The 56301-nt window shown below is 63.3% G+C and carries 56 protein-coding genes and 1 pseudogene (1 of these 57 only partly in view); 44 read left to right on the top strand and 13 right to left on the bottom strand.

Annotated features, from left to right (window positions below; genetic code table 11):
- The 27 genes and pseudogenes from AYJ54_RS44500 to AYJ54_RS44375 form a co-directional block, all read left to right on the top strand.
- Positions 1-69, top strand: partial view of an FkbM family methyltransferase gene (locus AYJ54_RS44500; protein WP_063708817.1) — the final stretch only. 894 nt of this gene lie to the left of the window's left edge; the window shows 69 of its 963 coding nt (coding positions 895-963); its start codon lies off the left edge, out of view; its stop codon occupies positions 67-69.
- 12 nt (positions 70-81) lie between these two features.
- Positions 82-693 carry an NADH-quinone oxidoreductase subunit NuoE gene (gene nuoE, locus AYJ54_RS44495; protein WP_063708816.1) on the top strand — a complete coding sequence of 204 codons (612 nt, stop codon included), beginning with the start codon at positions 82-84 and terminating at the stop codon, positions 691-693.
- On the top strand, positions 693-899 hold the full coding sequence (locus AYJ54_RS44490) for a hypothetical protein (protein ID WP_063708815.1): 207 nt from the start codon (positions 693-695) through the stop codon (positions 897-899). Before nuoE ends, AYJ54_RS44490 begins: the two co-directional genes overlap by 1 nt.
- 15 nt (positions 900-914) lie before the next feature.
- Positions 915-2240 carry an NADH-quinone oxidoreductase subunit NuoF gene (gene nuoF, locus AYJ54_RS44485; protein WP_063708814.1) on the top strand — a complete coding sequence of 442 codons (1326 nt, stop codon included), beginning with the start codon at positions 915-917 and terminating at the stop codon, positions 2238-2240.
- Positions 2241-2245: 5 nt separating this feature from the next.
- Positions 2246-4321: an NADH-quinone oxidoreductase subunit NuoG gene (gene nuoG / locus AYJ54_RS44480; RefSeq protein ID WP_063708813.1), complete on the top strand. Its 2076-nt coding sequence runs from the start codon at positions 2246-2248 to the stop codon at positions 4319-4321.
- 10 nt (positions 4322-4331) lie between these two features.
- Positions 4332-5399 (top strand): NADH-quinone oxidoreductase subunit NuoH, encoded by a 1068-nt coding sequence (gene nuoH / locus AYJ54_RS44475; protein ID WP_136624358.1) that lies wholly within the window; start codon positions 4332-4334, stop codon positions 5397-5399.
- A gap of 14 nt (positions 5400-5413) precedes the next feature.
- Complete coding sequence (gene nuoI, locus AYJ54_RS44470) at positions 5414-5902, top strand: NADH-quinone oxidoreductase subunit NuoI (RefSeq protein WP_063708963.1); 489 nt, start codon at positions 5414-5416, stop codon at positions 5900-5902.
- A gap of 9 nt (positions 5903-5911) precedes the next feature.
- Entirely contained in the window at positions 5912-6550 is a 639-nt protein-coding gene (locus tag AYJ54_RS44465) for an NADH-quinone oxidoreductase subunit J (protein ID WP_063708811.1), read from the top strand.
- Positions 6547-6855 carry an NADH-quinone oxidoreductase subunit NuoK gene (gene nuoK, locus AYJ54_RS44460; protein ID WP_063708810.1) on the top strand — a complete coding sequence of 103 codons (309 nt, stop codon included), beginning with the start codon at positions 6547-6549 and terminating at the stop codon, positions 6853-6855. Before AYJ54_RS44465 ends, nuoK begins: the two co-directional genes overlap by 4 nt.
- Positions 6856-6863: 8 nt before the next feature.
- A complete protein-coding gene (gene nuoL / locus AYJ54_RS44455; RefSeq protein ID WP_063708809.1) occupies positions 6864-8939 on the top strand; it encodes an NADH-quinone oxidoreductase subunit L in 2076 nt (691 codons plus the stop codon).
- The gene (locus AYJ54_RS44450) at positions 8940-10448 is read left to right on the top strand and encodes an NADH-quinone oxidoreductase subunit M (RefSeq protein ID WP_063708808.1); all 1509 of its coding nucleotides are present in this window, start codon (positions 8940-8942) and stop codon (positions 10446-10448) included.
- A gap of 22 nt (positions 10449-10470) precedes the next feature.
- Positions 10471-11907 carry an NADH-quinone oxidoreductase subunit NuoN gene (gene nuoN / locus AYJ54_RS44445; RefSeq protein WP_063708807.1) on the top strand — a complete coding sequence of 479 codons (1437 nt, stop codon included), beginning with the start codon at positions 10471-10473 and terminating at the stop codon, positions 11905-11907.
- 1 nt (position 11908) lies between these two features.
- Positions 11909-12715, top strand: a complete 807-nt coding sequence (locus AYJ54_RS44440; protein WP_063708806.1) for a biotin--[acetyl-CoA-carboxylase] ligase — start codon at positions 11909-11911, stop codon at positions 12713-12715.
- Positions 12715-14385, top strand: coding sequence for a ribonuclease J (locus AYJ54_RS44435; RefSeq protein WP_063708805.1), 1671 nt, complete (start codon positions 12715-12717; stop codon positions 14383-14385). The genes AYJ54_RS44440 and AYJ54_RS44435 overlap by 1 nt, the downstream gene beginning before the upstream one ends.
- A 67-nt stretch (positions 14386-14452) precedes the next feature.
- Complete coding sequence (gene mce / locus AYJ54_RS44430) at positions 14453-14857, top strand: methylmalonyl-CoA epimerase (RefSeq protein WP_063708804.1); 405 nt, start codon at positions 14453-14455, stop codon at positions 14855-14857.
- 9 nt (positions 14858-14866) lie between these two features.
- Positions 14867-15142, top strand: coding sequence for a DUF1467 family protein (locus AYJ54_RS44425; protein WP_063708803.1), 276 nt, complete (start codon positions 14867-14869; stop codon positions 15140-15142).
- A gap of 194 nt (positions 15143-15336) precedes the next feature.
- Positions 15337-15684, top strand: coding sequence for a hypothetical protein (locus AYJ54_RS44420; protein WP_063708802.1), 348 nt, complete (start codon positions 15337-15339; stop codon positions 15682-15684).
- A 35-nt stretch (positions 15685-15719) separates the two neighbouring features.
- Positions 15720-17012: an S-methyl-5-thioribose kinase gene (gene mtnK, locus AYJ54_RS44415; protein ID WP_063708801.1), complete on the top strand. Its 1293-nt coding sequence runs from the start codon at positions 15720-15722 to the stop codon at positions 17010-17012.
- Between the two features lie 130 nt (positions 17013-17142).
- Positions 17143-18732, top strand: coding sequence for an ABC transporter substrate-binding protein (locus AYJ54_RS44410; RefSeq protein ID WP_136624357.1), 1590 nt, complete (start codon positions 17143-17145; stop codon positions 18730-18732).
- 60 nt (positions 18733-18792) lie between these two features.
- Positions 18793-19716: an ABC transporter permease gene (locus AYJ54_RS44405; protein ID WP_063708800.1), complete on the top strand. Its 924-nt coding sequence runs from the start codon at positions 18793-18795 to the stop codon at positions 19714-19716.
- Positions 19713-20534, top strand: coding sequence for an ABC transporter permease (locus AYJ54_RS44400; RefSeq protein WP_063708799.1), 822 nt, complete (start codon positions 19713-19715; stop codon positions 20532-20534). The genes AYJ54_RS44405 and AYJ54_RS44400 overlap by 4 nt, the downstream gene beginning before the upstream one ends.
- Positions 20531-20773 (top strand): annotated as a pseudogene (locus tag AYJ54_RS53330) (ATP-binding cassette domain-containing protein); the annotation flags it as partial. The gene AYJ54_RS44400 and the pseudogene AYJ54_RS53330, both read left to right, overlap by 4 nt.
- A 3-nt stretch (positions 20774-20776) precedes the next feature.
- The coding region (locus AYJ54_RS44395; RefSeq protein WP_245329330.1) for an ABC transporter ATP-binding protein at positions 20777-21514 on the top strand (738 nt) is incomplete at its 5' end.
- Positions 21507-22544 carry an ABC transporter ATP-binding protein gene (locus AYJ54_RS44390; RefSeq protein ID WP_063708797.1) on the top strand — a complete coding sequence of 346 codons (1038 nt, stop codon included), beginning with the start codon at positions 21507-21509 and terminating at the stop codon, positions 22542-22544. The genes AYJ54_RS44395 and AYJ54_RS44390, both read left to right, overlap by 8 nt.
- 517 nt (positions 22545-23061) lie before the next feature.
- On the top strand, positions 23062-24495 hold the full coding sequence (locus AYJ54_RS44385) for an HlyD family secretion protein (protein WP_245329329.1): 1434 nt from the start codon (positions 23062-23064) through the stop codon (positions 24493-24495).
- Between the two features lie 68 nt (positions 24496-24563).
- Entirely contained in the window at positions 24564-25757 is a 1194-nt protein-coding gene (locus AYJ54_RS44380; protein WP_082906140.1) for a hypothetical protein, read from the top strand.
- Positions 25757-27733 carry a glycosyltransferase family 2 protein gene (locus AYJ54_RS44375; protein ID WP_063708796.1) on the top strand — a complete coding sequence of 659 codons (1977 nt, stop codon included), beginning with the start codon at positions 25757-25759 and terminating at the stop codon, positions 27731-27733. Before AYJ54_RS44380 ends, AYJ54_RS44375 begins: the two co-directional genes overlap by 1 nt.
- A gap of 924 nt (positions 27734-28657) precedes the next feature.
- Here AYJ54_RS44375 and AYJ54_RS44370 read toward each other — a convergent pair.
- The 4 genes from AYJ54_RS44370 to AYJ54_RS44355 all read right to left on the bottom strand — a co-directional run bounded on the left by AYJ54_RS44370 (position 28658) and on the right by AYJ54_RS44355 (position 32777).
- Positions 28658-29686, bottom strand: coding sequence for an ABC transporter permease (locus AYJ54_RS44370; RefSeq protein ID WP_063708795.1), 1029 nt, complete (start codon positions 29684-29686; stop codon positions 28658-28660).
- Between the two features lie 12 nt (positions 29687-29698).
- Positions 29699-31201 carry a sugar ABC transporter ATP-binding protein gene (locus AYJ54_RS44365; RefSeq protein WP_063708794.1) on the bottom strand — a complete coding sequence of 501 codons (1503 nt, stop codon included), beginning with the start codon at positions 31199-31201 and terminating at the stop codon, positions 29699-29701.
- A 6-nt stretch (positions 31202-31207) separates the two neighbouring features.
- Entirely contained in the window at positions 31208-32230 is a 1023-nt protein-coding gene (locus tag AYJ54_RS44360) for a sugar ABC transporter substrate-binding protein (RefSeq protein ID WP_063708793.1), read from the bottom strand.
- A 142-nt stretch (positions 32231-32372) separates the two neighbouring features.
- A complete protein-coding gene (locus tag AYJ54_RS44355; protein WP_063708792.1) occupies positions 32373-32777 on the bottom strand; it encodes a globin in 405 nt (134 codons plus the stop codon).
- 468 nt (positions 32778-33245) lie between these two features.
- Between AYJ54_RS44355 and AYJ54_RS44350 the strand changes: the two genes are divergently transcribed.
- From AYJ54_RS44350 to AYJ54_RS44290, 13 genes are all read left to right on the top strand, one after another.
- A complete protein-coding gene (locus AYJ54_RS44350) occupies positions 33246-33635 on the top strand; it encodes a DUF2946 family protein (protein ID WP_063708791.1) in 390 nt (129 codons plus the stop codon).
- A gap of 2 nt (positions 33636-33637) precedes the next feature.
- Positions 33638-34690: a hypothetical protein gene (locus AYJ54_RS44345; protein WP_245329327.1), complete on the top strand. Its 1053-nt coding sequence runs from the start codon at positions 33638-33640 to the stop codon at positions 34688-34690.
- Positions 34691-34729: 39 nt separating this feature from the next.
- Positions 34730-35062: a copper resistance CopC family protein gene (locus AYJ54_RS44340; RefSeq protein WP_082906141.1), complete on the top strand. Its 333-nt coding sequence runs from the start codon at positions 34730-34732 to the stop codon at positions 35060-35062.
- A gap of 13 nt (positions 35063-35075) precedes the next feature.
- Positions 35076-36008 carry a copper homeostasis membrane protein CopD gene (gene copD / locus AYJ54_RS44335; RefSeq protein ID WP_063708789.1) on the top strand — a complete coding sequence of 311 codons (933 nt, stop codon included), beginning with the start codon at positions 35076-35078 and terminating at the stop codon, positions 36006-36008.
- 78 nt (positions 36009-36086) lie between these two features.
- Positions 36087-36476: a DUF2946 family protein gene (locus AYJ54_RS44330; RefSeq protein WP_063708788.1), complete on the top strand. Its 390-nt coding sequence runs from the start codon at positions 36087-36089 to the stop codon at positions 36474-36476.
- A gap of 85 nt (positions 36477-36561) precedes the next feature.
- Positions 36562-39030, top strand: a complete 2469-nt coding sequence (locus AYJ54_RS44325; RefSeq protein ID WP_063708787.1) for a TonB-dependent receptor — start codon at positions 36562-36564, stop codon at positions 39028-39030.
- Between the two features lie 41 nt (positions 39031-39071).
- Positions 39072-39605, top strand: coding sequence for a copper chaperone PCu(A)C (locus AYJ54_RS44320; protein WP_063708786.1), 534 nt, complete (start codon positions 39072-39074; stop codon positions 39603-39605).
- A gap of 20 nt (positions 39606-39625) precedes the next feature.
- Complete coding sequence (locus AYJ54_RS44315; protein ID WP_245329326.1) at positions 39626-40039, top strand: hypothetical protein; 414 nt, start codon at positions 39626-39628, stop codon at positions 40037-40039.
- A 20-nt stretch (positions 40040-40059) separates the two neighbouring features.
- Entirely contained in the window at positions 40060-40578 is a 519-nt protein-coding gene (locus tag AYJ54_RS44310; RefSeq protein ID WP_063708958.1) for a YcnI family copper-binding membrane protein, read from the top strand.
- The gene (locus AYJ54_RS44305; RefSeq protein WP_063708784.1) at positions 40578-42140 is read left to right on the top strand and encodes a copper resistance CopC/CopD family protein; all 1563 of its coding nucleotides are present in this window, start codon (positions 40578-40580) and stop codon (positions 42138-42140) included. The genes AYJ54_RS44310 and AYJ54_RS44305 overlap by 1 nt, the downstream gene beginning before the upstream one ends.
- Positions 42141-42293: 153 nt before the next feature.
- Entirely contained in the window at positions 42294-43613 is a 1320-nt protein-coding gene (gene proS / locus AYJ54_RS44300; protein ID WP_063708783.1) for a proline--tRNA ligase, read from the top strand.
- A 73-nt stretch (positions 43614-43686) separates the two neighbouring features.
- A complete protein-coding gene (locus tag AYJ54_RS44295) occupies positions 43687-44967 on the top strand; it encodes a lipoprotein-releasing ABC transporter permease subunit (RefSeq protein WP_063708957.1) in 1281 nt (426 codons plus the stop codon).
- A gap of 7 nt (positions 44968-44974) precedes the next feature.
- Complete coding sequence (locus AYJ54_RS44290; protein ID WP_063708782.1) at positions 44975-45679, top strand: ABC transporter ATP-binding protein; 705 nt, start codon at positions 44975-44977, stop codon at positions 45677-45679.
- 321 nt (positions 45680-46000) lie between these two features.
- Here AYJ54_RS44290 and AYJ54_RS44285 read toward each other — a convergent pair whose 3' ends face one another.
- The gene (locus AYJ54_RS44285) at positions 46001-47080 is read right to left on the bottom strand and encodes a zinc-binding dehydrogenase (protein WP_063708781.1); all 1080 of its coding nucleotides are present in this window, start codon (positions 47078-47080) and stop codon (positions 46001-46003) included.
- A 108-nt stretch (positions 47081-47188) separates the two neighbouring features.
- Here AYJ54_RS44285 and AYJ54_RS44280 point away from each other — a divergent pair, with 108 nt between their 5' ends.
- Positions 47189-47962, top strand: a complete 774-nt coding sequence (locus AYJ54_RS44280; protein ID WP_063708780.1) for a helix-turn-helix transcriptional regulator — start codon at positions 47189-47191, stop codon at positions 47960-47962.
- Positions 47963-48022: 60 nt separating this feature from the next.
- Here the strand turns inward: AYJ54_RS44280 and AYJ54_RS44275 are convergent, their stop codons facing one another.
- From AYJ54_RS44275 to AYJ54_RS44260, 4 genes are all read right to left on the bottom strand, one after another.
- Positions 48023-49006, bottom strand: coding sequence for an NAD-dependent epimerase/dehydratase family protein (locus tag AYJ54_RS44275; RefSeq protein WP_063708779.1), 984 nt, complete (start codon positions 49004-49006; stop codon positions 48023-48025).
- Between the two features lie 83 nt (positions 49007-49089).
- On the bottom strand, positions 49090-50073 hold the full coding sequence (locus tag AYJ54_RS44270) for an aldo/keto reductase (RefSeq protein WP_063708778.1): 984 nt from the start codon (positions 50071-50073) through the stop codon (positions 49090-49092).
- A gap of 13 nt (positions 50074-50086) precedes the next feature.
- Entirely contained in the window at positions 50087-51103 is a 1017-nt protein-coding gene (locus tag AYJ54_RS44265; protein ID WP_063708777.1) for a zinc-dependent alcohol dehydrogenase family protein, read from the bottom strand.
- Between the two features lie 54 nt (positions 51104-51157).
- Positions 51158-51559, bottom strand: coding sequence for a (R)-mandelonitrile lyase (locus tag AYJ54_RS44260; RefSeq protein WP_063708776.1), 402 nt, complete (start codon positions 51557-51559; stop codon positions 51158-51160).
- 95 nt (positions 51560-51654) lie between these two features.
- Between AYJ54_RS44260 and AYJ54_RS44255 the strand changes: the two genes are divergently transcribed.
- Complete coding sequence (locus AYJ54_RS44255) at positions 51655-52551, top strand: LysR family transcriptional regulator (protein ID WP_063708775.1); 897 nt, start codon at positions 51655-51657, stop codon at positions 52549-52551.
- A 20-nt stretch (positions 52552-52571) separates the two neighbouring features.
- Here the strand turns inward: AYJ54_RS44255 and arsC are convergent, their stop codons facing one another.
- From arsC to AYJ54_RS44240, 3 genes are read right to left on the bottom strand one after another with little or no spacing between them, the layout of a single operon-like run.
- On the bottom strand, positions 52572-52997 hold the full coding sequence (gene arsC / locus AYJ54_RS44250) for an arsenate reductase (glutaredoxin) (RefSeq protein ID WP_063708774.1): 426 nt from the start codon (positions 52995-52997) through the stop codon (positions 52572-52574).
- Positions 52994-53680, bottom strand: coding sequence for an aquaporin (locus AYJ54_RS44245; protein ID WP_063708773.1), 687 nt, complete (start codon positions 53678-53680; stop codon positions 52994-52996). The genes arsC and AYJ54_RS44245 overlap by 4 nt, the downstream gene beginning before the upstream one ends.
- A complete protein-coding gene (locus AYJ54_RS44240) occupies positions 53680-54039 on the bottom strand; it encodes an ArsR/SmtB family transcription factor (protein ID WP_063708772.1) in 360 nt (119 codons plus the stop codon). The genes AYJ54_RS44245 and AYJ54_RS44240 overlap by 1 nt, the downstream gene beginning before the upstream one ends.
- A 49-nt stretch (positions 54040-54088) precedes the next feature.
- Here AYJ54_RS44240 and AYJ54_RS44235 point away from each other — a divergent pair, with 49 nt between their 5' ends.
- Entirely contained in the window at positions 54089-54616 is a 528-nt protein-coding gene (locus AYJ54_RS44235) for a DUF6428 family protein (RefSeq protein WP_063708771.1), read from the top strand.
- 293 nt (positions 54617-54909) lie between these two features.
- On the opposite strand, the gene AYJ54_RS44230 is transcribed toward AYJ54_RS44235, so the two are convergent.
- Positions 54910-55818: a class I SAM-dependent methyltransferase gene (locus tag AYJ54_RS44230; RefSeq protein ID WP_082906138.1), complete on the bottom strand. Its 909-nt coding sequence runs from the start codon at positions 55816-55818 to the stop codon at positions 54910-54912.
- 233 nt (positions 55819-56051) lie between these two features.
- On the opposite strand from AYJ54_RS44230, the gene AYJ54_RS44225 reads away from it, so the two are divergent.
- A partial coding sequence (locus AYJ54_RS44225) for a hypothetical protein (protein ID WP_136624354.1) occupies positions 56052-56301 on the top strand: 250 nt, incomplete at its 3' end.

Genomic DNA, 56301 nt, shown 5'->3' with positions numbered 1-56301 from the left:
ACCGCAAGCGCATTCTGGCAGGACAGGATCGATGCCCTGAATGCGAAGACCGCGCGCCGCATGCAGTGAGAGATTGAAGAGATGTCCGTCCGCCGATTAGCGCCCAAGGAAGTCCAGCCCGCGAGCTTCGCGTTCACGGAGGAGAATCTCGCGTTCGCAAAGCAGCAGATCGCGAAGTATCCGGCCGGACGCCAGGCCTCCGCTGTCATCGCGATCCTCTGGCGCGCGCAGGAGCAGAACGAGGGCTGGGTGTCGGAAGCCGCGATCCGCGTCATCGCCGACATGCTCGACATGCCCTATATCCGCGTGCTCGAGGTCGCGACTTTCTACACGATGTTCCAGCTTGCCCCCGTCGGCAAGAAGGCCCATGTCCAGGTCTGCGGCACCACGCCGTGCCGGCTGCGCGGCGCCGAGGATCTGATCCACGTCTGCGAGAAGCGGATCCATCACGAGCCCTTCCATCTCTCCAAGGACGGCAATTTCAGCTGGGAGGAGGTTGAGTGCCTCGGCGCCTGCGTGAACGCGCCGATGGTGCTGATCGGCAAGGACACCTATGAGGACCTGACCAAGGACAGCTTCGGCAAGGTGCTCGACGGCTTTGCCTCCGGCAATCCGCCCAAGCCCGGCCCGCAGAACGGCCGCCAGTTCTCCGCGCCCATCACCGGGCCGACCACGCTGAAGGAGACCACCTGATGCGTGTTCTCTCGAAGCCGGCAAGGGGAGGGAGCGAGGCCGTGAAGAAATGGGGCTTCATTGCCATGCACGGCGGCGTTGCGGCCGCTTTCATGTTCCTGCTCCAGCGCTTTGCGCTAAGCGCGTCGCTGGAATCCAGTCTGCTCTGGGCGCTGACCTTCGCCGTCTGCGCCGCCGGGCTTGCCTACAAGCAAGCCAACCGTTGATCGGAAAGCACTGAAATGCTCGAGGACAAGGATCGCATCTTCAAGAACCTCTACGGCCTCCACGATTGGGGGCTCGAGGGCGCGCGGCGCCGCGGCGCCTGGGATGGCACCAAGGCCATCATCGACAAGGGCCGCGACTGGATCATCAACGAGATGAAGGCTTCCGGCCTGCGCGGCCGCGGCGGGGCGGGCTTCCCGACCGGCCTGAAATGGTCGTTCATGCCGAAGGAATCGACCGACGGCCGGCCGAGCTATCTCGTCGTCAACGCCGACGAGTCCGAGCCCGGCACCTGCAAGGACCGCGAGATCATGCGGCATGATCCGCATCTCCTGGTCGAGGGCTGTCTGCTCGCGAGCTTCGCGATGAACGCCCACACCTGCTACATCTACGTCCGCGGCGAATTCATCCGCGAGCGCGAACGCCTCCAGGCGGCGATCGACCAGGCCTATGAGGCCAAGCTGATCGGCAAGGACAACGTCAACGGCTGGCCGTTCGACCTCTATGTCGCGCACGGCGCCGGCGCCTATATCTGCGGCGAAGAGACCGCGCTGCTCGAAAGCCTCGAAGGCAAGAAAGGCCAACCGCGGCTGAAGCCGCCGTTCCCGGCCAACGTCGGCCTGTTCGGCTGCCCGACCACCGTCAACAACGTCGAGTCGATCGCGGTTGCGCCCGACATCCTGCGGCGTGGTGCGGCCTGGTTCGCCGGCATCGGCCGGCCCAACAACGTCGGCACCAAGCTCTTCTGCATCTCCGGGCATGTCGAGCGGCCCTGCAACGTCGAAGAGGCCATGGGCATTCCGTTCCGTGAGCTGATCGAGAAGCATTGCGGCGGCATCCGCGGCGGCTGGGACAACCTGAAAGCCGTGATTCCCGGCGGCTCGTCGGTACGCATGGTGCCGGCGGAGCAGATCATCGACACGCCGATGGATTTCGACAGCTTGAGCAAGCTGCGCTCGGGCCTCGGCACCGCGGCCGTGATCGTGATGGACAAGTCGACTGACCTGATCCGTGCGATTGCCCGCATCTCCTATTTCTACAAGCACGAGAGCTGCGGCCAGTGCACGCCGTGCCGCGAGGGCACGGGCTGGATGTGGCGTGTCTTGACCCGCATGGCCGAGGGCCGCGCCCACAAGCGCGAGATCGACATGCTGCTGGAAGTCACCAAGCAGGTCGAAGGCCACACCATCTGCGCGCTGGGCGACGCAGCCGCCTGGCCGATCCAGGGCCTGATCGCGCATTTCCGTCATGAGATCGAAGCGCGCATCGACCAGTATTCGCACAAGGCCGACATCGACGATGCCGGCGTCCGCGATCCCGTGAACATGGTCGCGGCGGAGTAAGAAGAATGACAAAGCTCATCATCGACGGCAAAGAGATCGATGTCCCGCCGGAGTACACGCTGCTCCAGGCGTGCGAGGCGGCGGGCGCCGAGATTCCGCGCTTCTGCTATCACGAGCGGCTGTCGATCGCCGGCAACTGCCGGATGTGCCTCGTCGAAGTGAAGGGTGGCCCGAAGCCGGTCGCAAGCTGCGCCTGGGGCGTGCGCGACTGCCGTCCCGGCCCCAAGGGCGAGCCGCCGGAGATATCCACGCGTTCGCCGATGGTGAAAAAGGCGCGCGAAGGCGTGATGGAGTTCCTGCTGATCAACCATCCGCTGGACTGCCCGATCTGCGACCAGGGCGGCGAGTGCGACCTCCAGGACCAGGCGATGGGCTACGGTGTCGACACCAGCCGCTTCGCCGAGAACAAGCGGGCGGTCGAGGACAAGTATCTCGGCGCGCTGGTCAAGACCTCGATGAACCGCTGCATCCAGTGCACGCGCTGCGTCCGCTTCTCGGCGGAAGTCGCCGGTGCCCCCGAGATGGGCGCGACCGGCCGCGGCGAGGACATGGAGATCACGACCTATCTCGAGCACGCGCTGACGTCTGAATTGCAGGGCAATCTCGTCGACATCTGCCCGGTCGGCGCGCTGACCTCGAAGCCTTATGCCTTCGCGGCGAGGCCGTGGGAGCTCGGCAAGACCCAGTCGATCGACGTGATGGATGGCGTCGGCTCGGCAATCCGCGTCGACACCCGCGGCCGCGAGGTGATGCGCGTGCTGCCGCGCATCAACGAGGCCGTGAACGAGGAGTGGATCTCGGACAAGACCCGCCACGTCGTCGACGGCCTGCGCACCCAGCGTCTCGACCGGCCCTACATCCGCGAAGCCGGCAAGCTGCGCGCGGCGAGCTGGTCGGAGGCCTTTGCGGCGATCGCGGCCAAGGCGGCCCGCACCGACGGCAAACGCATCGGCGCGATCGCGGGCGACCTCGCCGGCGTCGAAGAGATGTTCGCGCTGAAGGAGCTGCTTGCCAAATACGGCTCGAGCAATCTGGCGGTGCAGGGCGGCGACGCCTTCGATCCCACGCTCGGCCGCGGCTCCTACATCTTCAACCCGACGCTCGCGGGCGTCGAGCAGGCCGATGCGCTGCTGATCATCGGCGCCAATCCGCGCAAGGAAGCGGCCGTGTTCAACGCCCGCATCCGCAAGCGCTGGCGCGCGGGCGGCTTCAAGGTCGGCGTGATCGGCGCCAAGCCCGATCTCACCTACGACTATGATCATCTCGGCGCGGGCACCGAGACGCTCGGCGAGCTCGCGGCCGGCAAGCACTCCTTCATGGACGTGCTGAAGAACGCCAAGCACCCGATCATCCTGGTTGGCGCCGGCGCGGCCGCGCGTCACGACGGCGCGGCCATTCTCGCCGCTGCCGCTAAGCTGGCGCTCGATGTCGGCGCGGTGAAGGACGGCTGGAACGGCTTTGGCGTGCTGCATGAGGCGGCCTCGCGCGTCGGCGCGCTCGACATCGGCTTTGCGGCCGGCAGCGGCGGGCTGAACGCGGCGCAGATGACCACGTTCGGCACGCTGGATCTGTTGTTCCTGCTCGGCGCCGACGAGATCAAGGCGCCGGACGGCACCTTCGTCGTCTATATCGGCACCCATGGTGACCGCGGCGCGCATCGCGCCGACGTGATCCTGCCGGCGGCCGCCTACACCGAGAAGTCCGCGATCTACGTCAACACGGAAGGGCGCGTGCAGATGACGGGCCGCGCCGCGTTCCCGCCGGGCGAGGCCCGCGAGGACTGGGCGATCGTGCGCGCGCTGTCGGAAGCGCTGGGCAAGAAGCTCGCCTACGACTCGCTCGCAGGCCTGCGCCAGGCGATCTTCAAGGCGGTGCCGCATCTGATCCGTCTCGACCAGATCGAGGCGGGCTCGGCCGACCAGATCAAGAAGCTCGCGGGCAAGGGCGGCACGCCGGAGAAGGCGCCGTTCAAGCCCCTGATCGAGGACTTCTACCTGACCAACCCAATCGCGCGTGCATCCGCCGTGATGGCGGAGTGCTCGCGGCTTGCCTCCGGGCAGATGCTGACCGCAGCGGAGTGAGCGTGATCTGATGGAATTCTTCGAAAGCGCATTCTGGACCGGGTTCCTCTGGCCGCTGATCATCATGGTCGCGCAGAGCGTCTTGCTGCTCGTCGTGCTCCTGGTCGCGATCGCCTACATCCTGCTCGCCGACCGCAAGATCTGGGCGGCGGTGCAGATCCGGCGCGGTCCCAACGTGGTCGGGCCCTGGGGCCTGTTCCAGTCCTTCGCCGACCTCCTGAAGTTCGTGCTGAAGGAGCCGATCATTCCGGCCGGCGCCAACAAGGGCGTCTTCCTGCTCGCGCCGCTGGTCTCCTGCGTGCTGGCGCTCGCCGCCTGGGCGGTGATCCCGACCAATCTCGGCTGGGTGATCTCCGACATCAATGTCGGCGTCCTCTTCATCTTCGCGATCTCGTCGCTGTCGATCTACGGCATCATCATGGCCGGCTGGTCGTCGAACTCGAAGTACCCGTTCCTGGCCGCGCTGCGCTCGGCGGCGCAGATGGTGTCCTACGAGGTCTCGATCGGCTTCGTCATCATCACGGTGCTGCTCTGCGCGGGCACGCTGAACCTTTCGGCCGTCGTCGAGGCGCAGCATGCGCGCGGCCTTGCGAGCCTGATCGGGCTGCCGCAGCTGACCATCCTGAACTGGTACGTGTGGCCGCTGTTCCCGATGTTCGTGGTGTTTTACGTCTCGGCGCTGGCGGAAACCAACCGTCCGCCGTTCGACCTCGTCGAGGCCGAGTCCGAGCTCGTGGCCGGCTTCATGGTCGAATACGGCTCGACGCCGTATCTGTTGTTCATGCTCGGTGAGTATGTCGCCATCGTCACCATGTGTGCGTTGGCAACGATCCTGTTCCTGGGAGGCTGGCTGCCGCCGGTGGACCTGCCGCCCTTCAACTGGGTGCCGGGGATCATCTGGTTCTCGCTGAAGCTGTTCTTCATGTTCTTCCTGTTCGCGATGGCAAAGGCAATCGTGCCGCGCTACCGCTACGATCAACTGATGCGTCTCGGCTGGAAGGTGTTCCTGCCGCTGTCGCTCGTGATGGTGGTCGTGGTGGCCGGCGTGCTGCATTTCGCCGGCATCGCGCCGAAGTGAGGGCCGTCATGGGTATCAACATCAACGCCACTGCACGCTCGCTTCTGCTGTCGGAATTCGTCTCGGCGTTCTTCCTCGCCATGCGCTACTTCTTCCAGCCGAAGCCGACCATCAACTATCCCTTCGAGAAGAACCCGATCTCGCCGCGCTTCCGCGGCGAGCATGCGCTGCGCCGCTACCCCAATGGCGAAGAGCGCTGCATCGCCTGCAAGCTGTGCGAGGCCGTGTGCCCCGCGCAGGCCATCACCATCGAGGCCGGCCCGCGCCGCAACGACGGCACCCGCCGCACCGTGCGCTACGACATCGACATGGTGAAGTGCATCTATTGCGGCCTCTGCCAGGAGGCCTGCCCGGTCGACGCCATCGTCGAGGGCCCGAACTTCGAGTTCGCGACCGAGACCCGCGAGGAGCTCTATTATGACAAGGCCAAGCTGCTCGCCAATGGCGACCGCTGGGAGCGCGAGATCGCCAAGGCGATCGAGCTCGACGCGCCGTACCGGTGAGGTGAGGGCATGATCCTTCCCGCGCTGTTCTTTTATCTGTTCGCCGGCATCTGCGTTGCCTCGGCGGTGATGGTGGTTGTCTCGCGCAATCCCGTGCACTCCGTGCTGTACCTGATCCTGGCCTTCGTCAACGCCTCCGGCCTCTTCGTGCTGATGGGCGCCGAGTTCCTGGCCATGATGCTGATCGTCGTCTATGTCGGCGCGGTCGCGGTGCTGTTCCTGTTCGTGATCATGATGCTCGACGTCGACTTCATCGAGCTGCGCGAGGGCTTCATCGAGTACCTGCCGGTCGGCCTCGTGATCGGCGGCATCTTCCTGTTCGAACTGCTGCTCACCGTTGGCTTCTGGGTCATCAACCCCGGCGTCGCCAAGACGATCACGGCAGCGATCCCGACCAATGTCAGCAACACCGAGGCGCTCGGCCTCGTGCTCTATACGAGGTACATCCATTACTTCCAGCTCGCCGGCATGGTGCTGCTGGTCGCGATGATCGGCGCCATCGTGCTGACGCTGCGCCACAAGGCGAACGTCAAGCGGCAGGACATCAACGTTCAGAACGCGCGTACGCCCGACATGGCGATGGCGCTGCGCAAGGTGGCGTCGGGGCAGGGGCTCCAGGATGCCGATGCGGCGGAGTGGGTGAAATGACGATCGGGCTCGGACATTATCTTGCCGTCGGCGCGATGCTGTTCACGCTCGGCATCCTCGGCATCTTCCTGAACCGCAAGAACATCATCATCATCCTGATGTCGATCGAGCTGATCCTGCTCTCGGTCAACATCAACCTCGTGGCGTTCTCGACCTTCCTCGGCGACATCGTCGGCCAGGTCTTCGCGCTCCTGGTGCTGACCGTCGCGGCTGCGGAAGCCGCGATCGGTCTCGCCATCCTGGTGGTCTATTTCCGCAACCGCGGCTCGATCGCGGTTGAGGACGTCAATCTGATGAAGGGCTGAGCTCAGTCATGGTTCAGGCAATCGTTTTTCTGCCGTTGCTGGGCGCCATTCTCGCCGGCCTGATCTCGCTCGTCGGCGCGCATGCCCGCAACCCCAGCGGCGAGACGGTCGAGCATCACGGCGATGATCATGGTCATGGCGACGTCCATGCGGCGACCGCCCATGACGACCATGGTCACGACGATCACGGTCACGACGACCACCACGTCTCCGAGCCGCCGGCGGCAGGCTCGCGCGCGGCCGAGCTGATCACCACGGGGCTCTTGTTCGTGTCGGCCGTGCTGTCCTGGTTCACGCTGGTCGACGTCGGCTTCATGCACCATGACGCGCGGATCCAGATCCTGCCGTGGATCTTCTCCGGCGACCTCCAGGTCTATTGGGCGCTGCGGGTCGACACGCTCACGGCCGTGATGCTCGTCGTGGTCACCACCGTGTCCTCGCTCGTGCACCTCTATTCCATCGGCTACATGGACGAGGATCCGTACCGGCCGCGCTTCTTCGGCTATCTCTCGCTGTTCACCTTCGCCATGCTGATGCTGGTGACGGCCGACAACCTCGTGCAGCTGTTCTTCGGCTGGGAGGGCGTGGGTCTGGCGAGCTACCTCTTGATCGGCTTCTGGTACCAGAAGCCGTCGGCGAACGCGGCGGCGATCAAGGCCTTCGTGGTCAACCGCGTCGGCGATTTCGGCTTCGCGCTCGGCATCTTCGCGATCTTCGCGCTCGTCGGCTCGACCGATTTCGAGACGATCTTCCACGCCGCCCCCGGCCTGACCGGCAAGACCATCGACTTCCTCGGCTGGCACGCCGACGCGCTGACCCTGACCTGCGTGTTGCTGTTCATGGGCGCGATGGGCAAGTCGGCGCAGTTCCTGCTGCACACCTGGTTGCCGGATGCGATGGAAGGCCCGACCCCGGTCTCGGCGCTGATCCACGCCGCGACCATGGTCACCGCCGGCGTCTTCATGGTGGCGCGCCTGTCGCCGCTGTTCGAGCTCGCGCCGAACGCGCAGGCCGTCGTGATGTTCTTCGGTGCGACCACGGCGTTCTTCGCCGCGACCGTCGGCCTCGTCCAGAACGACATCAAGCGGATCGTCGCCTACTCGACCTGTTCGCAGCTCGGCTACATGTTCGTGGCGATGGGGGCGGGGGCCTATTCGGTCGGCATGTTCCACCTGTTCACCCACGCCTTCTTCAAGGCGCTGCTGTTCCTGGGCTCCGGCTCGGTGATCTACGCGATGCATCACGAGCAGGACATCCGCAACATGGGCGGCCTGTGGAAGAAGATCCCCTACACCTATGCGGTGATGGTGGTCGGCACGCTGGCGCTGACCGGCTTCCCGCTCACGGCAGGCTACTTCTCCAAGGACGCGATCATCGAGTCCGCCTACGCCTCGCACAATCCGTTCGCGGTGTACGGCTACCTGTTGACCGTCGTCGCGGCCGCCTTGACCTCGTTCTACTCCTGGCGCCTGGTGTTCAAGACCTTCCACGGCGAGCCGCATGACGAGCATCACTACGAGGCGGCGCATGAGAGCCCGATCTGGATGCTGATCCCGATCGGTGTGCTCGCGGTCGGCTCGATCGTTGTCGGCTTCCCGTTCAAGGAGCTGTTCGCCGGGCACGGCGTCGAGGAATTCTTCCGCGAGTCCGTGAAGATGAACCCGCACATCATCGAGGAGATGCACCACATCCCCGAGACCATCGCCTTCCTGCCGACGGTGATGATGGTGCTGGGTTTCCTGGTGTCGTACCTGTTCTACATCCGCCGGCCGTATCTGCCGGTCGAGCTCGCGAAGACCCAGCCGATGCTGTACCAGTTCCTGCTCAACAAGTGGTATTTCGACGAGCTCTACGAGGTCATCTTCGTCCGTCCGGCGAAGTGGATCGGCTACCAGCTCTGGAAGAAGGGCGACGGCTTCATCATCGACGGTCTCGGTCCCGACGGCGTCTCGGCGCGCGTGCTGGACGTCACCCGCAACGTTGTGAAGATCCAGACCGGCTATCTCTATCACTATGCATTCGCCATGCTGATCGGCGTCGCCGGCCTGATCACCTGGTTCATGTTCGGCTTTGGAGGCCAGTAAATGACAACCTGGCCCATCCTTTCGGTCACCACCTTCCTGCCGCTGGTCGGCGCGCTGATCGTCTATCTCAACCGCGGCGATGACGAGGCCGCGCAGCGCAATTCGCGCTGGATCGCGCTGTGGACCACGCTGATCACCTTCGCGGTGTCGCTGATCCTGGTGGCGCGCTTCGATCCGTCCACCGCGGACTTCCAGTTCGTCGAGAAGGCGAACTGGCTCGCTACCGGCATCACCTACCACATGGGCGTGGACGGCATTTCGCTGCCCTTCGTGATCCTGACCACCGCCTTGATGCCGTTCTGCATCATCGCGAGCTGGAAGGCGATTCAGAACCGGGTCCGCGAATACATGATGGCGTTCCTGATCATGGAGACGCTGCTGATCGGCACCTTCACGGCGCTCGACCTCGTGCTGTTCTATCTGTTCTTCGAGGGCGGTCTGATTCCGATGTTCCTGATCATCGGCATCTGGGGCGGCCCACGGCGGGTCTATGCGTCGTTCAAGTTCTTCCTCTACACGTTCCTCGGCTCGGTCCTGATGCTGCTCGCCATCATGGCGCTGTACTGGAACGGCAACACCACGGACATCCCGAGCCTGATGCACACGGCCGTGCCGCGGTCTTTGCAGACCTGGGCGTGGCTCGCGTTCTTCGCGTCCTTCGCGGTGAAGATGCCGATGTGGCCGGTGCACACCTGGCTGCCCGACGCGCATGTCGAGGCACCGACGGCGGGCTCGGTGGTTCTGGCCGCGATCCTCCTGAAGCTGGGCGGCTACGGCTTCCTGCGCTTCTCGCTGCCGATGTTCCCGCTGGCCTCGCATGACTTCGCGCCGCTGATCTTCACGCTCTCTGTCATTGCCATCGTCTACACCTCGCTGGTGGCGATGATGCAGGAGGATATGAAGAAGCTGATCGCGTACTCATCGGTGGCGCATATGGGCTTCGTCACCATGGGCATATTCGCCGGCACCATGCAGGGCGTCGCCGGCGGCGTGTTCCAGATGATCTCGCACGGCATTGTCTCCGGTGCGCTGTTCCTCTGCGTCGGCATCGTCTACGACCGCATGCACACCCGCGAGATCGCGGCCTATGGCGGCCTCGTCAACCGGATGCCGCTCTACGCCATGACCTTCATGGTCTTCACCATGGCCAATGTCGGTCTGCCCGGCACCAGTGGCTTCATCGGCGAGTTCATGACGCTGCTAGGCACCTTCAAGGTCTCGATCCCGACCGCGTTCGTCGCCACGACCGGCGTGATCCTGTCGGCATGCTATGCGCTCTGGCTGTATCGGAAGATCGTGTTTGGCGCACTGGTGAAGCCGACGCTGATGACGATCAAGGACATGACCGTGCGCGAGTGCATCACGCTGTTCCCGTTGATCGCGCTGACGATCCTGTTCGGCGTCTATCCGAAGCCGGTGCTCGACATGTCGGCCGCCTCGGTCCAGCAACTCGTCAACAATTACAACACCGCGGTGACGGCCGTGAAGGCCGCCGCGCTGCTCCAGTGAGCGGGCAGGTCAGGATATCGCCATGAGCTTTGAGACTGCAGGATATCAACTGGCGCCGGCACTGCCCGAGATCGTGCTCGCGGTCAGCAGCATGGCGCTTTTGATGCTGGGCGCCTATCGCGGGCAGGGGACGACCAGAGCGATCAACTCGCTTGCGATTCTGCTCCTGATCGTGGTCGGCGTGCTCGAATATCTGCAGCCCGCGGGCAAGCAGGTGACCTTCGGCGGCAGCTTTATCGTCGACGACTTCGCGCGCTTCATGAAGATCCTGGCCCTGATCGGCTCGGCCGTAACACTGGTCCTGTCGACCGAATTCTTGTCCGACCCGTCGCGGCGCATCTTCGAATATTCGATCCTTGTGCTGCTCTCGACGCTCGGCATGATGGTGCTGATCTCGGCCGGCGACCTGATCTCGCTCTATCTCGGCCTCGAACTGATGTCGCTCGCGCTCTATGTCGTGGCGGCCTCGAACCGCGACAATCCCAAGTCGAACGAAGCGGGCTTGAAGTATTTCGTGCTGGGCGCGCTGTCCTCGGGCATGCTGCTGTACGGCGCCTCCCTGATCTACGGCTTCACCGGCACGGTCAGTTTCACCGGTATCGCTACCGCCGCGACGACTGCGAATATCGGCTTGGTGTTCGGCCTCGTCTTCCTGCTTGCCGGGCTCTGCTTCAAGATCTCGGTAGTGCCGTTCCACATGTGGACGCCCGACGTGTATGAGGGCGCCCCGACGCCGGTGACCGCCTTCTTCGCTTCTGCGCCGAAGGTTGCCGCACTCGCCGTCTTCACTCGCGCGACGCTGACCGCGTTCCCCGGCATCGTGCCGCAGTGGCAGCAGATCCTGGTGTTCGTGGCGATCGCCTCGATGGCGCTCGGCTCGTTCGCGGCGATCGGCCAGCGCAACATCAAGCGCCTGATGGCCTATTCCTCGATTGGCCATATGGGTTTTGCCCTGGTCGGCCTTGCCTCGGGTACGGTCGAAGGCGCGCAGGGCGTGCTGATGTACGCCGTGATCTACGTCACGATGACGCTCGGCGCGTTCTCGGTCATCCTCGCCATGAAGCGCAACGGCCAGGCGGTGGAGCAGATCAGCGATTTCGCCGGCCTGTCGCGGACCAACCCGCTGCTCGCCTTCCTGTTCGCGATGCTGCTGTTCTCGCTCGCGGGCGTTCCGCCGCTCGCCGGCTTCTTCGGCAAGTGGTACGTCTTCGTCGCTGCGATCAAGGCCAACCTGTTCACGCTCGCCGTCATCGGCGTGCTGACCAGCGTGGTGGGCGCCTACTACTATCTCGCCATCGTCAAGACGATGTATTTCGACGAGCCGGCCGGTCAGGTCGATCCAGTGCGCGTCGAGGTCAGGACGGTTCTGGCGGTCGCCGGCGTCTTCAACATCCTGTTTGCGCTGTTCGCGGGCCCGGTCGTGAGCGTGGCCTCCGCAGCGGCAAAGTCGCTGTTCTAGGATGGGTTTCGCGCTCGGTCCTCGCGCATCGTCCGCGGGCTACCGGCTCGCAGCCTTCGATCAGATCGGCTCGACCAATACCGAGGCGCTGGAACGCGCTCGCGCCGGCGAGCGTGGCCCGATCTGGTTCGTGACATCGGACCAGACGGCGGGGCACGGGCGGCGCCAGCGCGCCTGGATCGCGCCGCGGGGCAATCTGGCGGCCAGCATCCTCGAGGTCATGGACGTCGCGCCCGCTGTCGCGGCCACCCTGGGTTTCGCAGCCGGACTGGCGGAGGAGGCCGCGCTGGAGAAGGTCAGCCTCGAGGCCGCGCTGCGCCTCGGCCCCGACCGGCCCCGATACGCCCTGAAATGGCCGAACGACGTCCTGGTTGGCGGCAAGAAGCTCGTCGGCATCGGGCTGGAAGCCGAGGTCGTCGGAAATAACCTCGCCGTCGTGGTCGGCATCGGCACCAACGTCGTCGCCGCGCCCGAGGGCACACCGACACCGGCGGTGTCGCTGGCCGCGCTCGGCGTGCAGATCAGCGCGGAGGAGCTGTTCGCGGCGCTGTCGGATGCCTGGGTGGAGTTCCGAGGCATCTGGGACAGGGGCCGCGGCTTTGCCGAGATCCGCAGGCTGTGGCTGGCGCGCGCCGCCGGCCTCGGCGAGAAGGTTGCGATCAACACCGGAACGATGACGCTCGAAGGCGTTTTTGACACGATCGATGACACCGGCTGCCTGATCGTCCGCACCGCGGATGGCCGGCGCATGCCCGTGGCCGCGGGCGAGGTGTTCTTCGGCGTGGCCGCCTCCGTGGGAGCTGGTTGATGGCGAGGCCCGACGAACTGGTCTTTGCGCCGCTCGGCGGCGTCGGCGAGATCGGCATGAACCTGTCGATCTACGGCCTCGGCAACCGCCACCAGCGCGCCTGGCTGGCGATCGATCTCGGCGTCTCCTTCGGTGACGAGGAACATCTGCCGGGCATCGACCTGATCATGCCCGACATCAGCTTCCTGGAGAAGGAGCGCAAGAACCTGATGGGCCTGGTCCTGACCCACGCCCATGAGGACCATTTCGGCGCCATCATCGATCTCTGGCCGAAGCTGCAATGCCCGATCTATGCGACGCAGTTCAGCGCGGCGCTGTTCGAGGCCAAATGCGCCGCCGAGCGCAATCCGCCGAAGATCCCGGTGACGGTGATCCCGTCCGGCGGCCGGGTCGACATCGGCCCGTTCAATGTCGAGTTCATCCCGGTCGCCCACTCGATTCCGGAATCGCATGCGCTGGCGATCCACACCGAGGCCGGCACGGTGCTGCACACCGGCGACTGGAAGATCGACCCGACCCCGATCATCGGCCGTCCCACGGACGAGCGGCGGCTGCGCCAGCTCGGCGAGGAGGGCGTGCTCGCTTTGATCGGCGATTCCACCAACGCGGTGCGCGACGGCCGCTCGCCCTCGGAAGCCGAGGTCGCCAAGACCATCATCGAGCTCGTCAAGGCCGCCAAGGGCCGTGTCGCCGTGACGACCTTTGCCTCCAACGTCGCCCGCATCAAGGCCGTGGCTGATGCTGCGAAGGTCGCAGACCGCGAGGTCGTCGTGGTCGGGCGTGCCATGGACCGCGTGGTCCAGGTCGCGCGCGAGACTGGCTATCTCGACGGTGTGCAGAATTTCCGCTCGCCCGAGGTCTACGGCCATCTCCCGCACGACAGGGTGCTGGCGCTATGCACCGGCAGCCAGGGCGAGCCGCGCGCCGCGCTGGCGCGTATCGCCAATGACGACCACCCCGAGATCACGCTCAACCGTGGCGACAGCGTGATCTTCTCCTCGCGCACCATCCCGGGTAACGAGAAGGCCGTCGGCTCGATCATCAACAACCTGGTCCTGCAAGGCGTCGAAGTCATCACCGATCGCGACCATCTGGTCCATGTCTCCGGCCATCCTCGCCGCGACGAGCTGCGCGACATGATCGCCTGGACCAAGCCGCAGCTCCTGATCCCCGTCCATGGCGAGGCCCTGCACCTGCACGAGCACGCCAAGCTTGCGCGCGCCGCCGGCGTGCCGCGCGTGCTGGTCTGCCGCAACGGCGATCTGGTGAAGCTCGGCCCCGGCGATCCCGGCATCGTCGGCGAGGTGCCGGCGGGGCGGCTCTACAAGGACGGCGCGATCCTCGAAGACGCCAAGTCGCGCGCCGTGGTCGAGCGGCGCCGGATGGCGTTCTCCGGCTGCGCCTTCGTCGCCATCGCCATGACCGAGCAGGGCGAGCTCGCCGACGATCCCGAGGTTGATCTCGTCGGCATCCCCGAGAAGAATAAAGCGGGCGAGCCCTTCGACGACCTCGTCTTCGACGCCGTCGTCTCCACCATCGAAGGCCTGCCCAGGCCGCGCCGCCGCGATCCGGATGCTTTGGCTGAGTCGGTGCGGCGCGCGGTACGGGCGGTGATCAACGAACACTGGGGCAAAAAGCCCCCCTGTCTGGTACATGTGCTGACAGTCTAATTTAAAGCATGATCTCTTCGGAAAACCGCTTCACACTTTTCCGGATCATGCTCTAGGGGAGAGAAACATGCTGGGCCGGCTCAACCATGTCGCGATTGCGACCAAGGACGCCGTCAAGGCCGCAAAAATCTACGGTGCCGCCTTCGGCGCCCAGATCTCGGAGGCCGTCGCGCTGCCCGAACATGGCGTCACCACTGTGTTCGTGACGCTCCCCAACACCAAGATCGAGTTCATCGAGCCCTATGGCGAGGCTTCCCCGATCGCAAAATTCCTCGAGCGCAATGCCGACGGCGGCATCCACCACGTCTGCTACGAGGTGGTCGATATCATCACCTCACGCGACACGCTGGTGAAGGAGGGCGCGCGGGTGCTCGGCGACGGCGTGCCGAAGATCGGCGCCCACGGCAAGCCGGTGCTGTTCCTGCACCCGAAGGACTTTTCCGGAGCGCTCGTCGAGATCGAGCAGGCATAAGGCCGGCCCATGGCCTACCAGATATCAACCGCGCTCGCGATCTACTTTGTCATCTGGTGGATTGCGCTGTTTTTGACGCTGCCATTCGGCGTGCGCAGCCAGCACGAGGACGGCGTCGGCGCGCCCGGCACCGATCCGGGTGCACCGATCCTGGCGCGGATGGGGCGCAAGCTGATCTGGACCACGATCATCTCAGCCATCGTGTTTGCGATCGGCATGGCGGCGTATCACGCCGGATATTTGTCGATCGAGCGATTGTCGAAATTGATGGGAATGCCGTTCTAGAGCAGGATGAAATAGGTTGGGTTGACTGTGCGGGCTCACCTCTCCCCAACGGGGAGAGGTCGGATTGCGCAGCAATCCGGGTGAGGGGCCGCGGCGCTCAGTGAGACCTAAACCCCTCACCCGGATCGCATCTTTCGATGCGATCCGACCTCTCCCTACGGGAGAGGTGATCCGAGTTCTGTTGGGGGACACGAATGACTTTTCAAAGGATCGTCATTGCGCTTCTGGTGCTGATCGTCGCGGGGCTTGGCGCCATCGGCTATGTCGAGTGGAGGATGGCGGTCCAGGTCCGCACCCTGAAGGCGTTCGTCGAGGGCTACGTCTTCAACGAGGCGGTCATGGCCTGCGAGCGGGCGCAGAGCTCGACGCCGTTCAAATGGAACGGCGGCAAAAGCACCTCGGTCATCGGGCTGAACTCGGTCAAGCTCGACAAATACAACGTCAGCGCCAGCTACACGCTGGTGGCGGACAGCGTCTATTGCGATTACGATCCGATCAAAAGAAAGGCCGAGATCGGCTCGAGCTTCCTGGAGCGGGAGTAACGATCCGGCCATGACAAGCATGGGATGGGATCGTCATGACGCAGCGGCGGGCGGGGGACTACCGGATTCTGCATGAGGCGGCCTTGCGGGATCATCTCGCAGGCCTGCCGGACCTCGCGGCGGTCCTGGGCGGCGAGCCAGCCTCTTGGTCGATCACCGAGGTCGGCGACGGCAATCTCAACCTCGTCTTCATCGTGAAGGGCGCGCGGGGCGGGATCGCCGTGAAGCAGGCGCTGCCTTACGTCCGCCTCGTCGGCGAAAGCTGGCCCTTGCCGCTGTCGCGGGCCCATTACGAACATCTCGCCCTGTCGCGCCAGGCCGAACTCGCTCCCGGTCTCGTGCCGGCGCTGCTGCACCACAACGAAGCGCTGGCGCTGACCGTGATGGAGCTGCTGGAGCCCCACATCATCATGCGCAAGGGGCTGGTCGCCGCAACGCAATATCCACGTTTCGTCGACGACATCACCACCTTCATGGCGCGGACGCTGTTCTTCACCTCCGAGCTCGCGCTCTCGGCCGCGGACAAGAAGGAGGGCATTGCGGCCTTCGCCGGCAATCATGCGCTGTGCAAGATCACCGAGGATCTGATCTTCACCGATCCCTATCGCATCGCCGAGCAGAACCGCTGGACCGCGCCATATCTCGACGGCTTGGCCGCAGCCTTGCGCGATGACATGGAGCTGCATGTCGCCATCTCCCGGCTGAAGCTGAGGTTCATGGCAAGCCCTGAGGCGCTGCTCCACGGCGACCTCCACACCGGCTCGATCATGGTGACGGAGGGCCAGACGCGGGTGATCGACCCCGAATTCGCGTTCTACGGCCCGATGGGGTTCGACGTCGGCGCCGTGCTGGCCAATTTGCTGATGGCCTATTTCGCCTCCGCCGGGCATGAGCGCTCGCCGGGCGAGCGGCGTGCGTTCGAGGATTGGGTGCTGGAGACGGTCGAAAAAGTCTGGAACGAGTTCGCCCGCAAATTCCTCGACCTCTGGCGCGGCGGTGCAGTCGGCGATGCCTATCCGGCCTCGCTCTTCGCCGGCGAGCAGGGGGCCGCCCGCCTGGAGGCCGAGCGGCAGGCCTACATGCAGCGCCTGTTCGCCGACACGGTCGGCTTCGCCGCGGCAAAGACAATCCGCCGCATCTTCGGTCTCGCTCACAACATCGACTTCGAGCTAATTGAGAATCCGCAGAGGCGGGCGGTCAGCGAAGCCCGTGCGGTGCGGCTGGCAAGGGCGATGATGGTGGAGACGGGGGCGTTTCCAGCTATCGCCGACGTTACCGGTGCAGCGCAAAAATTGCGCGACTGGCACCCTGAGTTCGCGACTGGCTAGGGCGCGTACTCACAAATCGGGCCTCCCGAGCGCTACGCTAGCATACGTGAACCCTTCAAGGAGCTTGCATTCGACATGCTGCGAATGGTCAACTCGCTGATCGGAACACGCCTGCATTGTCGGAGGGAACATGATGTTCAGGATAGTGGCGATCGTCGCTGGTTTGGGACTGGCGCTCGCCGCCACGGCGGAGGCCCAGACACCGCGCAAGGGCGGAACCATCCGCATGACCGCGCCTTATGGCTCGAGTTTCACCAGCCTGGACATTCACACCACACAGCGCGCCCAGGACGAGATCTACGCCAAGGCCCTGCATCGGTCGCTCTACATCTGGAATTCCACGGAAGGCAAGCCGGTCCTGGAGCTTGCCAAGGAGGACGTGGTCTCGGGCGGCGGTCTCGTTCACACCTTCAAGCTGCGCGACGACGCCTATTTCCACAATGGCCGCAAGATGACGGCCGATGACATCATCTGGTCCTACAACCGCATCATGGACGGCACCAAGGCCTATCCCGGCGCGCGCTTTGTCCGCGTGATCGAGGGCGCGGCCGCGGTCGAGAAGGGCCAGGCCAAGGAAATCTCCGGCCTGAAGAAGATCGACGACTTCACCCTCGAGATGAGGCTGACCGAGAAAGTCGATCCGGGCTTCTACTTCTTCACCGCGCTGACCTCGATCTATCCAGCCGACGAGGCCGCCAAGGAGAGCTTTATCCAGAAGCCGATCGGTCTCGGACCATTCAAATTCGTCGAGCACGTGCCGGGATCGCGCATCGTTCTGGAGCGGTGGGACCGGTTCTACAAGCCCGGCAAGCCCTACGCCGACAAGGTCATCGTGTCGGTCATGGCCGAGGCCGCGGCGCGCGATGTCGCCTTCCGCAACAAGGAGATCGACACGTCGGTGCTCGGGCCCGCGCAGTATGTCTCCTATCAGGCCGACGCCGACCTCAAGGGCACCATCGTCGAAGTCGCCGAGGTCTTCACGCGCTACATGGGGATGAATCCCTCATTCAAGCCGTTCGCCGACAAGCGTGTCCGGCAGGCGATCAATTACGCGATCGATACCGACCTGATCATCAACAAGCTGGTCAAAGGCAAGGCCTATCGCGCCACGAGCTGGCTGCCGCTGACCTCTCCCGTCTACGACAAGACCATGAAGCCCTACGCCTACGATCCCGCCAAGGCCAAGCAGCTGCTCGCTGAGGCGGGCTATCCCTCGGGCTTCGAATTCGAATGGACCACCAGCCAGAATGAAAGCTGGGGCCTGCCGATCGTCTCGGCCGTCATCCCGATGCTGGACAAGGTCGGCATCAAGGCGAAGGTCAAGCAGGTCGAGACCGCGGTGCTGGCGGAGGTGGTTCGCAGCGGCGACTACCAGGCTTTTATCTATTCCCAGGCGACCGGCCCGGATCCCCAGGCCGCCCTCAAATGCTTCCACTCGTCGACGCCACAACCGGCCTGCAACTACATGAACTTCAAAAATGCCGAGTTCGACAAGTTGATCGACGAGGCCGGGCAGGCCGACGACGTCGCAAAGCGCGCCCAGCTGCTGCAAAAGGCCAATGCGCTGCTCTATGAAGAGGCGCCGGTCTGGTTCTTCAACTACAACAAGGCGGTCATGGCGGTGCAGCCGTGGCTCAAGGGGATTCAGTTGAACGCGACGGAGCTGACTCATCAGAACGTCGAGGACCTCTGGGTCGACGAGACCTCGCCCGCGAAGTGACACGCGCTCTCGCGCTCCCTCCATCGCAACGAACGATGGAGGGAGAGAGGAAAAGTGCCGATGCTCTCCTTCCTGATCCGTCGAATCCTGCAAACCATTCCGACCGTGCTCGCTGTCGTGCTGCTGGTCTTCGTGCTGTTCAGCGTCGTTCCGGGGAGCATCGTCTCGAGCATGAGCGACGACAGCGATCCGCAGGTCGAGCTGCGCATGAAGAAGCAGCTCGGCCTCGATGATCCCGTTTACGTGCGTTTCGGCGCCTACATCGCCAAGCTCGCGATCGGTGATTTCGGGACGTCGTTCCGGACGCGCGAGCCGGTCACGACGATGATCGCCAAGCGGACATGGCCGACGCTGCAGCTCATATTCGCAGCCATGGCCTTTGCCATCGTGATCGGTGTGCCGCTTGGTTTCATCGCAGCGCTGCAACCAGGCAGCATCGTCGACACGATCGCAATGGTCGTGGCGGTGTCGGGCCTTTCAATTGCCAAATTCTGGCTCGGATTGGTGCTGATGTATCTATTTGCGTTGAAACTCGGCTGGCTGCCGAGCTTTGGCTATGGCGATGGGGGATTGAAATATCTGATCCTGCCGGCCGCGGCACTCGGCGTTTCGCCGATGGCGCTGCTGGCCCGGACGACGCGCGCCGCGGTCCTCGAGATCATGACCGCTGATTTTGTCCGCACCGCGCGCTCCAAGGGCATGAGCGAGACCCGGGTCGTGAAGTGGCATGTGATGCGCAATGCGCTCGTCATCATTCTCACCACCGTCGGCCTGCAGTTCGGCGCGCTGATGGGGCAGGCGGTCGTCGTCGAGAAATTGTTCTCGTGGCCGGGCATCGGATCGCTGCTCGTCGACAGCGTCCTGCAGCGCGACATTCCGGCCGTCCAGGGCTCCATTCTCGTGGTGGTGCTGTTCTTTCTCGCGGTCAACTTGCTGATCGACGTGCTCTACGGCGTGATCGATCCCAGGATCAGATACGCATGAAGCTCCGCGCCAATCTCATCATCGGTGGCACGCTGTTCGCGCTTGCGATCCTGGTCGGCCTGCTCGCGCCCTGGCTGGCGCACACGGATCCCGTCCTGGACGCCAACCTGCTGAACGCGGAAGAGGCCCCGAGCTGGACCTGGTGGTTCGGTACCGACGACCAGGGTCGCGACATCTATTCCCGCGTCGTGTACGGCGCCCGCGTCTCGCTGACGGTCGGCATCGTCTCGCAGCTCATCAACAGCGTCATCGGCGTGGGGCTGGGCCTGAGCGCGGGCTATTGGGGCGGCTGGTGGGATGATTTCGTCAACGGGCTGACCAATCTCATGCTCGCGATCCCCTCGCTGATCTTCGCGCTTGCCATCATGGCGGTGCTTGGACCCGGCCTGACCAGCCTGTTGATCGCGCTCGGGTTGACCAACTGGTCCTTCACATGCCGGATCGCACGGGCGTCGGCGCTGTCGCTCAAGAGCCAGGGCTATGTGCAGGCTGCAACCGTGCTCGGCTACGGCGATTTGCGCATCATGATCACGCAGCTCCTGCCGAACATGCTCGGACCGATCGTCGTCATCGGTACGCTGGGCATGGGCAGCGCGGTGTTGTCCGAAGCCGCATTATCGTTCCTTGGCCTCGGCGTCCGCCCGCCCTTTCCGAGCTGGGGCAGCATGTTGTCGGACGCCCGCGACCAGATCACGACGGCGCCGTGGCTCTCCGTTTTTCCTGGCCTTGCCATCTTCCTGACGGTGCTCGGCCTCAACCTGCTCGGCGATGGCCTGCGCGACATTCTCGATCCACAATCGCGGAGCCGGCGGACATGACGGGCTCGCCGCTGATCGAAATCGCGGACTTGCGCATCGATCTCAACGACGGATCCAATAAGGTTCCCGCCGTGGAGGGTGTTTCGTTCCGCATCGATCGTGGCGAGACTTTCGGCCTTGTCGGCGAATCCGGTTGCGGCAAGAGCATCACGGCCCTCGCCCTGATAGGCCTGTTGCGGCAGCCGCTGTCGATCGGCGGCGGCGTCATACGATTTGACGGGCGGGAGATCCAGCGGCTTNNNCCCGCCGCTGGGCAGCGGGCGCTGCGCGGCAATCGCATCGCCATGATCTTCCAGGAGCCGATGACGGCGCTGAACCCGGTCTCGCCCGTAGGCCGGCAGATCGCCGAGATGTTCGTGCTGCACAAGGGCAAAAGCTGGCGGGAAGCCAATCAACTGGCGGTCGAGGCGCTGGCGAGTGTCCGCGTCCCCGCGCCCGAGCGACGCGTGAAGGATTACCCGCACCAGCTTTCGGGCGGCATGCGCCAGCGCGTGATGATCGCTATCGCACTCGCATGCGGTCCGGATCTTCTGATCGCCGACGAGCCGACAACCGCGCTCGACGTGACCGTGCAAGCCGAGATCATCGAGCTGATGCGGAATTTATGCGCCGAGAGAGGAACGGCGATCTTGATGATCAGCCACGATCTCGGCCTGGTCGCCAACGTTTGTCGCCGCGTTGCCGTCATGTATGCCGGCCGCATCGTCGAGGAGCGCGGCTCGGCCGATATCTTCCGGGCACCCTCGCACCCCTATACGCAAGGCCTGGTCGCCTCGCTGCCGCGGCTCGGCAGCCGCGCTGCGCTTGGCCGGACCAGGCTCAAGGAGATCGCGGGCGTCGTCCCGGCAATCACGAGTTTCCCGGATGGGTGCCGGTTCAATCCGCGTTGTGCGCAGGCGACCGATATCTGTCGGACCACCGCTCCGGAGACGACATTGCTGGACGCCGGCGGTTTGGTCAGGTGTCACCACCATGCATGAACCGCAGGGGAGGCCGGCCGACGATGTCGTTCTCAGCGTCGAGGATCTCGCGGTCCATTTTCCGGTGGGGGGCGGCTTGCTGGGCCGCGGCCGGCGGCTGTTGCGGGCCGTCGACGGTGTCGATCTCAGGCTGAAGCGGGGCGAATGCCTCGGCCTCGTCGGCGAGTCCGGCTCCGGCAAGTCGACGGTCGCACTTTCGATCCTTGGTCTGCTGACGCCGACGCGCGGCCGCATCGTGGTGGACGGACAGGTCGTGACGGGCCGGCAATCCGGCGATCGAAAGACGTTGGCCCGCATCGTGCAAATGGTATTTCAGGATCCCTACGCTTCGCTCAATCCACGCCAGACCGTTCGTCGCACGCTTGAAGATCCCTTGCGTGTGCATGGCGTGACCGCCGCAAGCGAGATCGAGGAACGCGTTGCGACGATGCTGCGGCACGTGGGCCTGCGGCCCGAACAGGCCGACCGCTACCCGCATGAGTTCTCGGGTGGCCAGCGCCAGCGTATCGGCATTGCGCGCGCGCTGATCCTCAACCCCAGGATCGTCATCTGCGACGAACCCGTGTCGGCGCTCGATGTCTCGATCCGCGCCCAGATCATCAACCTGTTGCTGGAATTGAAGGAAACGCTCGGTCTCTCATACATCATGATCAGCCACGACCTCGGCGTCGTCGAGCACATGAGCGACAGGGTCGCCGTGATGTATCTCGGCCGCATTGTGGAGAATGGCGACTGGCGCGAGATCTTCGAACGCCCGGCGCACCCCTATACGCAAGCGCTGATCGCCGCCATCCCCGATCCGCTGCGCCATGCGCCGTTAGCTACGACCGGGGGCGACCTTCCCAATCCGCTCAACCCGCCGAACGGATGCGCCTTCAGCCCGCGCTGCCGTTACGCCGAAGCCGTGTGTCGTCGCGAGCCGGGTCCGTCGCTTGAAACGCGTTCCGACGGACACGCGGTCCGGTGCTGGCGAAGCGACGAGATTGCCGGTCAGGCGGGGTTGGCATCGAGCGAGAGCGGACATCCCTAGGATGAAGAGCGCGTCCGCGCTCCCAGTGAAACCCGAGCCGTGCGGCTCGCGCGCGCGATGATGGCGGAGACGAATTCGTTCCCGGCCGTCACAGACGTCACCGGCGCCGCGCGCAAACTGCGCGACTGGCAGCCGGATTTCACGAACGGCTAGCTCTCTGACCGACGTCAAAAATGCGTCCGCAAGTTCATGAAGATGCGCGGCATATGCCGAGATCACATCAAGCCAATGGCGCGGGCGGATGTTTCGGCAGTAGAGATAGCCGACGATCGCGGATTCCGCGGCTTCGACACAATTCCGACGCGCGAGCGTCTCTATTCCCGATCGAGCAGGGCGGCCGACATTGCCGATTTTTCATCTTCGATTAAACATCGGCTAGGAACGCGAGGCTCCCGCCCTTGTTAGGAGGCCAATCGAAAAACGGTTGCCGGAAGCCAGAAGAATCCCGGAATTGCCATCGATAGCCACGTCTGGAGGCGACGCTCTCTGAGGCATCGGTCAAAAAAGGGAGCCAGCAATGCACCAGACCATTAACGGCGGTTCTGCGGACAAGAACGGCGGCAGGCGGGCAAGGCGTCACCCCGTGATCCTTCGAGCATCCTCCCTTGTGATAGCGGGCGTGCTGTCGGTTCTGCTGGTTAGCGCTGTTGCTCCGCCGATCATCGCCGATCAATCTGATCGGGCAGTGGTCAATGCGCCGCTGACCTTGTTGACGGCACCAATCGATGGCGAGGTTGGCTCGCTTTCCAAACAGATCCGCAACGCGGTGGAGCCCGGCGATTCGCTGGCACGGATATCTAATGCACGGGTCGACGAGTCCGCGCTGATGGCATTGGAGCAGAAAACCTCAGATGAACGTGCGAAGCTGGAAGCAACAAAGCAGAAGAAGGAGTCAGACCGAGCCTATGTAAATGCGCTGGACTCCGAGATCAGCAGTCAGACAGAAACACTGCGAACGCAGTTTCAGTCGGAGATCGTCGCATTGCGCGCAAAAGTGGCGGAGTCGGATTCCCTGAGCGGAGCAAAGAAGGCCCTGGTTGACCGCCAGTCCACTCTGGTTGCTCGCAACGTCGCAAGCATGGACATGCTGAACCCGACGAAAGCGCAATATTCAGCGGCGCTCCACAACGCCGATGCCGAAAGGGCCAAGCTCAATCAGAAGATCGCGCAGCTCGATGCACTCCAAAAAGGCATCTATGTCGGTGACGACCTTGTCGCGATCGGAATCCTCGTTCAGAAACGCCGTGACATCAGTCTCGACGCAACGCGGATGCAGATCGAGGAGAAGGAGCTCTCGGCGTCTCTGCGGGATCATCAGTCCCTCGTTGACAAGGAGCGTCAGCGACTGGCGATCTTGGCAGATGCCGATGTTACGGCTTCCACGCCGGGCACGATCCTGACCATGGGAGTTACACCGGGCCGCCGCGTCAATGCTGGCGATGCCGTCGCCTCGCTCGTCGATTGCGACAAGCGCTTCGTTGCCGCGATCTTTTCTTATCGGCAGTCCCAGAGCATGAAGGTCGGAACGCGCGTCCATATCGACAATGCCGATTTCAAATCCGGCATCGTCGAAGCCATCCTGCCGAAGACGACCGACAAGGTCGACGAACGATACGCGGTGCCCTTTCCGCAGACCGAACGGCGCGAACTTTACGCGATCATTACTCCCGACGAGCGTGACAGCGAGGTGGTGAACTCCGAGCCGGTCGCCACGTCCAGTGAAACGACGCCTTGCACCGTCGGCCAATGGGTCACCGTCACCAAGGACAAGGCGTTGATTCCGTCGATGTCCGTCACTTGGCATCGGGCCGAAAAGCTCATCGCTTCGTGGAACGCCGACAAGGGCCCGGCACCTGGCGACAGCAAGAAAAGCACGCTCTCGGCGGGCATCGCCGCGCTGATTGCCGAGTTCCGTTCCGCTGCGTCGGCCGCTCAGCCCGCGGTGCCGTGACCATGCGATCTCCCCGGAGTGGCAATGTCGCTGCAAGACGAGGCGCCGTTATCGCAATCTGGCTGGCGATGATGACGCCAGCCGCCGGAGGTTCGAACGGCAATCGAAGCCCTGGCGCTGGACATGACTGCGCCGCCCTGGCGAACGCCGTGACATCGCAGGCGGCCGGCGCCAGCGCGGTGTTCGTGCGCAGCTATGAACCGGGCGAGGGCGAGAGCGACTTGCCAGCGGCATTGGCCACCTCCGCATTTGTCTATGACAACGCGCTCGCGGCGATTGCCCTTGTGGCTTGCGGCGATGTGAGCCGGGCAACCCTCATCGGGAATGCCTTGAGTCGCGCTGTTCGGAGCGATCGCACATTCACGGACGGCCGGGTGCGCAACGCCTATCGCGCTGGTGCATTAGGGGAAGGATCTCCCGCGCTGCCCGGCTGGTGGGACAGGGACCAGAATATCTGGGCTGAAGACACCGCACAGGACGGCAGTTCGACTGGCAACGCCGGCTGGACGATTTTGGCACTGCTTACGCTGCATCAGGCCACGGGCGATGCGTCGTTCATCGCGGACGCTGATCGCCTTATGGATTGGGTGACGGCCAATGTCTCATCGGGTGCCGGCTTCCGTGGCGGGTTTCATGGTTACGACCCGCATTCGGTTCCCATCACCTGGATATCGACGGAACACAACGTCGACATCTATGCGGCGGCCACTTGGCTCTATCGCCTCACCGGCAAGGCCAAGCATGCGGAAGCCGCTGCACAGGCGCGGCGTTTCGTCGAGCGGGCATTTGTCGGGGATCATTTCCTGTTGGGAACGAAGCCCGACGGCAGCCTCGCCGATCCCGCACTGCTTGCTTTGGATGTCCAGCTCTGGCCGTGGATGGCGATTGCCGACGGACCGGCCAAATGGCGATCCGCCCTGGAATTTGCCGCCACTCACCTGAACGTCGGCGACGGGTTCGACTTCAACGGCGACCGGGACGGCATGTGGATCGAGGGCACTGCACAGGCCTCTCTGGCGTACCGGATTGCCGGCGATCCCGCGAAAAGCAGGCAGCTGCTGATGATGCTTGAAGCCGACCGCGCGCCTTCCGGCTTCTTCAATGCAAGCCGAACCGCGCGGGTCTCGACAGGCCTTTCGATCGATCCGACCAAGACAACACCGGATTTCTTCTACTTCAAGCGACCGCATCTGGGAGCGACCGCATGGGTGACACTGGCGGCCGCGGCGTGGAATCCGTTTACCGGAAGAAGGGTCGACTGATGTTCGAAACCCCCGCTGACATCTCGTCCATCCTGTCGATCGATATCGGCCTGCTGATCGGATTGCTCGTCCTGACGCGGCTGCTCGATCCCGCGCGTAGCGGCGACCGGATCCTGTTCGGGACAGCTGCCGGATCGCTGCTCGTCACATACGGCTTGTGGCGTTGGCACGATACCCTCCCTGCGCTTTCATTCTCGATGCAGGCTTCGTGGCAATATCTGTTCTTTGCGCTCGAAGCGCTCGCCATCACCTACACGTTGATGTCGATCATCATCCTTTTCCGAAGCATCGACCGATCCGGGCAGGCCGACACAGCACAGCGCAGGATGGAACAGGCGGGCAACTATCCTCCCGTCGATGTCTTCATTTGCACATACGACGAACCGCTCGAGATTCTGGAAAGGTCCATCCTGACGGCGCTGGCGCTGGACTATCCCCATGTCACCGTCTGGGTCCTCGATGATACGAGGCGCGAATGGCTGCGCGACTATTGTGAAGATGCGGGTGCGCGCTACATCACGCGAGCCAACAATGAGCACGCCAAGGCAGGTAATCTGAACAACGCTCTTGCATTCACCGCTGCGCGGACCAACGCCCCGGTCATCATGGTGCTGGATGCGGATTTCGCGCCGCGTCGGGATTTCCTGCGGCGCACGGTCGGGTTGCTTGCGAGCCCGCAGGTCGCCGTGGTGCAGACCCCGCAATTCTACCACAACCCGGATCCTGTCCAGCACAATCTCCTGGCAGCGCAGAGTTGGGTCGATGACCAACGCTTCTTCTTTGATATTTTTCAGCCGGCTAAGGATGCATGGGGATGCGCGTTCTGCGTTGGCACGGCCTTTGTCATTCGCCGCGATCGCTTGACCGAGATCGGTGGATTTCCGGACAAGACGGTCACGGAAGATCTCCATCTGACCTATGCACTGCTGGCAAAGGGTTACGAGACCTGGTGGCTGAATGAGAGGCTGAGCGCCGGGCTCTCTGCCGAGGGCTTGCCTGAATACGTCACGCAAAGAGCCCGCTGGTGCCTCGGAACGATCCAGGTCGCTCTGCTTCACGATGGGCCGCTCTTCGGGCGCGGATTCTCGCTGACCCAGAGATGGCAATATTTGCATGGCATCCTGAACTGGCTGTGCAAGCCATTTCTGGTCATGCTGCTGGTGGCGCCGTCCGTCTACTGGTTTGCGGACATTCCCGCCTTCGAGGCGGATTATCTCTCGTTCCTGCGATATGGGCTGCCGGCGCTCCTCGGCCAGATGATCTACATGGCCTGGGCCTCGAGGTGGCGTACCCTGCCGCTATTCATGGAAGCGACCCATGCCATTGCCGCGTTTGCGATTTCCGTCACCCTTATCAGTGCTGCTGTAAAGCCGTTCGGCAGGCCATTCAAGATCACCAACAAGGGCGGGGACCGCTCCGAACCAAGGACCCAATGGAAGTTCGCGGCGCTGTTCGGCTTTATCTGGTTCGGCTCTGCGGCCAGCATCATCTGGGCATTTGTTTCACCATATGCCGCCAGCGAGATTTCGCCTCTCGATTATTTCAATCTGCTATGGGCCGGCGTCGCAATGTTGATCGCCTTCATCGCGTTTCTGGTATGCTTCGAGCTGGGGCGTGGTGAGATATTGTTTGATATCGACGAGGAAACCCAACTGGCATTGGGGGGCAACGTCGTTCCCGGTCTGCTTACGGCGTTGTCGATATCGAGCGCCCGAGTGTCCTGCAGCGGGAGCCGGCCGGCCCGCCTGATGAGCGGGCCCGTAGGGCTTCATCTCAATTCACTGGGCTGGATCGACGCGGAGATTTCGGACCGCGACAAGCTCACCATCGGGGTGCGGCTTCGGCCAACCCCTGCGCAGCGCAAAGCGCTTGCGATCCGGCTGTTCGGTTCGCTGGACGGCAACGTTGCCGGCACCGCCAGCATCCGCGGGACAATTGCCGCTACGATAAGGAAGGGGTTGAGAGGAGATAGGTAGCGCCGTCGAGCCCCTCCCGATCAGCCGCCCACCATCGCTATCAGCACGTCGGAGACCTCGAAATTGCCGAAGACGTTCTGCACGTCATCGTGCTCAGCAGGTCCACCAGCTTCAAGATTGCTCTTCGTCGCAAAGAGAATGAGCAGCTAGAGAATGATGCTAGACCCGAACTTCGCATTATTCCGGTCGGCTGCGACCGCAATCACCGTGTGCACGCGAAGCGGCCTTAGCTTCATCTCTCAAATGAGCTGCCAGCCTATCAAGCTGCGTCGCCAGACCAGTCAGGTTTCGCGCAATGTTACTCAACATAGCCGCGCGGTCCCTGGAAACATCGGGTCCACGTGCAAGCGACTTGTATTCGTCTGCGAGTGCTTGGCATTGAGTGGCGGTTAGCATGGTGAAGCCCTTCTAAGAAGCTCTCTAACTATTGTGGCGAGAAGGGGTTCCTATTGCAGGCCCGCAAGCCTGTATTCGATCAGAAACGGTCTTAGCTCGTCGAGCTTTGCGAATAAGCCGCTCCCCATCGGTGAGCTATGACACCACTGTCATTTTTTAACATGGGCAGCAACTCGGCGGCGGCAGCTTTGGGTCATGAACGACAACGCTCGAGCTGAGCAAAATAGGTCTGCTTTCGGCTAAATTGCTGCCAATCCGCCTTGCGGGAAGCTAGGTCGAGCCCGATCGCCGAGCCGTGATTCAAGCTCTTGAGGGCGCGAGCGCGGCTCGAACGATGGAGCCGGGCGTCCCCAGCTTGAGCTCAGCGCTCTCCAGACACGCGATCGGTGCCATGGTGGAATTGTGCTCCTGTTTTGCCCGACGTGTCAAACATCCTCGCGGCCTGGCTCAAGCCATCCCGGGGCCTAAATTCGCGAGCAATTTCTACTTTGCATGGGGTTGTTTTCGAGATCTTTGCGGAGAGGGTGCTCACTCCGCCGCCTTCTCCCGCAGCCGCTGGGCGTAGACGTTGATGATCAGCGCCGCCAGCAGGATCAGGCCGCGGATCAGGATCTTCAGGAAGCTGTCGATGTTGACGTGGTCGAGGCCGTTGTTGAGGACGCCGAGCACGAACAGGCCGACGATGGTGTTGCCGATGCCGCCGCGGCCGCCGAACAGGCTGGTGCCGCCGACGACGACAGCGGCGATGGAGTCGAGCAGATAAGTGTCGAATTCGTTCTGCTGCGCGCTGCCGAAATGGGCTACGCCAAGCATGCCGCCGATGCCGGAGCAGACCGCCGAGATCACCATGACCGCGCCGAGGATCAGCTTGACGTTGAGGCCGGAATATTCGGCCGCCTCACGGTTTCCGCCGACCATGTAGACGTAGCGGCCGAAGCGTGTGTAGGTCAGTACCAGATGGCCGCCGAGCAGCATCACGGCCGCGACGATGACGATCCAGGGAATGCCGCCGATCGAGCCGGAGCCCAGCGTCGCGATCAGGTCGGGCACCTTGTAGGCGATCTGGCCGCGCACGAGCAGCGCGGAGATGCCGGCCGCGATCTGCATCATGGCCAGCGTCATGATGAAGGAGGGGATGCCGATCACGGTCAGCCCGAGTGCATTGACCAGGCCGAGCAGCGCGCAGAGCAGGATCGACAGCAGGATCGCGGCGGCGCCGGGGAGCGGCACGCTGGCGATGTTGACGTAGGATTCCTGGAGCGTGAAGTAGGCGACCGCGATGCCGGTGACGTTGGCGATGCTGGCAATCGAGAGGTCGATCTCCGCGCACAGGATCACGAAGGTGAGGCCGACCGCGATGATACCGGTCACCGACACCTGCGTCAGGATATTACCGAGATTGTCCAGGGTAGCGAAGGAGGGGCTGGCAAAGGCGAAGAAGGCGGACAGGAAGATCAGCGTCAGGAACGGCGCAATGTTGCGCATCTGCGAGCGGACGAAGGGCGCAAGGCCCCGTGCCTTGTGACCCGCTGCCAAAGCCGTCTCACTGCTCGCCATGGTGCTTCTCCGTCACGCCGCTTCCAGCAGGCGGTCCTTGCTGACCCGCTCGTTCTTGAACTCCCGCACCACCGCGCCGCGCTTGAGCACGAGGATGCGGTCGGCCAGCGACAGCACCGTTTCCGGCTCGGTCGACAGCACGATGATGGCGAGCCCCCTGGCGCGGAGGTCGCGGACGATGTTGATGACGTCGTTCTTGGCGCCGACATCCATGCCGCGGGTCGGCTCGCACAGCACCAGCAGCTTGGGCGGATAGGTCAGCCATTTCGCCAGCGCGACCTTCTGCTGATTGCCGCCGGAGAGCATGCCGAGGTCGAGGCCGACCACGGGCGGCCGGATCTGCAGCTGCTCGACCTGGCGCTTGGCAATGTCGCGCTCCTGCGTCGGCTTGAGCAGCAGCGCGGAGATGCGATCGAGGATGCTGATCGAGATGTTCTTGTAGACCGGCTCCTGGTGGAACAGCATGGCGCGCCGGCTCTCCGGCACCAGCGCCACGCCGGCGCGCCGTGCGGCCGCTGTACTGGCGAAGGCTTTTGGCGTGCCGTCGACGGCAAGCCGGCCGCTGTCCGGCTTCAGCTTGCCGAACAGGATACGCGACAATTCCTGTTGCCCGCAGCCCATGAAGCCGTAGATGCCAAGCACCTCGCCGGCGCGTGCCTCGAAGGAGACGTCCTGGAGGCTGCGGGCCAGCGAAAGCTGGTCGACCTTCAGGACCACCGAGCTGTCGCTGGGCCGGGGCAGCATCAGGTCGTCGGTATAGCTGTGCTCGAGCGCCTCGCCGCCGCGACCGATCATGGCCTCGATCAGCGCACCTTTGCTGGTCGCTGAAGCTGCGGTCTCCGCGACCTTCCGTCCGTTGCGGAACACGGTCACCGTGTCGGACACACGCAAGATGTCCTCGATGAAATGCGAGATGAAGACGATTCCGGTGCCTTCCTCGCGCAGGCGTCGCAGGGTCATGAAAAGCCGCTCGACCTCGGGCGGGGAGAGGGCCGAGGTCGGCTCGTCCAGGATGACGATGCGCGCGCCGGAGAACAGCACGCGGGCGATCTCGATCAGCTGCTGCAGCCCGATCGGGAGATCGCCGAGCCGCGACATCGGATCGACGTCGATGCCGAAGCGGGCGAGCTGCTCGCCAGCCTCGCGCGCCATGCGCCGCCACTGCACGAGGCCGAAGCGATTGGTCGGCTGGTTGCCCAGGAAGACGTTTTCCGCGACCGTGAGGTCGGGCGCGACGCTGAGCTCCTGGTGCACCATGGCAATGCCGGCCGCGTGCGCATCGCGGGCCGAGCGGAAATGCGTCTCCTGCCCGTCGATCAGGAAGCGGCCGGAGAATTCGGTGTGCACGCCGGCGATGATCTTCATCAGCGTGCTTTTTCCGGCGCCGTTCTCGCCGACGAGACCGTGGATCTCGCCGGGATAGAGCGCGAAGTCGACACCACGAAGCGCTTCGACGCCGCCGAAGCTCTTCGTGATGCCCTGCAGTTCAAGGATGGGCGAATAACCCTCGGGCATGGAGGCTCAGATCAGGAAATGGTCCTGCATCCATTGCATGCCGGCGGCGTTGGCCTTGGTTACGACCGGACCGTCGGTGACGACGTTCTTGGGAATGCCCTGTCCGCTCTTCTCCCCGCCGACGACCGCGGCAACGCCCGCGATGATGGCACCGCCATGGATGCGGCAGGAGGGATTGCGAACGGTTGCGAACATGCGGCCTTCGCTCACCGCCTGGATCGCCGGCGGCATGGCGTCGACGCCGCCGATCAGGATGTTGGCGCGGTTGCGCGCCTTCATGATGTTGTAGGCGGCGAGTGCCATGTCGTCATTGTGGAAGAACGCCGCGTCGATCTGCGGATATTTCGTCAGATAGGTTTCCCAGAGGCGCGCCGTCTTCGACACGTCCCAGTCGGCCGGCTGGGTGTCGAGCACCTCGATGTTCGGGAACTGCTTGACGACCGTATTGAAGCCTTTTGCGCGGCCCTGCGCGCCGGTGTGGCCGAGGGCTCCTTGCGTCATGATGATCTTGCCCTTGCCGCCCATGGCGTTGCACAGCGCCTGCGTCACCGAGGCGCCCATGAACTCGTTGTCGGGGGCGAGGAAGGAGTGGACCTTGATCTGGTCGAGCGGGGCGATCAGCGTGTCCATGTCGATCACGGGTGTGCCGGCATCGATCATCTTCTGCACGGGCTGGGTGAGGGTGCCGATGCCGAAGGCCTGGATCGCGACGAAATCCCACTTCTGCGAGGCCATGTTGTCGATCGCCGCGCGCTGCTTCACGGCATCGAGCTGGCCGTCGAACCAGGTGACGTCGACATTGAACAGCTTGCCCCAGAACTCCGCGGCCTGCTTGCCCTGCGCGCACCACGTCGCCTGGAGGCCTGCATTGGAGAAGGCCGCCTTGAGCGGCTTCTCGGTTCGTCCGACTTCGGCTGCAATTGCGGGGTTTATGCCCATGCTGCCGAGCATGGCAGTCGCGGCGCCGGCGGTCGCTGCCGCCTGAAGAAGATCGCGCCTCGTCGTCGAGAAATCTTTCGTCCCGGACATCGCTCGCTCCCATATCTTTTAACGTCGGCGCGTCATTGATTGCGCTACCGAGGCGGAAAGTCTCTCACAATCGTGGAGCTCACGCTACCCAATCTGCAATCGCGCGGGAAATCGCCGCGGCGCGTTGGTGCAGCGCAAAGCGCTACGCCGAAGCGGCGGCGAATGCGTCGATATCGACGAGCAATTTGTCCCAGGCCAGCGCAATGTCGGGCGACCATTCGTCGCCGAGCAGGTCGCGCAGCGTATCCCTGATGACGGCGAAGAAGGCGATGAACAGTTCGCGCGGCGTGCCATAGGCGTCGTGCGAGGACGCTTCGCAGGCGATCAGCCGGAAATGTCCGCCGCGTGTCCCGGCGAAGTCGAGGATGGCCTCGATCGTCAGCGCCAGCATCGATCCCTTCACGAGTTCGCTCCCTTGCGAGCGGAACATGGCCTGCGCTTCGGGATACTCGCGAAACAGCCGCTGATAGACCAACGGCGTGAGGTCCGCGCACCGCGTTGCCGCGAGATCAAAGCTCAGTTCGATCGGATTAGGGGAAGCATTCATCGGCGTAGAGGCCGTGCGGGCAAAAAAAGAGCGGGGCCCTGGCCCCGCTCGAAAATTGTGTCGACCCTATTATCCCCGATTCTAAGATTTGATCTTGATTGACGGGGCGACGCTGCGTTTTGCGCGTCAGGGGCTCCTCCCGAGACTTGGACCACCAGACTTCGACCTCGCGGCCAGCCTGAGCAAGAGGGATGCTAGATCAACTTTTCTCACTTGTCATCATTTTCGGCAACGATTGTTCAAAATTCGAGCAATTGACGAAATGATCGGGCTGAGCGCTCCGTAAGTATATGACAAACATAAGAAATCTGTGGATATGCGGGGAGCTGCGAGCGCCTGAAAAGGCGGACTTCGGACCGAGCTGGGGACCTTCGAGCACGGTTTTCGGGAATTTTGCCCTAGGACAAAAAGCCGGTCGAAGCGACCTCGACTCGGGCGCCCTGCGGTGTTTACGTAGCAGGCGAACGAATGGTTCGGCGGATGCGCGCGCGGCTGCAAAGACTCCTACCGATCGTCCTGATCGCGCTGGCGATGCAGGTGCTGGCGCCGATTGCGGCGTGCTGGGCAGCCGATCAGGCCGTGGCCGATCCGCTCAAGACCGCGGTCATCTGCCATAGCGCGAGCGAACAGGGCGCCGGCCTCGACGATCAGACGGGAGCGCCGGCAGCGCATGCCGGTGCCTGCGCGCTGTGTTGCCTGGCGCAGGCCAACGCGTCGCTGGACGCGCCGCCGCATACAACCTTCGGCATTCCCTTCCGCCATGCTGAAAGCGTGGCGTGGCGCGACGCGGCGGATCGCGTCGCCGTGTCCCACAGCGGATCCAACGCACAGGCACGCGCGCCTCCACAGTTGACGTGAGTATGGCGGCCGACCGGCTGCTGAACTTGCGCGTCAATTTGCGGAGACTTCTCATGTCTATCTCTCATCCGCGTGCGAGCCTCTTGGGGGCCGTGATCGCGATTCTTCCTCTGTCTGGAAGCATGGCCCACGAAATCGTCGGCAACCGCTTCTTCCCGGCAACGCTCGGGATCGATGACCCCGGCGTCAACGACGAACTGTCACTCCCCACCGTCGATAGCTTCAAGACCGGCGACGTCCCGCCGGTCCGGCAACGCGACGTATCCGGCGAGTTCTCCAAACGTATCACCGAGGATTTTGCGGTGTCGTTTGGCTCAACCTATACATTTCTCAGTTCGATGGATCTGACCGTCCCCGGCGCCAACGGATTTCAGAACCTGGAGACCACGTTCAAGTACCGGGTCTTCAGAGATCCCGCGCATGAATTCGTGATGTCGGTCGGCCTCAACATCGAATGGGGCGGCACCGGCGCGCAAAACGTCGGGGCCGATCCCTTCAACACCTACTCACCAATGCTCTGGTTCGGCAAAGGTTTTGGCGACCTGCCGGATACGTTCTCCTGGCTTCGCCCCATCGCCGTTACTGGCCAGGTCGGCTACGCAATTCCCGCCAGGAATTTCACGACCACTTCCGGGATCGATCCCGATTCCGGCGATTTAACTACCGATACCGAATTCCATCCGCGCGTGGTGAACTGGGGGGTAACCATCCAGTACAGCATGCCTTACCTGAAATCATCCGTCGTGGACCTCGGCTTGCCGGAGTTCTTCAATCACCTGATCCCGCTCGTCGAAGCCACTCTGCAAACACCCGTCGCGAACACGCTCACCTCGGGCACGACGACAACAGGCACCATCAATCCCGGCGTCCTCTGGGTCGGCAACAAGTATCAGGTGGGTATCGAGGCCCTCATTCCAATCAACCGGCAAAGCGGAACGCATGTCGGCGTAATCGGACAGTTGCACTTCTATCTCGACGACATTGATCCCCACGGAATCGGCAAGCCGATTTTTGGTGGGGCGGTCCAGCCCGCCAGCCCCTTTGCAAGGAATTGACCGATGCGACGCTCATCTCTGAGTTCGATGATACCGTTCATGGTCCTGTTCTTGGCTTCGGTGATGTCCGGCGAAGCGTGCGCCCACGCCTTTCTCGACCATGCGGAGCCGCGCGTCGGCAACAAGGTCGCGGGCCCTCCGCGCGAGGTGACGCTCTGGTTCACCCAGAAACTTGAAGCGGCATTCAGTTCGATAGCCGTCACGGGTCCCTCCGGGCAGCGCGCGGACGCCGGCAAGGCGCGCGTCAGCGGCAACCAGATGTCGATCTCGCTGAAGCAGGCAGGGGTGGGCACATACCACGTGAACTGGCACGTGCTGTCCGTGGATACCCACACGACCGATGGGAGCTTCACGTTCCAGGTCGGTCCATAAGGGCTGATTGCAGATGGACTGGTCAGCAGCCGGAGTGCCGTTGGTCGCGACGCGCGTCGTGCATTTTGCGGCGACCGCGATCATGGTCGGAGATGTCATCTTTCGGACCGTCATCGCCGCGCCGAGCTTCCGCCCGGATGCAGCCGCGCCTGCTGCGTTCGAGGCGCCGACCTTACGGGTTTCGTGGCTCGGCCTTGGCGTTGCCGTGATCTCCGGCGCGATCTGGCTGTTGCTTCAAGCCGCCTCGATGAGTGGGATGCCGCTCGATGAGGCAATGTCGGCGGACGTTTTGTCGACGGTGATCAACGAAACGCAGTTCGGCCAGGTGACAACGCTTCGAGCGGGCCTTGCAGTCTGTCTGGCCGCCTGCCTCGTCTATCATCGCGTGGCGATCGCGCAATGGCTTGGATTTGCGGCCGCGGTCGCATTTGCCGCAAGCCTTGCCTGGATTGGCCATGCCGGCTCGACCGTTGGCGAGGCAGGGTACCTGCATCTTGCCGCGGATGCGCTGCATCTGACGGCCACCGCGGCCTGGATCGGTGGCTTGGCGTCATTGATCCTGTTCCTGGGTGCGGCTTGCCAAAGCAAGGCTGTCTCGATCACCCGCGACGTCGTCGGGCGGTTTTCGATGATGGGGGTGGTCAGCGTGCTCACGCTCCTGCTCACAGGCTTCATCAACGCCGCCATTCTTGTCGGCTCAATGCATGCGCTGATCGTCACAGAATATGGGCGGTTGTTGCTGCTCAAGCTTGTCCTGATCGCGCTCATGCTGATACTCGCCCTGATCAACCGATTGGTGTTGACGCCGCGGCTTACCCCGTTCGGCAACGGCGCCTTGCGTTGGCTCACGCGCAACAGCACGGTCGAGCTTGCTCTCGGCCTTGCCATTCTCGCCATTGTCGGGCTGCTTGGGACGATGCATCCCGCGATACACCTCGTGAACTGAATGATTGTTCTGCGTCAATCTGGGGCAAAGAGCGATCTCGACTCTGTGGCGGATCGTGTCTAGTTAGTAAGCGAACGAATGGTTCGGCGGATGCGCGCGCGGCTGCAAAGATTCCTACCGATCGTCCTGATCGCGCTGGCGATGCAGGTGCTGGCGCCGATTGCGGCGTGCTGGGCGGCCGGCCAGGCCGTGGCCGATCCGCTCAAGACCGCGGTCATCTGCCATAGCGCGAGCGAGCAGGGCGCCGGCCTCGACGATCAGACGGGAGCGCCGGCAGCGCATGCCGGTGCCTGCGCGCTGTGTTGCCTGGCGCAGGCCAACGCGTCGCTGGACGCGCCGCCGCATACAACCTTCGGCATTTCCTTCCGCCACGCTGAAAGCGTGGCGTGGCATGACGCAGCGGATCATGTCGGCGCGTCCCATCGCGGCTCCAGCGCCCAGGCGCGCGCGCCTCCACAGTTTTCCTGACGCCCCTCTTGGTCGCCGCGGCCCGTCTGCCGGCGATTGATGCCGTCAATTGGCCGGCGAGAGCTGCCGGCGTCAGGAATGCCCCATGTTACGTTGTCATGCCCTTCGCGGCGTGAGTGCGGTGGCCGTTCAGGCCGCGCTGCTCGCGTGGGCGAGTGAGGCCTTTGCCCAAAGCAGCGAGAGGATGCTGCCGTCGGTTACCGTCGATGCGCCCGCAGCGGTGAAGCCCAAGCCGCGCAAGCCGGCGGTGCAAACGGCCGGAGCCAGGAGCCCGTCGGCAAAGCCGGTCGCCTCGGCCGCGCGGGCGGCGCCGGCGGTTGCCGCCGATGGCCAGGGCGCCGCTACCGCACGTCCGTCGCTGGAGACGCCCGCCGCCGTGGCCCGCTATCAACTGCCGCAGCGCTCGTTCAGCATCACGGCGAAGGAGGCCGACGAGACGATTAACCTCAAGGACCCCGAGGACGCCGTTAAGTACATGCCGAGCCTGTTCGTGCGGAAGCGCAACGACGGCGACAACATGGCGGTGCTGGCGACGCGGAGCTGGGGCGTGAACTCCAGCGCGCGCACGCTGATCTACTATGACGAGCTCCTGATCTCGGCGCTGATCGGCAACAACAACACCAATGCCTCGCCGAAGTGGAACCTGATTTCGCCGGAAGCGATCGGACGGGTGGACTACCTCAACGGTCCGTTCGCGGCTGCCTATCCCGGCAATTCGATCGGCGGCGTGCTCCTGATCACGTCAAAGATGCCGGACAAGCCGTTCGCGGTCGTCAAGGAGACGGTGTCGGTGATGCCGTGGAATCAATACGGCACCAGGGGTGTCTATCCGACCAGCCAGACCAGTGCGGCGGCGGGCAACCGTGACGGCAAGCTGTCATGGCTCGTCAGCGCCAACTATCTCGACAGTTTTCAGCAGCCGCTGACCTACACGACGAATGGCAGCATTCCCGCGGGTACCACCGGCGCGTTCCCGGCCAAGAACAAGGTCGGGCAGGAGGCCGACGTCGTCGGCACCGGCATTCTCGCGCATTCGCAGCAGACATCAGCCAATCTGCGGCTGGCCTATGATATGACGCCCCTGGTGCAGGCGACGTACTCGCTCGGGATTTGGAACAATCATCAGGTCTCCGATCCGCAGACCTATCTCCGTTCGACCGCCACCGGGCTGCCGACCTTTGCCGGCATCAGCACGTTCGCCAGCGGCAAGTACATCTGGGACCAGACCCATTTGAGCAACGCGGTCGCTGTGAAGAGCGACACGAAGGGCATCTTCGATTTCGACCTCTCCGCGTCGAGCTACAACTATCTCGAAGACACCCAGCTCAATCCCTACACGGTGACATCAGGCCTCGGCTTCTCGCAGAACGGCAAGATCACGCGCATGGATGGCACCAACTGGCAGAACGCGGACGCCAAGGGCATCTGGCGGCCGTTCGGCTACGACGGCCCGCACGAGATCAGTTTCGGCCTGCATGGCGATCGCTATCGCATGGAGAATCCGACCTACGCGTCGACGGTCTGGTATCAGACCTCGTCGACCGGCACGGGGCAGCTTTACGCAAACGGCGAGGGCGAGACCCGGACCGGCGCGCTGTGGCTCCAGGACGCCTGGAAGATTCAGCCCAACCTGAAGCTGACATTGGGCGGGCGGCTTGAGAGCTGGCAGGCGCTCGACGGACTCAATGTCGTCACCGCGGCGAGTGCGGCGGGCGCGATCACGTCAACATTTACGGCGAACCAGCCCGGCCTGTCCTCGACGAATTTTTCGCCGAAGGCCTCGCTGTCCTGGGATCCGAACAGGGACTGGAACATCACGGCCAATTTCGGGGAGGCCTATCGCTACCCGACGGTGCTCGAGCTCTATCAGAACGTGACGGTCGGCAACACGATCACGGTGGCCAATCCCTTCCTCAAGCCTGAGCAGGATTTTACGGGTGAGCTCAACATCGAACGCCATTGGAACGACGGCCGCGTGCGGCTGACCCTGTTCAGGGAAAGGACCAACAACGCCATCATCTCGCAGACCAACGCGATCAACGCGACCCAGACGGCGACGACGTTCAGCAATGTCGACGCCATCAGGTTGCAGGGCGTTGAACTATCCGCGGACAAGGACAACGTCCTCATCCAGGGGCTTCAGCTCTTCGGCAGCGTGACCTATGTCGATTCCCGAATTCTGGCCGACGCGAACTGGGCCGGAAGGGATCCTCTGACGGGTGTCCCGACGACGGCGGTCGGCAAGCGTGTTCCTTGCGTCCCGGATTGGCGTGCCAAGTTCGGCGTCACCTATCGGCCGAACGGCAGTTGGGCCTACACGGTCGCGGCACGCTATAGCGGCAAGCAGTATTCGACGCTCGACAACACCGACATCGTCTCGCGCGTGTACGGTGCCTTCGATAACTTTTTCGTTGTGGACTTGAAGATCCACTACAACGCGACGAAGAATTTTGCGTTCGACTTCGGCATCGATAACCTCTTCAACGAGCAGTATTTCCTGTTCCATCCGTTCCCGGGACGAACCTTCGTTCTCGCCGGCAAGTACACGTTCTGACGGGTGGAGCGATGTTAACGACGACAAGAAAGGTAAGCCTCATGAACAAGCTCTCACGCATCCTCGCGCTCGCTGCGCTCTCGGCCGCAATGTTCGCCGCACCGGCACGCGCTGACGACGTCAAGGCCGGCGACCTCGTCATCTCGCAGGCCTGGAGCCGGGCGACGCCGAGCGGCGCAAAGGTCGCCGGCGGCTATCTCACCATCGAGAACAAGGGGACGGCGCCGGACAAGCTGATCAGCGTCTCGACGGAGATTGCGGGCAAGGCCGACGTCCATGAGATGGCAATGGACAATGGCGTGATGAAGATGCGCCCGCTCGACAAGGGACTTGCGATCGATCCCGGCAAGACCGTGAAGCTTGCGCCGGGTGGCTATCATTTGATGCTTAAGGAGCTGAAAGGGCCGCTCAAGCAGGGCGACAAGGTGCCGGTCACCCTTGAGTTCGAAAAGGCCGGCAAGGTCGCGATCTCCCTCGACGTCCAGGGTGTCGGCGCGCAGGCGCCCGGCGATGCCGGACATTCCGGCCATATGGACATGAAGAAAATGCCGGATCATTCGGGAATGAAGATGTGATGAAATCGATCAGGACTCCCATGACCTTGCGTCGAACCATCAGGGCTCTTGCGCTTGGAGCGGGCGCTCTGCTCGTCGTTGCTGCCGCACCGCTCGCGGCAGCGACGGATGACGACAGCTTTTTCACGCATCTGCACGCCGAGACGGCGATGGCCAACGTCACGGTCTCGCCGGGCCGCGCCGGTCCCGTCGAGATCACCATCCAGCTCGAGACGACCGATGAGACGCCGCTCACGGCGAAGGCCGTGTCGGTGGCGCTCGTGGACATGCAGACCGGCCGAAAGCTGGCACCGGTCGAGGCCTCGCGTGATGGCGATGCTGGCTGGCGCGTGAAGGTGGCGCAGTTGACGCGCGGGCGCTGGATGCTGGGCTTGGGAATTTCGATTTCCGAGGCCGATCATGTCAGCGTGGAATCGCCGATCCTGATCAAGTGACCATGAGGAAGAGAGCGAACATGCCAAAGCGATCCTGCCTGATCCTGGTTGCCGCGCTCGCCGCATCGCCTGCGGACGCGCATGTCACGCTGGAGACGAAGCAGGCCACGGTCGGCGGATCGTACAAGGCTGTCTTCGCCGTGCCCCACGGCTGCGCGGGCTCGCCCACGGTGAAGATCCGCGTCCAGATTCCCGAAGGCGTCATCGCGGTGAAGCCGATGCCGAAGGCGGGCTGGAACGTGGACGTCGTCGAGGGAAAATATGCCAGTGAGTACGACTATCACGGCAACAAGCTCTCGTCCGGCGTCAAGGAGGTGGCGTGGTCCGGCGGCAAGCTCTCGGACAAGAACTATGACGAGTTCATCATGCACACTGTTCTGACCGACTCGCTCAAGCCGAACACGACGCTGTATTTTCCCGTCGTTCAGGAGTGCGAAACCGGCGTCAGCCGCTGGATCGAGATCCCGGCGGAAGGAGCAGGGCCCTCGCACGAGAGCAAGTCGCCGGCGCCGGGTGTAAAACTCTTGCCAAAACCCTGATGCGCCTTCTCGCCGCGCTCGCGACGCTGCTTCTGGTCGTCGGCTTCGCGACCGGCGCGCGGGCACATGCGGCGCTGGTTTCGGTCGAGCCGGCGAGCGGCAGCATCCTTCCGAGCGCGCCGAAGGCGGTGGAACTGCGCTTCAACGAGGCCGTGACGCCCGGCGCGATCCGGTTGATCGATGGTGCGGGCAGGGCGCGGGATGAAGCGCACGTCAACGCGGCGGGTGAGACGATCTCGGTTGCAATGCCGCCGGACCTGCCGCAGGGCACAGCGGTGGTCAGCTATCGCGTGATTTCGCAGGATGGCCATCCCATTGCGGGATCGGTGATCTTCTCGATCGGTGCGCCGACAGCAACAAAGCCGCCCGCAAATGCGGACAGCGGATTGAATACCCTGATCTGGCTTGCGCGGATCGGTCTCTATCTCGGGCTCTTTGTCGGCGTCGGCGGTGTGTTCTTTGCGCGCTGGATTGTCGGGTCGACGGTGGGGATGGGCGTGTCACGCGCGGCGCTTATCGTGGGGCTGTTCGGCGCCACGGCTTCGCTCGGCCTGTTGGGGACAGATCTCCTTGGGCTATCGCCCGCGGCTCTGCTGACGCCACCACCCTGGAAGATCCCGTTCGTAACCAGCGCTGGGCCAGCCTTGCTCGTTGCCATCGCGGCCATGCTGGCCGCCCTGATTGCGCTCTTCTGGGCGGCGCATGCACGCATGCTCGCGGCGATCGCGTTTGTCGGCGTCGGAGCGTCGCTCGCCATGACCGGGCACGCCGCAACGGCGCCGCCCGAGATGTTGACCCGGCCGGCAATGTTCCTCCACGGCCTCGGCGTCGCCTTCTGGATCGGCGCCCTGGCGCCGCTCGCCGTGATGGTGTCGAAATCCTCGGCCGCGACGTTGCCTGTCCTGAACCGGTTCTCCAGCATCGCCATGCCGGTGGTTGCCGCGCTGGCGCTGACCGGCCTTACGCTCGCGATCATCCAGCTCGAAAGACTGTCCGCGCTGGTCGAGACCCGCTACGGCCTCATCCTCTCGATCAAGCTCGCGCTGGTCCTGGCGCTGCTGGCGCTCGCCGCGCTCAATCGCTTCCGGCTGACGCCGGCGCTGGCAGGCGATCACAAAGCTGCGCCCGCACTGAGGCGTTCGATCCTCTTGGAAGGTGCAATCGCGCTCGGAATCTTCGCGGTCGTCGCCGGCTGGCGCTTCACGCCACCGCCACGGACCATTGTCCCGGAGACCCCGCTGGCGGTCCACATCCACAGCGACAGGGCGATGTTCCAGGTCCTGGTCTCGCCGGGCAAGGCCGGCATGAACGATTTCGTGCTCCAGCTCATGACCGGTGAGGCGACGCCGCTGAGGGCCAAGGAGGCGACGTTGACCCTGAGCCTGCCCGAGCGCGGTATCGAGCCGATGGAACGCAGTGCCGAGCTCGGTCCGGACGGCTACTGGCATGTGCGCAAGGTCGAGCTGCCCTTCGCCGGGCGCTGGCATGTGCAGATCGATGCACTGGTGACCGATTTCGAGAAGATCACACTCGAGGACGATATCGAGGTGGCGCCGCCGTAAGGGCCCAGCAGCGGCGGTTCAAGCTGAAACTGAAGTCGACGGAAAAATGATAGGAATTTCGTTGCTTTAGCAGCTTTTCCTCATTCCCGGTCTTGTGTTTTCGCTCCCAATCCGGTTTCACTGCAACCCCTCACTGATTCTTCGAGTGTCTCCATGCGGTTGTCGCGGTTCTTTCTGCCCATCCTGAAGGAAAATCCGAAAGAGGCGGAGATCGTCTCGCATCGTCTGATGCTGCGCGCCGGCATGATCCGGCAGGAGGCGGCCGGCATCTATGCCTGGCTGCCGCTCGGCTTCCGCGTGCTGAAGAAGATCGAGCGGATCGTGCGCGAGGAGCAGGACCGCTCCGGCGCGCTGGAACTCCTGATGCCGACGCTCCAGCTTGCCGACCTCTGGCGCGAGAGCGGCCGCTACGACGCCTATGGTCCGGAGATGCTGCGCATCGCCGACCGCCACAAGCGCGAGCTCCTGTATGGGCCGACCAACGAGGAAATGATCACCGAGATCTTCCGCGCCTACGTGAAGTCGTACAAGAACCTTCCGCTCAATCTCTATCATATCCAATGGAAATTCCGCGACGAGCAGCGTCCGCGCTTCGGCGTGATGCGTGGCCGCGAATTCCTGATGAAGGACGCCTATTCATTCGACCTCAGCGAGGCGGGCGCGCGCGTCGCCTACAACAAGATGTTCGTCGCGTATTTGCGCACCTTCGCGCGGATGGGGCTGAAGGCGATCCCGATGCGCGCCGAGACCGGCCCGATCGGCGGCGATCTCAGCCACGAGTTCATCGTGCTCGCCGAAACCGGCGAATCCGGCGTCTTCATCAATCGTGACGTGCTGGATCTGCCGGTGCCGGGCGAGGACGTCGACTATGACGGCGACCTGACGCCGATCATCAAGCAATGGACCTCGCTCTATGCCGCGACCGAGGACGTCCATGATGCCGCGCGCTTCGAGCGGGAAGTGCCCGAGGGCAAGCGGCTCGACACCCGCGGCATCGAGGTCGGCCAGATCTTCTATTTCGGCACGAAATATTCCGAGCCGATGAAGGCGCTGGTAGCGGGTCCGGACGGCGTCGACGTGCCGATCCATGGCGGCTCCTACGGCGTCGGTGTCTCCCGCCTGCTCGGCGCCATCATCGAGGCCTGCCATGACGACGCCGGCATCAAATGGCCGGAGGCGGTGGCGCCGTTCCGCGCCGTCGTGCTGAACCTCAAGCAGGGCGATGCCGCGGTCGATGCGGCCTGCGAGAAGTTCTATGCCGAGCTCAGCGCCAAGGGCGTCGACGTGCTCTACGACGACACCGACCAGCGCGCCGGCGCCAAATTCGCCGCCGCCGATCTGATCGGCATTCCCTGGCAGATCATGATCGGGCCGAAGGGGCTCGCCGACGGCAAGGTCGAGGTCAAGCGGCGCAGCGACGGTGCCCGCGAGACCATGTCGCCGGCCGATGCGGTCGCTCGCCTGGTCGGCTGAATATTGTTCATCGCGCGATGTCGAGGCCGCCAATCCGGCCACAATTGACCCCGAATCATGGGATTATCGAGCGATGGATGAGACCATGACCGAACACGTGAAAACCGCGCCTTTCGCGCCATTTGAGTGGATGCTGTCGGCGCGTTACCTGCGGGCGCGCCGCAAGGAGGGATTCATCTCGGTCATCGCCGGGTTCTCCTTTCTCGGCATCATGCTCGGCGTCGCCACGCTGATCATCGTCATGGCCGTGATGAACGGCTTCCGCAAAGAGCTGCTCGACAAGATCCTGGGCCTCAACGGCCATATCCTGGTCCAGCCGCTGGAATCGCCGCTGACCGACTGGAAAGACGTGGCCGAGCGCATCAGCCAGGTGGACGGCATCCGCCTCGCAGCCCCGGTGGTTGATGGCCAGGCCTTGGCGTCCTCGCCATGGAATGCCTCGGGCGTGCTGGTCCGCGGCATCCGTTCCGACGACCTGAACAACCTCACCTCGATCGCCAAGAACATCAAGCAGGGCTCGCTCGAGGGCTTTGACGAAGGGCAGGGCGTGGCGATCGGCCGGCGCCTCGCCGACCAGCTGTCGCTGCATGCCGGCGACAGCATCACGCTGGTTGCGCCGAAGGGCGCGGTGACGCCGATGGGCACGACGCCGCGCATCAAGCCCTACAAGATCGTCGCCGTGTTCGAGATCGGCATGTCCGAATACGATCTCGGCTTCGTGTTCATGCCGCTCGCCGAAGCGCAGGCCTATTTCAACCGCAGCAACGACGTCACCTCGATCGAGGTGTTCACCACCAATCCCGACCGCATCGACGCGTTCCGCAAATCCGTGACGGAGGCGGCGGGCCGCCCGGTGTTCCTGGTCGACTGGCGGCAGCGCAACTCGACCTTCTTCAACGCGCTCCAGGTCGAGCGCAACGTGATGTTCCTGATCCTGACCATGATCGTGCTGGTCGCGGCGCTGAACATCGTTTCCGGCCTGATCATGCTGGTGAAGGACAAGGGCAGTGACATCGCGATCCTGCGCACGATGGGCGCCTCGCAGGGATCGATCATGCGGATATTCCTGATCACGGGGGCGTCGATCGGCGTGGTCGGCACGCTGGTCGGGTTCATCGTCGGGCTCGTGATCTGCCTGAATATCGAATCGATCCGGCAGTTCCTGTCCTGGCTCACCAGCACCGAGCTGTTCTCGCCGGAGCTCTACTTCCTTTCAAAGCTGCCCGCCGAGATCGACATCGGCGAGACCACGGCGGTCGTCATCATGGCGCTGACGCTGTCGTTCCTGGCGACGCTCTATCCGTCCTGGCGCGCCGCGCGCCTCGATCCTGTCGAAGCGCTCCGGTACGAGTGAGGGGCTGATGGAGCGGCAGCAGGGGGCTGAAGATGTACCGGTCATTTATCTCCACGAGATAAAGCGGCAGTACTTGCAGGGCGAGGCGCCGCTGACCATCCTGGACGGCGCCAAGCTGGCGCTGTGGGCCGGGCAGTCGGTCGCGCTGGTGGCGCCTTCGGGCTCCGGCAAGTCGACGCTGCTGCACATTGCGGGCCTGCTGGAAGCGCCCGATTCCGGCGAGGTCTATGTCGGGGGCGCGCCGACCTCGCAACTGCCCGACATCGAGCGCACCCAGCTTCGCCGCACCGACATCGGCTTCGTCTACCAGTCGCACCGGCTGTTGCCGGAATTCTCGGCGCTCGAGAACGTGATGCTGCCGCAGATGATCCGCGGCCTGAAGAAGTCCGAGAGCGTCAAGCGCGCCAAGGAGATACTGTCCTATCTCGGCCTCGGCGACCGCATCACCCATCGCCCGGCAGAGCTGTCGGGCGGCGAGCAGCAGCGCGTCGCGATCGCGCGCGCTGTTGCGAACGCGCCGCGGGTGCTGCTCGCGGACGAGCCGACCGGCAATCTCGATCCGCACACGGCGGATCACGTCTTCCAGGCCCTGATGCAGCTCGTCAAGGCCACCCGCGTCTCGATGTTGATCGCCACCCACAACATGGAGCTCGCCGGCCGCATGGACCGGCGTGTTTCGCTCTCCAACGGCCAGGTGGTCGAGCTCGAGTAACCAAGCCGCAAAGGCCATTGCTTGAATCGGACCGCGGGCTTGGTTCACCTCTCCCCAGCGGGGAGAGGTCGATTTGCGCCAGCAAATCGGGTGAGGGGGCGCTGCACCAACGTGAGACCGTAAACCCTCACCCGGCGCTACGCGCCGACCTCTCCCAAGGGAGAGGTGAATTCCCGATGCCGCGACAGGTCCATCCCAAACCAAAAATCTCGAAAACAACCCCATGCAAAGTAGCCGGCCTCCGCCGGGGGGGTGCCTGCGAGCCATTTGATCTACCGTGCATAACAGCGGCGAGTGCGCATCAGGCAGCCGGCTGGCGGATTACGGCCGGATCACCGTCATTTTGAATGGGCCTCCGTTCGCAGCCGCATAGGCCACGGCGTCATTGGCATGATCGAGGTCGAAGGCCTTCACCTCGTAATCGTCGAGCCGCAGCAGCCCCGAACGCACCAGCGCGATCAGCCGCGCGGCCGCATCCGGCGGATACATCCATACGCCATGGATCGTGATGCAGTTGCGCATGATCCAGGGGTAGGGCAGGTCAAGTCCGGCGCCGCCCGCCATGCCGACGCCGCCCATCAGCACGACGCGTCCATAGGGGCGCACGGTCATGATCGCGGCGCGCACCACCGTCGTGCTGACCGACGGCGGCATGATGTCGAAGACACAATCGATCGGCCCGGCGGCTGCGCGCTTCATCTGCTCGCGGTCATTGCTTTCGTCGCCCGAGAGCTTCACGGTGCGCACCCGCTCGCCGAAGCGGCGGACGAGATCGGCCAGGATCCTCTCGTTGCGGCCGGGTGCGATGACGCGGGCCGCTCCCATCGCCAGCGCCACCGACACGGCCGCGCTGCCGAAATTGCCGGTGGCACCGCTCACCAGCACGGTCTCGCCAGGCTGAAGCTTCGCCGCGAGGAAGCCCCCATAGGGAACGAGCAGCGTTCCCAGCGCGCACCATCGGCTGGCTTCGTCGGCCGTAATCGCGCCGAGACGTTTGACGTTTTCGGTCGGCACCCGCATCTGCTCGGCAAACGAGCCGTGGCGAAAGTGCTTCTGCAAAAGCATCCCGCCGGCATCGCGCGCGCTCAGGCCCTGGAGCGTGATATCGGGCGAGACGGCGTCATCGCGCGAGCGCACCGTCGGATCGCAGAACACCCAGTCGCCCACGGAAAGCTTCGTCGCATCGGGTCCGATCGCGCGCACCCGGCCGATACCGCCCGGTCCCGGGATAACCGGCAGATCCAGCGCGTAGTTGCGCTCACCGCTGAAGACCTCGTTCATGTAGGACAGCACGCGCGTGGCGGCGACGTCGATGATGACCTCACCGGTGCCGAGCACCGGTTCCGGGACGTTCTCGATGACGAGTTGCGATCCAAAGGATTTGAGCACGGCAGCTTTCATGGCATCACCTCATATTCGGGTGAAGCGCATATGCGCCCGCCTTGAACGGGCAGGAAGGCCTGGTATTATCCTAGTATTCTCTGGACCCTCCATCGCAGGGAGCAAGCCATGGCTGATCCTCGGCGCGTCGAATTCGGCGATTTCCTCAGGTCACGCCGCGAGAAGCTGTCGCCGAAGGCGGTCGGGCTTCCCGCAGGACGGCGGCGTCGCACCGCTGGCCTGCGCCGCGAGGAGGTCGCGCAGCTCGCCGGCATCGGCGTCGATTGGTACATCCGCCTGGAGCAGGGCCGCACCGTCAGCCCGTCGGTCACCACCGTCGACGCGCTTGCCCGCGCGCTGCGCCTCAGCAAGACCGAGCACGCACATCTGAAGGCGCTTGCGCGCGACGGCGCGAGGGGCGCATTCGTGCCCGAGACCGTGCCGCCGCCCATCCGGCGGATGATCGAGAGCCTGAAGCAGCCGGCCTACATCACCGGGCGGCGCTGGGACGTGCTGGCCTGGAACGACGCCGCCGAGGAGGTTTTTGCGTTCGGGCAGTTGCGAGAGGAGGATCGCAATACGCTGCTCCTCGTGATGACGAACAAGCAGACGCGAAAATTCTATGGCGCGAGCTGGACCGACGTCGCCAAGAGCATGGTCGCGATGTTTCGCGCCACCCATGACGTGTGGGCCGGCGATCCCGCCTTCACCGAATTGCTGACGCGGCTACGCCAGGGCAGTCCGGAGTTCGTCAAATGGTGGGAGGCGCACGAGATCCGCAGCACCGCCTCGGGCCTCAAGACCATGAACCATCCGACCAAGGGCCTGCTCCGGTTCGAGCACACGAGCTTTCAGGCCAATGACGATCCCGCGCTGAAGCTCGTGATCTACACGCCGGTGTAGAACACAAAGGCGAGCAACACTGCTTGTGACCCAAGATGGACGCGGTGACCGTATCGCGAACTACTCGCTTCTACCGGAGCCTGGGGCATCCGGAGCATGAACTTTCCCGCAAGCTATAAGTGCTTGTAACGACTCGCGCACGGCCTCGAAGCTCGTGTAACGCGGCCTATAGTCGAGACGCCGACGGCTTTTCTCAATCGAGTGGCAGGAGCTTCGGGTGATGTGACCGCGAGTATTCTCTGCCCAATCCCCGAGACCGCGTATCCACTCGTCGAACGGCTTGAACGAAATGCGAGGCTCTTTCCCGAACCAGCGATAGACGGTCGCCGCGTAACCTTTCAGGGTGACGGCTTGCTCGGACACCGTATTGAAGACCTCGCCGACGGAGGCCGCTCGATTTTCAATTGCGCGGACAATCCATTGCGCAACGTCATCGGCATGAACATGGTGAACCATCTCGAGCCCGAGGTTTGGAAGGACCAGCTCGTCACCACGCGCGATCAACGAAAAGATCTCCGGATCAGCGTTGCCGATGGGATTGATCGGGACCCACCCCTCGCCGACGATATGGCCAGGTCGGAAGCACGTTGCCGGAAAACCGGTAAGACGTGCCTGTCGCAAGAGCCATGCTTCGCTCTCCGCCTTGCCCCTGCCGTAAGTATCGATGGGATTGGGTGGGTCCGCCTCAGTCGAGGGGACCGAGAACAGGCGGCCATATACCCAGATTGAGCTACAAAACAGATAATGCTCCACCTTTCCACGCAGCGCTTCAACAAGCTGCTGTGTGCTGGGCAAATCGAACGATATCATGTCCACCACGATATCGGGCTTCAGAGCGGCGATCTTTGTGCCGAACTGTCCCTTCTTCTCTTCCGCCGCGCGGTCCAGCGTTATGTTCTCGATTGAACTCCAGGCAAGGTGAGGACGATAGGGCGCAGCAGTGCCACGGCTGACATTGATGACTTCATACCCTCGTTCCACAAGTGCAGGCACCAGGTACGTCCCAACGTGGCCGCTGCCGCCGATCACAACAACGCGCGACATGCAAGTTCTCCAAGGTGCCATCAGCGATTACAGTTCCGAAGAAAACTTCATGGTTCAACGGTGATCTATTCGCTGGGCCATGGCTACCGGCCCACTTTCGCTTGCAGGTGTGGCGGATAGCGGTCACCTTGCACGGTAATGCCGGATAGGGCGTGTTCGATCTCGCGCAGCTCACTTGGAGTCAGCTCGATCGACGCAGCACCGACATTCTCCTCAAGCCGGTTCAACTTGGTCGTACCAGGGATGGGCGCGATCCAGGGCTTTTGCGCCAGCAACCAAGCGAGCGCGATCTGTGCCTGCGACACGCGCTTGGCGGCCGCAATCCGTCCGAGGGCTTCGACCAGAGCTTGATTTGCCTTGCGGTTCTCTTCCGAGAAGCGTGGCACGACGTTGCGGAAATCGTTCTTGTCGAAGCTGGTTTCCGCATTGATTGCGCCGGTCAAAAAACCTTTGCCAAGTGGGCTGAAGGGCACAAAGCCGATGCCCAGCTCTTCCAGGAGCGGCAGGATTTCCTTCTCGGGCTCGCGCCACCACAGCGAATATTCGCTTTGCAGGGCTGCTAGGGGCTGCGCGGCATGTGCGCGGCGGATCGATGCGGCACCGGCCTCCGACATGCCGAAGTGCTTGACCTTGCCAGCGGCAATCAGGTCCTTGACCGCTCCGGCTACGTCTTCGATCGGCACTCTCGTGTCGACGCGATGCTGATAGAACAGATCGATGTGGTCCGTCTTCAACCGCTTCAAGGCGGCATCGGCAACCTCGCGGATGCGTTCAGGACGACTGTCCTGCCCCTCGCTAACCACGGCGTTTCGGAATCCGAATTTCGTGGCGATCACGACTTGGTCGCGGATCGGCTTGAGTGCTTCTCCAAGCAATTCCTCGTTGAGAAATGGACCGTAAGCCTCCGCTGTGTCGAAAAAGGTAACGCCGCGTTCGAATGCCGACCTTATGAGGCGGATCGCCGCTTCCTTGTCTGTTGCGGGGCCGTATCCATAGCTCAAGCCCATGCAGCCTAGCCCGATAGCCGAGACTTCAAGGCCGCTTTTGCCAAGTGCACGTTTTTGCATTGTCTGATCCTCCCTACACGCTAAGCAAGACCTTGATGGCGCGTCGTTCATCCATCGCCCGGTAGCCCTCGGCGACGTCGGCGAGCGGTAGTTCGAGGTCAAACACCTTGCCTGGATTGATCTTGCGCTCGAGGACCAGGTCCATCAGGTGCGGCAGGAATCTGCGCACCGGAGCCGGACCGCCCAACAGGCCTTTTTGCGAGAAGAAGAGCTCTTGGCCGTCAAACTCGACGCCATGCGGGACGCCGACATAGCCGATCATCGAACCAGGGCGCGCGCATGCGAGTGCCTGCGCCATTGACTCCTTCGTGCCGACGCACTCCAGGACCGAATCCGCGCCCACGCCTTTGGTCATATCCTTGATTGTGGCGATGCCTTCTTCGCCGCGCTCCGACACGATGTCCGTCGCGCCGTATTCGAGCGCGAGATCCTGTCGGGTCTTGTGGCGGCTCATCGCGATGATGCGGGCCGCGCCCATCTGCTTGGCAGAAAGGATGCCCATCAGGCCAACCGCACCGTCCCCGACGACGACGACGGTTGAGCCCGGCTGCACGCGCGCGGCGTCGGCTGCATACCAGCCGGTGCCGAGCACGTCCGACGTCGCAAGAAGACTCGGGATCAGGTCTGCCGACGGCATCTCGGCCGTGGCGACCAGCGTTCCGTCAGCCAACGGGATGCGAGCCAGCGGTGCCTGTGCGCCGGTCATGAACTCGCGCCGTTCGCAGGATGACTGGAAGCCGAAACGACAGTGGGGGCAGGTATTGTCTGAGAGGCAGAATGAGCCGACGACGAACTGTCCGGGTCGCACGTTTCTGACGGCGCTACCGACTTCCTCCACGACACCGCAGTATTCGTGGCCCATCGCCATGGGCTCGTTCGTTTCGTTCAGACCCCGGTACGGCCAAAGGTCGGACCCGCAGATACAGGTGGCGGACAGGCGGATGATGGCGTCTGTAGGCTTGAGGAGTTTGGGTTCGGGTACTTCCTCGCAACGGACGTCGCGAGGACCACGTAAGATGGTGCCTAGCATGTGTCGTTCTTCTATTGGTTGCTTGCTTCTATTGGTTGCTTGTCTTCGACGTGATCAGCGACCGGCCAAATCTTGTTCGTCCGTCACCTTCTCCAGCCAATCGACCGGGCTACCGTTGAGCTTCTCGGCGATCGCGATGTGGGTCATGGCCGTGGTGGGAGTGGCGCCGTGCCAGTGCTTTTCGCCTGGCGCGAACCAGACGATGTCGCCGGGCCTGATCTGTTCGATCGGCCCGCCCTCGCGCTGCACCCAGCCGAGCCCTGACGTCACGATCAGCGTCTGGCCGAGCGGGTGTGTGTGCCAGGCTGTCCGCGCGCCCGGCTCGAAGGTGACGGTCGCGCCGCTTACGCGCGCGGGGGCCTCTCCGGCGAACGACGCGTCGATCCGCACTGTTCCGGTGAAGTATTCGGCCGGGCCCCTTGCCGAGGCCTGCGAGCCGCTTCGTTTGATCTCCATGATGGGCCCTCCTGGTAACGAGACCCGAAATAATGCATGCACGATCGTGCGATTAGACGCTAAAATCGGAATGAACTTATAAGGTGATTTAATGAATGGCTCGGATCGACCTCAATGACATCACCGCTTTTTTAGCGGTTGCGCGGGCAGGCAGCTTCACCAAGGCCGCGGCCAAGCTGGGAGTCTCACAGTCGGCGCTGAGCCAGACCATTCGCAACCTGGAGGCCCGTCTGGGCCTGCGCTTGCTGACGCGCACCACGCGCAACGTCTCGCCGACCGAGGCAGGCGAGCGGTTGCTCGATTCCGTGGGGCCGAGACTGGAGGAAGTTGAAGCCGAACTGGCCGCGCTGAGTGCCTTGCGCGACAAGCCTGCTGGCACGGTCCGCATTGCGTCCGGCGAGCACGCAGCCGATCTGATTCTCTGGCCGGTCATTCATAAGCTCTTGCCGCACTATCCAGACATCACAGTTGAGATCATCGTCGACAACGGACTGACCGATATCGTGGCGGAACGGCTTGATGCGGGCGTGAGGCTCGGTGAACAGGTCGCCAAGGACATGGTCGCGGTACGGATCGGGCCGGACTTGCGGATGGCGGTGATCGGGGCGCCGAGCTACTTCGAAGGACGCAAACGGCCGCAGACGCCGCAGGACTTAACGAACCACAATTGCATCAATTTGCGCCTGCCCACGGCAGGTGGGCTTTACGCTTGGGAATTCGAGAAAAACGGTCGCGAACTCAGGGTGCGGGTTGAAGGCCAGCTTGTCTTCAACAGCGCGGCGATGAACGTCCAAGCAGCCCTGGCCGGAGACGGACTGGCCTTCGTTCCCGAGGACCGGGTACGTGAGCATATTGATGCTGGCCGCCTTATCCGCGTGCTGGGGGACTGGTGTCCCCCGTTCGCTGGATTCCATCTCTACTATCCGAGCCGCCGACAGCCCGCGCCTGCCTTCGCTGTTCTCGTGGATGCGTTGCGCTATCGCGGACCGTAGCAATGGTCAATGCAAAGAGCTCATCCGGGACGGCGATCGCTGGACTTTGATGGTACCACCTTGCCGTCTTCCTTCACGAATTGCCCGATCTCGGCATTGGTCAGAAGATCCAGCACGGCCTCAGACGGCCGGCAGAGCTTCACGCCTTTGGGCGTGACCACAATGGGCCGGTTGATGAGGATCGGATGCGCCATCATGAAATCAATCAGCTCGGCGTCGCTCCATTTTGGATTGGCAAGATCAAGAGCGGCATACGGTGTACCCTTTTCGCGGAGCAGCGCGCGGGGGCTGATCCCCATTGTGGTGATCAACGCGACCAGCCGTTCGCGCGTCGGCGGATTCTTGAGATACTCGATTATCTCTGGCTCTTCCCCGCTCTGGCGGATCATCGCAAGCGTGTTGCGGGACGTTCCGCAGTCGGGATTGTGGTAGATCGTGATAGTCATCGGATTGCCTCCGCTTTTGGCTCTGCGCCGCGCAGGAGCCACGTCATCACTGCCAGCGCGACGAAAGCACCGAACATTTCGGCGACGATAAATCCCGGAAGATCCTGCGGGCGGATGCCGGAAAAGGTGTTGGTGAAAGATCGCGCTATGGCTACCGCCGGATTGGCGAAAGACGTGGAGGCGGTGAACCAGTAAGCGGCCGTGATGTAAAGTCCGACCAGCCACGGGACCGCGGCCTCACGAAATCGCAACCCGCCGAGGATCGTAGCGACCAACCCGAACGCTGCCACGGCTTCCGCCAGCCACTGAGGAAAGCCCGTCCGTGCCTTTGAGGAAAATTCCATGAGAGGCAGGCCGAACATGGCGTGCGCAACGACCGCCCCTAAAATCCCGCCAAGCACCTGCGCAACGACATACTGCGCCGCGTGCGGCGGCCGTAGCGCGCCCCTGAACATGAATACGAGGGTGACGGCCGGATTGAAGTGCGCTCCTGATATCGGCCCCAAGACCGTGATAAGCACGACCAGGATTGCACCGGTCGGAAGTGTGTTGCCGAGCAGCGCCAGCGCCACGTCCTTGGTCAGTGTTTCGGCCATGATGCCCGAGCCCACAACGGTCGCGACCAGAAGCAACGTGCCGAGGCCTTCGGCCACAAGACGCCGTGGCAGATCGAAGTCCTGCATCAGGCGTGCGCCCTTTTCTTTTTCGCGGAAGGCCCACACGGAGCATCGGCGAGCGCTGGTGCGCAGATTTCCGGATGGCCCGCGCAGCAATCTTTCATCAGAAACGCGATAAGATCGCGCAAGCCGGCGAAGTCCGCCGAGTAAATGATGGAGCGCGCCTCGCGGCGCGGCACGATCATGCCTGCGTGCTCTAGGTCCTTGAGATGGAACGACACATTGGATGGCGACACGTCGACCGCCTCAGCAATCGCTCCCGCCGCCATCCCCTCAGGGCCGGCCTGGACAAGTAACCGCACGATGCGCAGCCGCGTCTCCTGTGACAGCGCGGCGAACGCGGTTCGGGCTTGACGCTCCTCCATCTTTCGATAATCCTATAATTCAATAATCATTGAAATGAGGATAGCAGCCATGACGTTGCTTGCCAATACCCGCTCGACGGTCGGCGCCTTGCTGCCAGTCGAAGAATTGTCATCCGCGGCGCTCCTCGGCAATCTGGATGCGCACAAGGAAAAAGCCCTCATCTTCAACTACGACGGTAGGGACGTCCGTCCCAGCTATCACGTCACAGAGGTCAAGGCCGGCTCCTTCAAGGCACTTGATTGCGGCGCCAACGCGGAAAGCTGGAGCGAGACCTTCATTCAGCTCTGGGACATCGAAGAAGAGAACCGAGGCCACATGCCTGCCGGCAAGTTTCTCGCGATCATCCGCAAGGTCGACGAAGCCGTCGGCTTCGATCCACAAGCCAAGCTGACCTTTGAGGTGAGTGACGGCGTACGGCCGATGCAAATCTATCGTGCGGAGCGCATGGACACCGGTGACACCGAGATCCGGGTCTTTCTCTCAGCTCGTCCATCGAGCTGCAAGCCGCGCGACCGATGGCTTCAGGAACAGCAATCATGCTGCACACCGAAAACCAAACAGCCCTGCTGCGGTTGAGGGATGTTTCGGAAGCCACTGCCGAAGGATCAAGGGACATCGTTTGGCCGTTCGTGAGTGCCATGATCCGTGACGTCCGTACATGGCCGCTGGCGAGCTTCGTGACTGCGCTGCTATCAAACGCACAGCGGACCTCGCGCGAGCGTTATGAGCACGCGCCCTAATTGGCGCGCGTTGCCTCGAACCGCGAGCATATCAGCTTTCAGGCCAATGACGATCCCGCGCTGAAGCTCGTGATCTACACGCCGATCTAGCGCGGAGGAACATCGGGGCCAAACGTCAGCTTCCGAGGGCTAAGCGGAAACGCGGCGATCAGCCGGAGCAATACCGCTTGTGCAGAGGCAACATTCTGCGGGCCGTCTCGTCGATTGCCGCGGCGTCGATTCTACGCAGTCTTTTTCGCTCTCAAGGAGTACGACAGCGGAATTCGCGGATATCCCTCGGGAAGATGCCACATTCGTTCGGACGCGGGCACCAGGACCGGCAAACCCCGCCAAGGCAAGACTTCGTGCTCGCGAAACATCGTTATCGTCAGTCCAGCATCGATTAGCCCCGCCGAGGACCGCTGACAGCGAATGAATCCACTCACGGGTGGATTGATGAGACAGGATGGTCGGGTCGCCAGTGTACGTCGTCTCGTTGACGAACCGCAGCGGTATGTCAGCGGGGGTCTGGAAATCGTACGTCGGCGCGAGTCTTCCGTCGGAGTCCTCCAGCACGGCAAATGCCGGATGAGCGTCTGCGAAGTAAAGTTCACCCCCGGGTGCCAGGACGGACGCGATGACCTTCGCCCAGATCGCCATGTGAGGTAGCCAGCAAATAGTTCCCCAAGTCGTGAAGACCAGATCGAACGGGCCCGGCGTCAAGTCCGCAGCCTGATCAACGGTCCCCTGCACGAAATCAGCCTTGATGCCGGTCTCTTCAGACAACCGCCTTGCGATTGCTAGCGCGGAGCCCGAGAAGTCGAGACCCGTCACGGCTGCGCCGCGCCGCGCCAGACAGAACGTGTCCAGACCGATATGGCACTGCAGATGCAGCACGCGCTTGCCGGAAATATCGCCAAGTTCAGCCGATTCGATCGCGTGAAGGGAATCCTCGCCTGCACGAAACCGGTCGAGCATGTAGTCGCCGGTAACGTCCCGGGCGTGTATCGCAGCGCGCTCTTCCCAGTTCTGGAGGTTGATGTCGATGTGGTCGGTCATGGTGACTCTGCGCCCGTCTGCTAGCCGCAGGGCCGAGCAAGCCCAGGATTAGAAGTCGCCTCATGAGGCAAAGCTAGTCCGAATCGCTGACGTGATTGTGGCCTGGATGGTCTTAGCGTTAGCGACATCTAACGTCAGAGAGACGAAGTTGCTTCTGGTCCAACTCAGACCGCTAGGCGAGGGCATCGGGAGATACCCATAAGAGTGACGATGACGTAGCCACCTCCGAAGAGGTGGAAGTCGTTGATCCGCGTCATCCGCTTTATGGCCGGCGCTATCGATTGATCTCGATCGGCAAGGAGACGACCACGCGTGGAGCGTGCAAGGAGCTCTTTGCGCGTGTACATTATCGATTCGGTCTCACGCTTCTTCTGCCGCTCGGGGTGACGAATCTTGAGCGGAACGGCTTGCCGTGCGCCGCGCCGACCAAGCTGAGCCTCGACGCGCTGCAGGACTTAATCGCGTTGGCCGAAGAGAGCGGGG

Origin of the sequence: Bradyrhizobium centrolobii, assembly GCF_001641635.1 — a bacterium.
Classification (GTDB): Bacteria; Pseudomonadota; Alphaproteobacteria; order Rhizobiales; family Xanthobacteraceae; genus Bradyrhizobium; species Bradyrhizobium centrolobii.
Note: the sequence above shows the minus strand (reverse complement) of the source record. Positions and strands in the feature narration are given on the sequence as shown.

What these genes read in the sequence shown, in the direction of transcription:
- AYJ54_RS44400 (WP_063708799.1), top strand. Translation starts at nt 19,713, where the DNA reads ATGAAGCTCCGCGCCAATCTCATCATCGGTGGCACGCTGTTCGCGCTT.
- AYJ54_RS44280 (WP_063708780.1), top strand. Translation starts at nt 47,189, where the DNA reads ATGGCTGATCCTCGGCGCGTCGAATTCGGCGATTTCCTCAGGTCACGC.
- AYJ54_RS44425 (WP_063708803.1), top strand. Translation starts at nt 14,867, where the DNA reads ATGGCCTACCAGATATCAACCGCGCTCGCGATCTACTTTGTCATCTGG.
- AYJ54_RS44255 (WP_063708775.1), top strand. Translation starts at nt 51,655, where the DNA reads ATGGCTCGGATCGACCTCAATGACATCACCGCTTTTTTAGCGGTTGCG.
- AYJ54_RS44465 (WP_063708811.1), top strand. Translation starts at nt 5,912, where the DNA reads ATGATCCTTCCCGCGCTGTTCTTTTATCTGTTCGCCGGCATCTGCGTT.
- AYJ54_RS44245 (WP_063708773.1), bottom strand. Translation starts at nt 53,680, where the DNA reads ATGCAGGACTTCGATCTGCCACGGCGTCTTGTGGCCGAAGGCCTCGGC.
- AYJ54_RS44380 (WP_082906140.1), top strand. Translation starts at nt 24,564, where the DNA reads ATGATGACGCCAGCCGCCGGAGGTTCGAACGGCAATCGAAGCCCTGGC.
- mtnK (WP_063708801.1), top strand. Translation starts at nt 15,720, where the DNA reads ATGACGCAGCGGCGGGCGGGGGACTACCGGATTCTGCATGAGGCGGCC.
- AYJ54_RS44490 (WP_063708815.1), top strand. Translation starts at nt 693, where the DNA reads ATGCGTGTTCTCTCGAAGCCGGCAAGGGGAGGGAGCGAGGCCGTGAAG.
- AYJ54_RS44260 (WP_063708776.1), bottom strand. Translation starts at nt 51,559, where the DNA reads ATGGAGATCAAACGAAGCGGCTCGCAGGCCTCGGCAAGGGGCCCGGCC.
- AYJ54_RS44330 (WP_063708788.1), top strand. Translation starts at nt 36,087, where the DNA reads ATGGTTCGGCGGATGCGCGCGCGGCTGCAAAGATTCCTACCGATCGTC.
- AYJ54_RS44385 (WP_245329329.1), top strand. Translation starts at nt 23,062, where the DNA reads ATGCACCAGACCATTAACGGCGGTTCTGCGGACAAGAACGGCGGCAGG.
- AYJ54_RS44295 (WP_063708957.1), top strand. Translation starts at nt 43,687, where the DNA reads ATGGATGAGACCATGACCGAACACGTGAAAACCGCGCCTTTCGCGCCA.
- AYJ54_RS44345 (WP_245329327.1), top strand. Translation starts at nt 33,638, where the DNA reads ATGGCGGCCGACCGGCTGCTGAACTTGCGCGTCAATTTGCGGAGACTT.
- AYJ54_RS44420 (WP_063708802.1), top strand. Translation starts at nt 15,337, where the DNA reads ATGACTTTTCAAAGGATCGTCATTGCGCTTCTGGTGCTGATCGTCGCG.
- AYJ54_RS44270 (WP_063708778.1), bottom strand. Translation starts at nt 50,073, where the DNA reads ATGCAAAAACGTGCACTTGGCAAAAGCGGCCTTGAAGTCTCGGCTATC.
- nuoL (WP_063708809.1), top strand. Translation starts at nt 6,864, where the DNA reads ATGGTTCAGGCAATCGTTTTTCTGCCGTTGCTGGGCGCCATTCTCGCC.
- AYJ54_RS44360 (WP_063708793.1), bottom strand. Translation starts at nt 32,230, where the DNA reads ATGTCCGGGACGAAAGATTTCTCGACGACGAGGCGCGATCTTCTTCAG.
- nuoE (WP_063708816.1), top strand. Translation starts at nt 82, where the DNA reads ATGTCCGTCCGCCGATTAGCGCCCAAGGAAGTCCAGCCCGCGAGCTTC.
- AYJ54_RS44365 (WP_063708794.1), bottom strand. Translation starts at nt 31,201, where the DNA reads ATGCCCGAGGGTTATTCGCCCATCCTTGAACTGCAGGGCATCACGAAG.
- AYJ54_RS44285 (WP_063708781.1), bottom strand. Translation starts at nt 47,080, where the DNA reads ATGAAAGCTGCCGTGCTCAAATCCTTTGGATCGCAACTCGTCATCGAG.
- nuoH (WP_136624358.1), top strand. Translation starts at nt 4,332, where the DNA reads ATGGAATTCTTCGAAAGCGCATTCTGGACCGGGTTCCTCTGGCCGCTG.
- AYJ54_RS44265 (WP_063708777.1), bottom strand. Translation starts at nt 51,103, where the DNA reads ATGCTAGGCACCATCTTACGTGGTCCTCGCGACGTCCGTTGCGAGGAA.
- AYJ54_RS44340 (WP_082906141.1), top strand. Translation starts at nt 34,730, where the DNA reads ATGGTCCTGTTCTTGGCTTCGGTGATGTCCGGCGAAGCGTGCGCCCAC.
- nuoK (WP_063708810.1), top strand. Translation starts at nt 6,547, where the DNA reads ATGACGATCGGGCTCGGACATTATCTTGCCGTCGGCGCGATGCTGTTC.
- AYJ54_RS44350 (WP_063708791.1), top strand. Translation starts at nt 33,246, where the DNA reads ATGGTTCGGCGGATGCGCGCGCGGCTGCAAAGACTCCTACCGATCGTC.
- AYJ54_RS44405 (WP_063708800.1), top strand. Translation starts at nt 18,793, where the DNA reads ATGCTCTCCTTCCTGATCCGTCGAATCCTGCAAACCATTCCGACCGTG.
- AYJ54_RS44410 (WP_136624357.1), top strand. Translation starts at nt 17,143, where the DNA reads ATGATGTTCAGGATAGTGGCGATCGTCGCTGGTTTGGGACTGGCGCTC.
- AYJ54_RS44375 (WP_063708796.1), top strand. Translation starts at nt 25,757, where the DNA reads ATGTTCGAAACCCCCGCTGACATCTCGTCCATCCTGTCGATCGATATC.
- AYJ54_RS44275 (WP_063708779.1), bottom strand. Translation starts at nt 49,006, where the DNA reads ATGTCGCGCGTTGTTGTGATCGGCGGCAGCGGCCACGTTGGGACGTAC.
- arsC (WP_063708774.1), bottom strand. Translation starts at nt 52,997, where the DNA reads ATGACTATCACGATCTACCACAATCCCGACTGCGGAACGTCCCGCAAC.
- AYJ54_RS44370 (WP_063708795.1), bottom strand. Translation starts at nt 29,686, where the DNA reads ATGGCGAGCAGTGAGACGGCTTTGGCAGCGGGTCACAAGGCACGGGGC.
- AYJ54_RS44235 (WP_063708771.1), top strand. Translation starts at nt 54,089, where the DNA reads ATGACGTTGCTTGCCAATACCCGCTCGACGGTCGGCGCCTTGCTGCCA.
- proS (WP_063708783.1), top strand. Translation starts at nt 42,294, where the DNA reads ATGCGGTTGTCGCGGTTCTTTCTGCCCATCCTGAAGGAAAATCCGAAA.
- AYJ54_RS44390 (WP_063708797.1), top strand. Translation starts at nt 21,507, where the DNA reads ATGCATGAACCGCAGGGGAGGCCGGCCGACGATGTCGTTCTCAGCGTC.
- AYJ54_RS44240 (WP_063708772.1), bottom strand. Translation starts at nt 54,039, where the DNA reads ATGGAGGAGCGTCAAGCCCGAACCGCGTTCGCCGCGCTGTCACAGGAG.
- AYJ54_RS44355 (WP_063708792.1), bottom strand. Translation starts at nt 32,777, where the DNA reads ATGAATGCTTCCCCTAATCCGATCGAACTGAGCTTTGATCTCGCGGCA.
- copD (WP_063708789.1), top strand. Translation starts at nt 35,076, where the DNA reads ATGGACTGGTCAGCAGCCGGAGTGCCGTTGGTCGCGACGCGCGTCGTG.
- AYJ54_RS44290 (WP_063708782.1), top strand. Translation starts at nt 44,975, where the DNA reads ATGGAGCGGCAGCAGGGGGCTGAAGATGTACCGGTCATTTATCTCCAC.
- AYJ54_RS44435 (WP_063708805.1), top strand. Translation starts at nt 12,715, where the DNA reads ATGGCGAGGCCCGACGAACTGGTCTTTGCGCCGCTCGGCGGCGTCGGC.
- AYJ54_RS44325 (WP_063708787.1), top strand. Translation starts at nt 36,562, where the DNA reads ATGTTACGTTGTCATGCCCTTCGCGGCGTGAGTGCGGTGGCCGTTCAG.
- AYJ54_RS44320 (WP_063708786.1), top strand. Translation starts at nt 39,072, where the DNA reads ATGAACAAGCTCTCACGCATCCTCGCGCTCGCTGCGCTCTCGGCCGCA.
- AYJ54_RS44310 (WP_063708958.1), top strand. Translation starts at nt 40,060, where the DNA reads ATGCCAAAGCGATCCTGCCTGATCCTGGTTGCCGCGCTCGCCGCATCG.
- mce (WP_063708804.1), top strand. Translation starts at nt 14,453, where the DNA reads ATGCTGGGCCGGCTCAACCATGTCGCGATTGCGACCAAGGACGCCGTC.
- AYJ54_RS44230 (WP_082906138.1), bottom strand. Translation starts at nt 55,818, where the DNA reads ATGACCGACCACATCGACATCAACCTCCAGAACTGGGAAGAGCGCGCT.
- AYJ54_RS44440 (WP_063708806.1), top strand. Translation starts at nt 11,909, where the DNA reads ATGGGTTTCGCGCTCGGTCCTCGCGCATCGTCCGCGGGCTACCGGCTC.
- nuoG (WP_063708813.1), top strand. Translation starts at nt 2,246, where the DNA reads ATGACAAAGCTCATCATCGACGGCAAAGAGATCGATGTCCCGCCGGAG.
- nuoN (WP_063708807.1), top strand. Translation starts at nt 10,471, where the DNA reads ATGAGCTTTGAGACTGCAGGATATCAACTGGCGCCGGCACTGCCCGAG.
- AYJ54_RS44450 (WP_063708808.1), top strand. Translation starts at nt 8,940, where the DNA reads ATGACAACCTGGCCCATCCTTTCGGTCACCACCTTCCTGCCGCTGGTC.
- AYJ54_RS44305 (WP_063708784.1), top strand. Translation starts at nt 40,578, where the DNA reads ATGCGCCTTCTCGCCGCGCTCGCGACGCTGCTTCTGGTCGTCGGCTTC.
- AYJ54_RS44315 (WP_245329326.1), top strand. Translation starts at nt 39,626, where the DNA reads ATGACCTTGCGTCGAACCATCAGGGCTCTTGCGCTTGGAGCGGGCGCT.
- nuoF (WP_063708814.1), top strand. Translation starts at nt 915, where the DNA reads ATGCTCGAGGACAAGGATCGCATCTTCAAGAACCTCTACGGCCTCCAC.